This is a genomic window from Serratia sp. H402Y (genome assembly GCF_051172415.1).
GTDB lineage: Bacteria > Pseudomonadota > Gammaproteobacteria > Enterobacterales > Enterobacteriaceae > Serratia > Serratia ureilytica.
On sequence record NZ_JBPIYZ010000001.1, the window covers coordinates 1733307 to 1790977 of the forward strand.

Sequence of the window (57671 nt, forward strand, 5' to 3'; positions counted from 1 at the left end):
GGCAGTCCATGGCGGCTGCGGCTGCAGGGAGAAGCGCTGGACGCCGATCGCCTGCTGGCGCTGCCGCACTGGGCGGTGCGCCCGGCGCCGGATGCGCCGGTGCTGTTCAGCCTGGAACATCTGCGCGTGAAAAGCGGCGATCGCATCGCCATCGTCGGGCGCAACGGCTGCGGAAAATCGTCGCTGTTGCGCCTGCTGTGGCGCGAGTATCAGCAACAAACGCAGCGCCCGGCGCTGTTCCATCCGCGCGTGCGTATCGGCTATTACGATCAGAGCCTGCAACAGCTGCGCGATGAAGACACGTTGAGCGAAGCGCTGGCGCAGTTTGCGCCGCTGACCGAGGAACAGCGGAAAATGGCGCTGATCGGCGCCGGGTTCCCTTACCTGCGCCACCATCAGCAGATCCGTTCGTTGAGCGGCGGCGAGCGTTCACGGCTGCTGTTTGTCGGCCTGACGCTGGCCAACCATTCGTTGCTGCTGCTGGACGAGCCCACCAACCACCTGGATATGGCGGGCAAAGAGGAGCTGGCGGAAACGCTGCGTCAGTTCCCCGGCGCCGTCATGCTGGTCACCCACGATCGGATGCTGATCGAACAGAGCTGCAACCGCTTTTGGCTGATAGACCAACAAGAACTGGAGGAGTGGCACGATCTGGCGCCGGTGTACCAGCGTCTGGCGGGCGAAACGCCGGCGCTGCCGACGGCGCACGAGGCCAACGCAGACGCCCCGACGCCAAACCCGCAGTTGGAAGGCGAAGAGGCGTTGCTGACCGCCCTGTTTGCCCTCGAAAGCAAACTGGAGGCCGACCTGGCGCGTAAACCGAAGCATCAAAAACCAGAGCTTCAGGCGCGTTGGCGCCGCGAGATTGCCGACATCACCGCCCGGTTGCATCTGGGCTAATCCCACAGGCCGCCCGGCGGCCTGTCAGGCTATTGACAAAGAGGGGAAAAAGCGTGGTTTTTCCCCTCTTTGTGGTGATCAGTCGAAAATCAATAAATTGATTTTCCTTGTTTTTTATTCGGTGCTCTCTGCCAACCCGGCAAGGGTATAAGGTTTGTCATCAATCTCACAGGCCGCCCGGCGGCCTGTTTTTTCCTCTTTGCAAAAACCGCGTGCCGCCGGCGGCTTGAGGCGCGACACGCAGCGCTTTTGTTATCCGCAGCGCTGAGCGACACATTACTTTCATCATTCTCTGGCAGGCTACGGCCATTCCTTTTTTTCGTTATCAGGCACTGCATGACGTCACTCTCTCCACGGGACATCGAGGCGCGCTACCGCTTCGCGCGTGAGATCGCCCGCGCCGCCGCCGATCTCGCCTTCAGCTTTTACCAACGCCGGCAAAGTCTGGCCGTCGAGTTTAAACAGGGCCTGCAGGACGTGGTCAGCGAGGCCGACCGCCGCGTCGAGGCGCTGATCCGCCGCATGATTAACCGGCGCTTTCCCCTGGATGGGTTTCTCGGCGAAGAGAGCGGCGGCACCAACGATAGCGCGGCCTGCCTTTGGGTCGTCGATCCGATCGACGGCACCGCCTGCTTCCTGAACGGGCTGCATACCTGGTGTATCGCAATAAGCGTGGTGATCGACGGTGAGCCGACGATCGGCGTGGTTTACGATCCCAATCACCGCGAGATGTTCCGCGCCTGCCGCGGCCAAGGCGCTTTCCTCAACGGGGAACCGATCGGCGTGCATGCCGGGCGCAGCGTCGCGGATGGCGTGATGGGCGTCGGGGTATCACCGCGCGCCTCGGCGGCGGAATTCAGCGGTTTTCTCTGTCGCCTGCTGCAGGCGGGCGGCATGTTTGTGCGCAGCGGTTCCGGCGCGTTGATGACCGCCCAGGTGGCCGCCGGTCGGCTGCTGGGCTATTACGAACCGCACATGAATGCCTGGGACAGCCTGCCTGGGCTGGTGCTGACGCGCGAAGCCGGCGGCGTGGCGAATAACTTTATGCACAATGACGGGCTGCGATGCGGCAACCCGCTGCTGCTGGCCAACGCGGCGCTCTATCCGCAATTGGCCGAGCTGATTCAAACGCCGGGCTTGATCGGCTCGACGTGCCCTATCGCGCGTGAGATGGCCGGATAAAGCGCGCGCAGCCGCCGCTCGACCCGATCGACCGCATCGTGCGCGGCGGCGATGGTTACCGCCGGCGACACCCGGCAGTGGAAGTTGACGATGATGCCACCGTCGGTTCTGCGCGCCCGGATGTTGTGCACGTCTTGCACCTTATCCCCCTGCTCCAGCGCCGACTGCAAAATCAGCCGGATATCGGCCAGCTCGGCGGCGGAAACATTCTCGCTGGCCAGCCAGTGCGGCGTCTGCGGCTCCAGATGGGTCTCTATCTCGGTGTCCTCGCCGATCGCCTGACGCAGGATCCCTTCTATCTCCGTGGCGATATCATGCGCCTGCGCCACGCTGGCGTTGGCCGGCACCGCCAGATCCATGCCGATCGCCATGTGCGTCGGCAACTGCTGCAAGGTGACGTTCTGCACCTGCGCGCCGTGATTGGCGGCGATCGCCCGAATGCGCGTCGCCATGTCTTCGTCGCTGCGGGTCTGCGGCACCGCGATGACGGTAAACTCCGCCTTGGCATACTGCTGCCGCAGCCGTTCGACGATTTCTCGCTTCAACGCATCGATGCGCTCCAGCGGCAAGGTGCGGCACACCGCCACCGTGATCTCGACAAACAGTACGGCGCCGGCGTTGCGAATACGCACGCTGTCGCAGGCCAGCACCGCCGGGAAGCTGTCCAGCGTGGCGCGAATCGCCTCGGTGGCCCCGGCGGGCGCAGCATCCATCAGCGAGTCGAAGGAACGTTTACCCAGTTTGATTGCCGCGACAAAGATAAAACCGGCGACGATCAGCGCGGCGATGGCGTCCGCACGGCCAAAGCCCAGCAGCACAAACACCATGCCCAGCAGCACCACGCCGGACGAAAGCATGTCGGAGAAGAAATGCAGCGCATCCGCCTCCAGCGCCGCGCTGTCGGTCGCCTTGGCGACGCGGTTGAGCGCCCGCACGCGGAAAAAATCGACGCAGATGGAAATCAGCAGCACCGCGATCACCACCGGCGCCGCGACTATCTCATGCGGTTGTCCGAGCAGGCTGCCGCCCGCCTCGTAGACGATCCAACCGGCGGCGCCGAGCAACAGCAACACCTCGAACAGCGCCGCCAGGTTTTCCACCTTGCCGTGGCCGAAGTGGTGATCGTCATCGGCGGGTTTATCGCTGATGCGCACCGCCAGCCAGGTGATGCTGGTGGCGATAAAATCGGTGAAAGAGTGGATCCCTTCGGATATCAGGCCAATACTGCCGGTAAAAATGCCGGCGACGAATTTGCCCGTGGCCAGCAACCCGCTGGCGATCATCGAGTTTCTGGCCACGGCCTGTTTTTCATTTTGCATTATGCTGCTCACATTCGGACGGTGATTTATTTTTTTACTTTAGAGGATAATTGCCAGACAAAGGCGATCAGCAGCATACTGCCAGAGAAAGTCAGCATGAGGCTAGTAAGAAAATTGGATTTTCCGGTGGAATAAAAATAAATCTCATTCACCCCCACCGAAATCATTAAAATGGCGTAGAGCAATCCCAGAATAAGAATCGTCATTATTATCAACTCCCGTATCAGGCCGCGCGTTCAGCGCGCCGCTAAATCCTCCCCATAATAAATAGCGGTTACGGGGAGGATGCATCTAGGCGGATCTTTAGCGTTCATCAATCATCCCATTTGGTGCTCATATAGGCCGCCAACAGGCCCAGTGAGCTGATCATTGCCAGGAATCCCATAAAAATAGTCATGTTTCCCATTGTTTTGTCCTCAGGTTAAATGTTATCGATAAAATCCCCTTGCGTTAAATATCGGGGTTGGTCGGTGTCCATGGTTTTTTAACGTCCTCCTCTTTTTTTCAACATTCCCGCGCTTTCAAGCGCGGGACCCGTTTAAATTCCCAGGACGTGCTGGGCAATTTTGAAATAGATAATCAGGCCGGTGCCGTCGATAAAGGTGGCGATAAACGGCGCCGACACCACCGCCGGATCGATACCGAGCCGTTTCAGTAGCATCGGAATGATCGACGAAACAATGGCGCTCCAAACGGTGATCGCCACCAGCGACAGGCTGACCACCAGCGTCACCTCCATGCCGACGCCCATGATCCAGGCGCGCACCCAGGCCGCCAGACCAATGGTGACGGCGATCAGCAGCGAGGTCGTGACCTCTTTGCGGATCACCGCGCCCAGATTGCGCAGGCTGACCTCGCCCAGCGCCATGGCGCGCACCAGCGTCGAGGTGATCTGGGTGCCGCTGTTGCCGCCGGTGCCGATCAGCAGCGGGATGAAGAACGCCAGCGCAATCGCCGCTTCGAGCTGATCTTCAAACGCTTTCAGCACGTTGCCGGTGTAAGCTTCGGCCACGAACAGCATCAGCAGCCACACCGAGCGTTTGCGCCACAGCGCCCACGGGCTGGTCTCCAGATAAGGCTTGTCCAGCGGCAGGCTCGCGCCCTGACGCTGCGCGTCTTCGGTGTTTTCATCTTCGACCAGCCGAGCGATCTCGCGCTCGCCCAGCACGCCGACCAGCGTGTTGTTCGCCACGACCGGCACCACGTCCAAACCGCCTTTGCCCAGCAGATGCGCCACGTCGTTGCGATCGTCGTCGGGTGAAACCTGGAAATAGCTGTAATCCATCATTACCCCGACCGCTTTATCCTGTTCTTCGCACTGCAGCAGTTTTTTCACCGACAGCGTGCCGCGCAAATGATAATCGTCTGCGGTAATAAAGACCCGGGTAGGAATTTCGTCCGTTTTTAGCTGTGAAAGTAAATATTCCCGGGCATGCGTGACCGTCATCGTCGCGGGAACGGTAATAAAATCGGCGTTCATATAACCGGCGACCGAAGTTTCATCGAGAGTTTCAGTCGCGCGCAGCGCCGGAGAAGAAGAGTATTGATGTGACTTGATCATTTTGTCAGTCCCTATTTCTGTTGTGAACTTCAACAGCGAATCGCATAGGGGCGTAACCACAGAGGGAGTGCAGACTGCCTATCTCCGCGTCCAGGTTTTAGCACTATACAACGTATCCGAATTGTTGCTCGGAAGTTACTTTGGGCTGAACCTTAATCCGATAAAGCCTGTCTTAACCTTGGGCATCTCTCGATGTCGTCAGATCAGTAACCTGTGTTTGTATAGGAGCCTCGCCAAACGAGATACTGCATATAAACTACCGGCGCAGTATAGGCGTTGTTTTATCCGGCGGGAAGAAAAGATTGCCCGTCGTTTATGGAGTATTTAGGATATTTTTATTAAACGCGAATCTATAAAAACGGCTGATATAAATCAGCCGTTTTTTTTATTTATCAGTGCGCGAGAATGTAGACGTTTTTATCGTATAGGGCGCCCTGTCGGGTGAAGTCGATCCCCTTGACGTAGGGTTTGATGAGCGTGGCGTTGGCTTCGTAGTACACCGGCGCGACCGGCGTATCGACGGCCAGCACCGCCTCGGCCTGCTGGAAATACTGCTGCACCTGCTGCGGTGTCGGCGCCGCCGTCGCCTGATGCAGAATGCGATCGTATTCCGGGTTGCGGTATTTGGGGCTGTTCTCGCTGCTGTCGGCGCGGAACACATTCAGGAAGGTAGAAGGATCGTCGTAATCCGCCAGCCAGCGGGTAAAGGCTACGCTGTACTGGCCGCGGTTGATATTATCCAGCGTCACTTTACGCTCCTGGCTTTGCATGCCGGCCTCCACTCCGAGGTTCTTTTTCCACATGGCGGCGGCGGCGATGACGATCTTCTTGATAGTGGCGTCATTGCTGTACAACACGGTAAAGCGCAGCGGATGCTCGGCGTTGAAACCGGCCTCCGCCAACAACTTTTTCGCCTGGGCGTGACGTTGTTCCGGCGTCAAACCGGCCGCTGCGCCGGCCTGCAGGCGATAGCCGCCCGCCCCCGTTGGGGTAAAGGTCCAGGCCGGCTGCTGGCCGTATCCCAGCACCTTGCCGGCGATGATCTCTTTGTCCAGCGCCAGGTTCAGCGCCTGGCGCACCCGCACGTCGTTAAACGGCGTCTGCCGGTTATTGAAGGCGAAATAGCTGGTGGAGAGCAGCGGATAGGTCACCAGCTGTTGATCCCCGAGCGTTTTTTTCAGCTGCTGATACAGTTCCGGCGGCGTGGTATAGCCCAACTCCACCTCGCCGGCGCGGAAACGCGCCACCTCCGGGAACCCCTGAATCGGCAGGAAGGTCACCTTGTTGAGCACGGTGTTGGCGTTATCCCAATACTGCGGATTGCGTTCCACCACCACTTTTTCGTTCACCACCCACTCGCTGAGACGAAACGCGCCGTTGCCGACAAAATGCGCCGGTTGAGTCCAGTTTTTGCCGTATTGCTCAACCACCTTGCGGTTGACCGGCAGAACCGGAAAATGCACCAGTTGTTTGAGCAGGTAGGCGTTGGGCTCAGACAGCGTCACCTGCAAGGTGTGCGCGTCCAGCGCTTTAACGCCCAGCTCGCTCGGCGGTTTGCTGCCGGCGTTGATCGCCGCCGCATTCAGCACATAGGCCGAGGCCAGATAGCTGCCGTACGGCGACGCGGTTTTCGGATCGGTGAGGCGCCTCCAGCTGTAAACGAAATCGTCGGCGGTCACCGGATCGCCGTTCGACCATTTGGCCTGCGGCCGCAGATGGAAAGTCCAGACGTTGCCCTGGTGCTCCCATTTCTGCGCCAGCGCCGGGATCACTTCGCCCTCTTTTCCGACTCGCAGCAGACCTTCGAACAGGTCGTTGAAGATGTAGAACTCCACATTGCTCTCGGCCAGGTTCGGATCCAGCGTCGCCGGTTCATACCCGTTGGCGCGCACCAATTCCTGTACCGGCGCCAGTTTAGCGCCTGCCGGCACCTCCGCCGCCTGAGCGATCGTAGCGTTTAAAGCCAGGAGGATTAAACCAGCCAGTTTCTTGCCATTGAATGAATATTTCACGTCGATATCCCTGATGAGTGTTTTATCGCGTTCAATATGCAATGTGGCAGTGGAATAAATTAAATCATTAATCGCTATGAGTCATAACCAAAAGCGGTGTTGAATTTCTTTCATTATCAAAGAAGTACTGGATAGAGGATGGCGATAAACAACAGAGCGGGTGCAAGGGCCGGCATGGCCGAACCAACATCTTGAAAGCAGGGAGAGAAATAATGCGGGCAATCAATACAGATTATTCCAGCCAAAGCTTAACGTATCCTTAGGGCAATTCATTTTGTGAGCGATCGTCAAAAATAATTTAATACGAATCGTTTTCACTATCATTATGGATGTTCTTGGCTAAAATCGGGCTGCTTGCGCTTGCCAGGCGATATTCGTTTTCCTCATTCGAACGCTAAAAAGGATAACTGCATGAAGCTGCGTATTTCATCCCTCGGCCCCGTGGCCCTGCTCGCCTCCTCGATGATGCTGGCCTTCGGCGCTCAGGCGGCCACCGCCGACCAAGGCATCGTTATTTACAACGCCCAGCACGAAAATCTGGTGAAATCCTGGGTCGACGGTTTTACCAAAGACACCGGCATCAAAGTCACGCTGCGCAACGGCGGCGACAGCGAACTGGGCAATCAGCTGGTGCAGGAAGGCAGCGCCTCGCCTGCCGACGTGTTCCTGACGGAAAACTCCCCGGCGATGGTGTTGGTGGATAACGCCAAGCTGTTCGCCCCGCTCGACGCCGCCACGCTGGCCCAGGTAGAGCCGCAATATCGCCCAAGCCACGGTCGCTGGATCGGCATCGCCGCCCGCTCTACCGTATTCGTCTATAACCCGGCCAAGCTGACCGACGCGCAGTTGCCGAAGTCGCTGCTGGATTTGGCCAAGCCGGAATGGAAAGGCCGCTGGGCCGCTTCGCCATCGGGCGCCGATTTCCAGGCGATCGTCAGCGCGCTGCTGGCGCTGAAAGGCGAGAAAGCAACGCTGGACTGGCTGAAAGCGATGAAAACCAACTTTACCGCCTATAAAGGCAACAGCACGGTGATGAAAGCGGTCAATGCCGGCCAGATCGACAGCGGCGTGATCTATCATTACTACCCGTTCGTCGACGGCGCTAAAACCGGCGAGAACAGCAAAAACATCAAGCTGTACTACTTCAAACATCAGGATCCGGGCGCATTCGTCAGCATCTCCGGCGGCGGCGTGCTGGCTTCCAGCAAGCATCAGCAGCAGGCGCAGGCGTTCATCAAGTGGATCACCGGCAAACAGGGCCAGGAGATCCTGCGCACCAACAATGCCTTCGAATACGCCGTCGGCGTCGGTGCGGCCTCCAACCCGAAACTGGTGCCGCTGAAAGATCTGGACGCGCCGAAGGTAGACGCCGCGCAGTTGAACAGTAAGAAAGTTGTCGAACTGATGACCGAGGCCGGCCTGCTGTAAGGCCCGCCGGCAAACCGAGAGTTTTTGATCGTTATGTCAAACCTGAGTACCCACGCCGCGCAGACCGCGCGGCGTTATTCCACTATCCCTCGTCACTCGCGGCCGGGGCCGATCGTGGTGGCCTGCGCCGTGTTGCTGTCGTTGCTGGCGCTGCTGCCGCTGGGATTCGTTATCGGCGTGGCGTTTGAAACCGGCTGGCAAACGGTCAAAGCTCTGGTTTTCCGCCCGCGCGTGGCGGAACTGCTGTTGAATACCCTGCTGTTGGTGGTGCTGACGCTGCCGATCTGCGCCGTGCTGGGGGTGGCCCTGGCCTGGTTGACCGAACGCACCACGCTGCCGGGCCGCCGTCTCTGGGCGGTATTGGCGACCGCGCCGCTGGCGGTGCCGGCCTTTGTGCAAAGCTATGCCTGGATCAGTCTGGTGCCGTCGATGCACGGCCTGGGCGCCGGCGTTTTCATCTCGGTGCTCGCCTATTTTCCGTTTATCTACCTGCCGGCCGCCGCGGTCTTGCGCCGTCTGGATCCCGGTATCGAAGACGTCGCCACCTCGCTCGGCTCCCGGCCGCCGGCGGTGTTTTTCCGCGTGGTGTTGCCGCAGCTGAAGCTGGCGGTCTGGGGCGGTTCGCTGCTGATCGCGCTGCACCTGCTGGCGGAGTACGGCCTGTACGCCATGATCCGTTTCGATACCTTCACCACCGCCATCTTCGATCAGTTCCAGTCGACCTTCAACGGCCCGGCGGCCAACATGCTGGCCGGCGTATTGGTGCTGTGCTGCCTGGGGCTGCTGTTGCTTGAGGCGATAAGCCGCGGCCGCGCGCGCTATGCCCGCGTCGGTTCCGGCAGCGCCCGCAGCCAAACGCCGCGTCGCCTCTCAGCGCCGCTCGCCGCGCTGGCGCTGCTGCTGCCTATCGCGCTGACCGCGCTGGCGCTGGGCGTGCCTTTCATCACCCTGGTCCGCTGGCTATGGCTGGGCGGCCTCGACGTATGGCGCAACGCCGATCTGTGGCCCGCGCTGTGGCAAACGCTGTCGCTGTCCGCCTCTGGCGCGCTGCTGATTACGCTGTGCGCCATTCCGATGGCCTGGCTGTCGGTGCGCTATCCGGCCCGCCTGTACCGGGTGCTGGAAGGCTGCAACTACGTGACCAGTTCGCTGCCCGGCATCGTGGTGGCGCTGGCGCTGGTGACCATCACCATTCACAGCTTCCGGCCGATTTACCAAACCGAGATCACCCTGCTGCTGGCGTATCTGCTGATGTTTATGCCGCGAGCATTGATCAACCTGCGCGCCGGCATCGCGCAGGCGCCGGTGGAATTGGAAAACGTGGCGCGCAGCCTGGGCAAGTCGCCGGCGCAGGCGCTGTGGAGCACCACGTTGCGGCTGGCGGCACCGGGCGCCGCCGCAGGCGCCGCGCTGGTGTTCCTGGCGATCGCCAATGAATTGACCGCCACGCTGCTGCTGGCGCCGAACGGCACCCGCACGCTGGCCACCGGTTTCTGGGCGCTGACCAGCGAGATAGACTATGTCGCCGCCGCGCCTTATGCGCTGATTATGGTGGCGCTGTCGCTGCCGCTCACTTGGCTTCTTTACTCTCAATCTAAACGTACGGCGGGACTATGAGCACGCTCGAACTGCACGGTATCGGAAAATCTTACAATGCCATCAGGGTGCTGGAACACATCGACCTGCAGGTTGCCGCCGGCAGCCGCACGGCGATCGTCGGCCCTTCCGGCTCCGGCAAAACCACCCTGCTGCGCATCATCGCCGGTTTTGAAATCCCCGACGGCGGACAAATTCTGCTGCAGGGGCAAGCGATGGGCAACGGCGGCGGCTGGGTGCCGGCGCACCTGCGCGGCATCGGCTTCGTCCCGCAGGATGGCGCGCTGTTCCCGCATTTTACCGTCGCCGGCAACATCGGTTTTGGCCTCAAAGGCAGCAAGCGCGAGAAACAGCGTCGCATCGATGCGCTGATGGAGATGGTGGCGCTGGATCGTCGCCTGGCCGCCCTGTGGCCGCACGAGCTGTCCGGCGGACAGCAACAGCGGGTCGCATTGGCGCGCGCCTTGTCGCAGCAACCGCGGCTGATGTTGCTGGATGAGCCGTTCTCGGCGCTGGATACCGGCCTGCGCGCCGCCACCCGCAAAGCGGTGGCCGAACTGCTGACGGAGGCCAAAGTCGCGTCGATCCTGGTCACCCACGATCAGAGCGAGGCGCTGTCGTTCGCCGATCAGGTGGCGGTCATGCGCAACGGTCGGCTGGCGCAGGTGGGCGCGCCGCAGGATCTTTATCTGCGCCCGGTCGATGAACCGACCGCCAGTTTCCTTGGCGAAACGCTGGTGCTGACCGCCGAGCTGGCGCACGGCTGGGCCGACTGCGCATTGGGGCGCATCGCCGTCGACGATCGCCAACGCAGCGGCTCGGCGCGCATCATGCTGCGTCCGGAGCAGATTCAAATCGGTTTGTCCGATCCGGCGCAGCGTGGCCAGGCGGTGATCACCGGCATCGATTTCGCCGGCTTCGTCTCCACCCTCAATCTGCAAATGGCCGCCGACGGCGCGCAGCTCGAGATCAAAACCGTCAGCCGCGAAGGCCTGCGGCCCGGGGCGCAGGTCAGTCTCAACGTGATGGGGCAAGCGCATATTTTCACCGGCTGAGAGTGTGGGGAGCGACCCTTGACGTTCCCCTCGCCACCGCGCATTATCAATGGCATGAATCGCATCGCGCACGCCCTCACCACCACCACCGCAACCGCCACGCAATGGCGGGCTGCACGGGTGCGCAACAGCTAACGACGTATCCCCAAGCCCCGCCAGCCATGGCCGGGGTTTTTTATTTCTCCGTGCCCGCCGGCAATTTCATTACGGAGAAGACCTATGCCAACTATCCCCGCACCGCGCAGCGCCCTGCTGGTTATCGACATGCAAGTCGGCCTGTTCGCCTCGCCGGACGATCCGCCGTTCGCCGCCGAAACCCTTCTGGCGAAGACCCATGCGTTGATACGCGCCGCACGCGTGGCGAATGCGCTCGTGGTGTTTATTCGCCACACCGGCCCGGCAGGTTCACCTATCGCCGTAAACAGTCCGCTGTGGCAAGTTCACCCCGATCTCGACACCGATGCGCAAGCCGACTGGTTCATCGATAAAACCCATCCCAGCTGTTTTTACCGGACTGGCCTGGCGGAGCGGCTTAAGCAAGCCGGCATCGGTCGGTTGGTGATTTCGGGAATGAAAACGCAATACTGCGTAGACACCGCGTGTCGGCGCGGCGCGGAGTTGGGATTTGACCTGGTGTTGGCCGCCGATGCCCATAGCTGTTCGGACACGGCGGCGCTCGGCGCCGACGCCATTATCCGTCACCATAACCAGACCCTGTCGGGGCCGTTCGTGACGCTGGCGCTGGCGGAAGAGGTGAAATTCTAAAACACGCGCGATTTGCCTGTCAGGCCGGGCCAACGCCCGGCCTCCTCAGCGGCAAACCTTGTCGCGGCGCGGCTTTTTCGGCGCCAGCAGATACTCCACCACGCTTTCGTCGACGCAGCTGTCGATGCCGTTCAGCGCCAACGTATGTCCGTCGCGTTCGCGGGTGATCAGCGGGCTTTTAAAGGCCGAGGCCATCACCTGGGCATTGCGGTACGGCGTGGTTGGATCGTAGCGCTGGGCGACGAACAGCAGCGGCGGCAGCGCGGCGGACGCCACCGGCATGTGCGGCCGATCTTTGCCGCGGTACGGCCACAGATCGCACATTTCCAGCGGATACTCGTGCAGCGGCAGATAGTGGGCATATAAAGCGGCGGTATTGATCTCCTGCCGCTGCCTGCGCAACAGCTGCGGATCGGCCGTTGGGTTGGCGACGTCGGCGCAGGTGATGACGTTCAGGGCATCATCGGCATCCGGAGAATAGCTTTCGTCGATCAGATCGGAAACCTGTTGCCCGGCGATGCCGGCATCGAGCTGACGCAGTACGGTGGCCAGTTCATGCCAGCGCTCCGGCCACAACAGCAGCGAACGCGTCACCGTCAGCACATCGTCGGCGGAGATCTCATAGCCCGCCGCAGTGACGAACGGCTGCTCATGCAGCTTGCGCAGCAAAGCGTGATAACGCTGAAGCGCCTGATTGGCGCCGCCGCCAAGCTGGCAGCTGTCGGTTTTTCCGCAATAGGCGGCGAAACGCAGGAAACTTTGCTGGAAGCCTCGCTCCTGATTCATGCGCTGGGTGAAATCGTCCTCGGCCAGATCCACCACCCCGTCCAGCACCAGCGCGCGCGTTTTCTTCGGAAAACGTTCGGCATACAGCGCCGCCACCTTGGTGCCGTAAGAGTACGCCACCGCCGTCAGCCCCGGTTCGCCCAGCGCATGGCGGATCGCGTTCAGATCGTTGACCGCCTCGTCGGTGCCGATGTGTTGCAGCACGTCCGCGCCGGTCTGTTTGATGCAGGCGGCGATCAGGGTGCGCGTCTGGTTCTCCGCGCCGGCCACGTCGTTGTCGTCCGGTTCAGGGAGTTCGTCACCTTCGGCCACCTGGCAGGAAATTTTTGGCGTCGATTGACCGACGCCGCGCGGATCGTAACCGATGATGTCGTAGGATTTACGCAGTTTGGCGACGTGGGCGTCGTTGCCGAGATAAGGATTGATCCCCGGCAGGCCCGGCCCGCCGCTGATCACCACGACGCTGCCCTTTTTCGGCCCGGTGGCGGGCAGCAGGGTCAGCGCCAGACGCACGGTCGGTTCCCCCGCCTGCGCCGAATGGGCGGGAGGGGTAGCGTAAACCAACGGCACGTCGAGGTAGCCGCAGCGCAGCCCCGCCGGCGGCGCTTCATCGAACCAACGCTGAAAGCCGCTGTTGAGACAAGATTGCCAACGAACGCCGTTCTCGGGCGCCGCGCCGTGAGCCGCAGGTTTGGCCTGGGCGGGCAACGCGGCGGCGGTCGCGGCGAGCAGCGCCAGAATACGCAGTACTGACATGGGGAGTCCTTTCAACTCAACGAATCGGTCAAAGGGTAACGATACTCGGTTAAACCGCTAGCCAATAGAACATAAAAAAACGCGCGGGTGAAGCCGACGCCGTGCGTATGGAAAGACTTTTCTTTGCTCGGATTGATCTTATAACGCACAGAATGCTGCAAAAAACGCCGTTCACCTGCTAGGCTTAGAGTTCGTTAACCCACAAGGAACAGGAGAGCAGCATGTTTGGTAAAGCGGAAGACAAAGCCAATGAAGCCGCAGGCGCGGTAGAAGAAGCGTTCGGTAAAGCCGTCGATTCGCCGGAGCATCAGGTACGCGGCGCGGCGCGCAAGTACGCCTCCCAGGCCAGCTATGCCGCCCGTGACGCAGCGGACAGCGTAAGAACGCAGGTGGAAGCCAACCCGCTGGCCGGCGTGGCCGTTGCGGCGGCAGTCGGCATCGTTTTCGGCTTCCTGCTGGGACGCAAATAAGCGGCGAATGCGCGTTCGACAATAGGCCCGTTACGGGCCTTTTTTTCGCCCTTTTCTGCGCCGGCGCCGTTGTGCGTGCAAACTTTCATCTATCACAACCATCGCTTAAAAAAACCAACGCCTTCAACTACGATTAGTTTGTGACCAGAGCAAGGCTCTGCGATCCGGCGGATAACCCTATGAGGATTATCATCATTATCCATGCTGTTTAAGCCGCTCTCCTTCACGCGGCTAAGAAAGGTTGATTATGGCTCGCACCACCCCTATCGAACGTTACCGCAATATCGGCATCTCCGCGCATATCGATGCCGGCAAGACCACCACCACCGAGCGGATTCTGTTTTACACCGGGGTCAGCCACAAGCTGGGCGAAGTGCATGACGGCGCGGCGACCATGGACTGGATGGCGCAGGAACAAGAGCGCGGCATCACCATCACCTCGGCGGCCACTACCTGCTTCTGGAACGGCATGCAGCATAATTATCCGCAGCACCGCATCAATATCATCGACACCCCCGGGCACGTCGATTTCACCATTGAAGTGGAGCGCTCGATGCGCGTGCTGGACGGCGCCGTCATGGTCTATGACTCGGTGGGCGGCGTCCAGCCGCAGTCGGAAACCGTCTGGCGCCAGGCCAACAAATACAAAGTGCCGCGGCTGGCGTTCGTCAACAAGATGGACCGCATCGGCGCGGACTTTTTCCGCGTGCGCAAAATGATGATCGAGCGCCTCAAAGCCAACCCGGTGCCGATCGTTATTCCTATCGGCGCCGAAGACCGCTTCAGCGGCGTGGTGGATCTGGTGCGGATGAAAGCCATTCTGTGGGACGAAGCCTCGCAGGGCATGAACTTCAGCTTCGAAGAGATCCCGGCCGACCTGCGCGAATCGGCGCAGGAGTGGCGTGAAAACATGATTGAAGCGGCCGCCGAAGCGTCGGAAGAACTGATGGAGAAATACCTCAATCAGGTGCCGCTGAGCGAAGAGGAGATCGTTCACGGGCTGCGGGTGCGCACCGTCGCCGGCGAAATCCAGCCGATGCTGTGCGGATCGGCGTTCCGCAACAAAGGCGTGCAGCGCATGCTGGACGCGGTGATCGAGCTGATGCCCTCGCCGCTCGACGTGCCGCCGATGGAGGGCCACGGCGAACACGATGAAATCATCACTCGCAAAGCCGACGACAACGAAAAATTCTCGGCGCTGGCGTTTAAGCTGATGACCGACCCGTTCGTCGGCCAACTCACCTTCGTGCGCGTCTATTCCGGGGTGCTGGCCAAAGGCAGCAGCGTTTATAACCCAATCAAGGGCAAAAAGGAGCGCATCGGCCGCATCGTGCAGATGCACGCCAACGATCGTAAGGACATCGACGAACTGCACGCCGGCGACATTGCCGCCTGCGTCGGCCTGAAGGACGTCACCACCGGCGATACGCTGTGCGATCCCGGCGCCATCATTACGCTGGAGCGCATGACCTTCCCCGAGCCGGTGATCGCCCAGGCGATCGAGCCGAAGACCAAGGGCGACCAGGAGAAAATGGGCATCGCGCTGCAGCGGCTCTCTTCGGAAGATCCGTCGTTCCGCGTGCGCACCGATGAAGAATCCGGCCAAACCATTATCTACGGCATGGGCGAGCTGCACCTGGAGATTATCGTCGATCGCATGCGCCGCGAGTTCGGGGTGGAGACCACCACCGGCAAACCGCAGGTGTCTTACCGCGAAACCATCCGCAAACGGGTGGCCGACGTGGAAGGCAAGTTCGTGCGCCAATCCGGCGGTAAAGGGCAATACGGCCACGTGGTGCTGACCGTCGAGCCGAACGAACCCGGCAAAGGCTTCGAGTTCTTCGATGAGATCAAGGGCGGCGTCATTCCCGGCGAGTTTATCCCGGCGGTGAAAAAAGGCGTGCTCGAGGCGCTGAATAACGGCGTGCTGGCCGGTTATCAGGTGGTGGACGTCAAGGTGCACCTGACCTTCGGTTCTTACCATGACGTCGACTCGTCGGAACAGGCGTTCCGCATGGCGGCGATCTTCGGCTTCAAGGACGCCTGCCGCCTGGCGGATCCGGTGATCCTCGAGCCGATCATGTCGGTGGAAGTGGAAACGCCGGAGGATTACGCCGGCAACGTGATGGGCGATCTCTCCTCACGCCGCGGTCTGGTGCAGGGCATGGAAGAGATCCCGGGCGGCGGCGGCAAGGAAATTCGCGCCAAGGTGCCGCTGTCCGAGATGTTCGGCTACTCGACCACCCTGCGTTCGATGTCGCAGGGCCGCGCCACCTACACCATGGAATTCAGCCACTACGCCGAAGCGCCGCGCAACGTGGCCGAAGAGATCATTCACCACAGCAAGCGTTAACCCTTACGCCCGCCGCCACGGCGGGCGTCACCTCGGCTTGTCCTCCAGCGCCACCACCACTGGCTGCGGTTTGATGCGCATGGCGTACACCACGCCGGCGATCAGACAGACGATGCCCGCCAGCGTCAGCAGCGGCGGCCAGGCCTGGCGCAACAGAAAGGTATACGCCAGCCCCGCCAGAATTTCGAACACGATGAGCGGCCCCACCAACACCGTCGGCAGCCGCTGGCTGGCTTCGTTCCAGCACAGCGCCCCCAGCCAGGAGCAGAACACGCCGATGATCAGCATCAGAGGGATAAACACCTCAGGGCGCGGGCCGAACGGCAAGGCGAACGCCGGCTCGCTCAACGCCAACTGACCGCAGACCGCCAGATAGCCCAGCAGCGCCAGCGGCAGCGTCACCAGCCCTTGGGCCGTGGCCCAGGTGGCCGGACGCTGCGTCGGATTCTCCCGCAGCCAGCGTGAATTGCGCAGCGGGAACCAGGTCCAGCACGCCACCGCCAACACGGCCAGCCCAAGACCGCTGAGATAGCGCCAGCCGTCGATCGGCACCGCATTGCCGCGCAGCTCGGCGACGTTCACGCACACCAATCCACAGACGATCAACAGCAGTGCGGGCGCCAGTTTGCTCCAGGCCAGGCGCCCGTCGTGCCGGCCGTAAAACAGATTGGCGCAAATGGCGATCACTACCGGCAAGGTGCCGATGATCATGGTCGACACCGGCGCACCGGTGCGCTGAATGGCGCTGGCCAGGCATAGGTAGTACAGCAGATTGCCGATAGCCGTCAGCTTGAGCGCTTCCCACCAATCCTGGCGCCGCAGCTTACGCAGGCGGCGGCGATCGAACCACGCCAGCGGCAAGGCGATCAGCCCGAAGGCCAGATAGCGCCCGGTGGACTGCAGCGCGGCGGGATAGTCCGGTACCAGCAACGGACCGACGAAAATCAATCCCCACATCAGCCCGGCGGCCAGGGCAAACACAACGCCAATGAACATAACGACTCCGACAAACGGCCGGTGCGGCCAACCCGCCCGACAAGACAGCGGCAGAGTAACGAAAACGCGGGGAGGAATTATTGTAGCAGGTTGCTGTTTTAGCCCAATTTCACCTGTTTCTGGAAACGCACTGGCGTGACGCCGTAACGGTTGGCGAAGGCGCGCGTCAGGTGCGCCTGATCGGTCAGCCCCGCCGCCGCCGCCACCTGTGCGGCGGGCATGCCGCGCTCCAGCATGCGTTTGGCCTGCGACAGCCGGATCGCCATCAGCATCTGCTGCGGCGAGACGTGATATTCGGCCTTGAACTTGCGCAGGAAATGGTACGGGCTGAGCGACACCAGCTCGGCCAGTTGGTTGAGCGTTATAGCCTCGGCGAAGTTATCGTGCAGGTAGCTTTTCACCACCTCGAAACGGTGCGCCGCCTCGGCTTTCTCCCGCCGCCCGGTGCGGATGTGCGGTTGCAGCAACGCCACCGCTTCCAACAGCAGGCCGTCGAGCGTAAGCGGATCGTCGGTTTGCCACAGCGCGGCGAGAATGGCGGACAGGCGCTGCGCCGCCCGCGGATCGTGGCGCACCGCATCGGTAAACCACTGGCTCCGATCGCCGGACAGCCGCTCCAGCGTCTCGGGCGCCAGATAGAGCATGCGGTAACACCAGCCGCCCGGCGTTTCGGCTTCGCCGGTATGCAGCTCGTCAGGATTCATCAGCACCAGCGCGCCCGGCGCCGCCAGGTGCTGCGCCCCGCGATAGCGGAAACGCTCGGCCCCGGTGTCCACGGTGCCGATGGCGAAGGCGTCGTGGGTATGCGGCTCGAAGGCATAGCGTTCGATATGCGCCTGATAGAGTTCGACGCCGGGCAGATGCGACAAATGCCGGAACTGCGCGCAGTCCTTCTCGAACGGAAACTGTTGTGGAACCCCTTGCACCCGACCTCCTCATCCGTGCTGACAATCTGCTCAGCATAGCCAAAACATCGCCGGTTGAGTAGCCGCCCTGGTCCTTTCGTGCCCCTCGCCTGGACGATCGGCGCCATTCGGCGTAGGGTTAAGGTCCCTGTCCCTTTCAGACGGGCCGCATCGCGAAGCTCATCGGCCCCTGACACTCCGCAAACAAGAGGCAACAATGTATCCGGATACTCAACTGTATATCGATGGACAATGGCGCAGCGCGCTGGCCGGAAAAACCCTGCCGGTCTCCAACCCCGCTACCGACGAGATCATCGGTCAAGTGGCGCACGCCGCCGCAGAGGATCTCGATCTGGCGCTGGCCGCCACCGAACGCGGGTTTAACGTTTGGCGAAACACCGCCGCACACCAGCGCGCCAACCTGATGCGCAAAGCCGCTGCGCTGCTGCGCGAACGCGCCGACGCCATCGCCGCCATCATGACGCAGGAACAGGGTAAGCCGGTGGCGCAGGCCAAAATCGAAATTCTCAACGCCGCCGACGTGATCGAGTGGTTCGCCGGCGAAGCCACCCGCACCTACGGGCAGATTATTCCGTCCCGCGCTCGCGACGTGCAGCAGCAAACCCTGAAATTGCCGGTCGGCCCGGTGGCCGCCTTCACGCCGTGGAACTTCCCGATCAACCAGATCGTGCGCAAGCTGTCCGCCGCGCTGGCGGCGGGTTGTTCAATCATCGTCAAAGGCCCGGAAGAAACGCCGGCCTCACCGGCTGAGCTGATCAAAGCCTTCGCCGACGCCGGTATCCCGGCCGGGGTGATCGCGCTGGTGTACGGCACCCCGGCGGAAATCTCGGAATACCTGATCCCGCATCCGACCATTCGCAAGATCTCCTTCACCGGCTCCACCCGCGTGGGCAAGCACCTGGCTGCGCTGGCCGGCCAGCATATGAAAAAGGCCACCATGGAGCTGGGTGGCCACGCGCCGGTGCTGATCTTCGACGACGCCGATCTCGACGCGGCGGCCAAAGAGCTGGCGCAATCCAAGTTCCGCAACGCCGGCCAGGTCTGTATCGCCCCGACCCGCTTCCTGATCCAGCAAGGCGTTTATGAGGCCTTCGTGGAGAAATTCACCGCCGCGGTGCGTGAACTCAAGCTCGGCAACGGGCTGGAAGACGGCGTGACGATGGGGCCGATGGTGCTGGGCCGCAGCGTCGACAATATCGAGGCGCTGGTGCAGGACGCTATCGCCCACGGGGCGAAGGCCAGCACCGGCGGCAAACGCGTGGCGGGCAAAGGCAACTTCTTCGAGCCGACGGTGCTGCGTGACGTGCCGCTGAGCGCGCGCGCCATGTCGGAAGAGCCGTTTGGCCCGGTCGCCCTGCTGCGCCCGTTCACCACCTACGATGAGGCGATCGCCGAAGCCAATCGCCTGCCGTACGGGCTGGCCGCCTACGCTTACAGCCGCAACATCGCCACCGTCAATGCGCTGGGGCGCGACGTGGAGAGCGGCATGCTGAGCATCAACCACATCGGTTTCGGCCTGCCGGAAACGCCGTTTGGCGGCGTGAAGGACTCCGGCCACGGCACCGAAGGCGGCAGCGAAGCGATCGAATCCTACCTGGAAACGCGCTTTGTCACCGTCGCCGGCCGTTAATCGCACGTCGGATGAATAGCCAGAAGCCCCGCAATGCGGGGCTTTTTTTTTACTCACCGGCCAGCTCGAACAGGCGCCGCGCCGCCGGGGTCAGCCCCAACATGTGAATGCAGGCATGCACCATGCCCGACAACCGTTCACAGCGTACCGCCACACCCGCTTCACGCAGCCGCTGCGCATACAGTTCGGCCTCATCGCGCAGCGGATCATATTCGCAGCTCAGGATAGTGGCCGGCGACAATCCGCGCAGCGTGGCGGCGTGCAGCGGCTCGGCGCCGGGATCGCGTCGCTGGGCCAGGTACTGCTGCCAACAAAACACCATCGCGTCGCGCGTCAAAAAATGCCCCTCGGCGAATTCGCGATAGCTCTTCGTCGCCATTTCGCGGCTGAGCGCCGGGTACAGCAGCAGTTGACGTTCAATGTGCGGGCCCCCGCGATCCCGCGCCAACAGCGCGACCGCCGCCGCCAGATTGCCTCCGGCGCTGTCACCACCCACCGCCAGATGGTCAGCGTCAATCCCTAACTGCGGCGCCTGTTGCGCCGCCCAACAGAGCGCCTGATAGACATCTTCCAGCGGCTGTGGAAAAGGAAACTCCGGCGCCAGTCGATAATCGACCGACAGGATTATCCGATCGGTGGCGTTAGCCAGCGCCTGACAGGGCTGGTCATACAGCGACAGCGAACCGAGGCACCAGCCGCCGCCGTGGGCGAACAGCATCGCCGGTTGTGCGGCAGCGCGCCTTTCCCCCGCCGGTAGATAGGCGCGCAGCTCAATCCGGTGCCCATCGGTGGCGACCAGCGTAAAATCCCTGACGCCGCCGCTCGGTTGCGGTGCGCCCTGCAGCAGACGCAAACCGCTTTCCGTGGCCGCCCGCATGTCCGCCAACGAAGCGGGTAGCGGCGCGTCGGCCGAGGCCGCCAAAAAGGCGGCGATGCGTTCATCAAGCGGCATGTTGCTCTCCCGCCAGGAACGGCGCAATCAGCGCGATAAACGCCTCATGACACTCCTCGGTGATGAAATGGCCGCAGCCGGCGACCGTTTCGCCCCGCAGATCGCGCGCATTGCCCCGTAGCGTCGTCAGCGGCGCGTCGCCGGTGGCGTGCTCCGCTCCCACCGTCAACACCGGCATCGTCAACGGCGTGGCGGCGCGCAGCCGGTTCTGGCGAACGGTCTCCGGGATCGCCCGGTAATAGTCGAATCCGGCGCGCAGGCCACCCGGCGCCGAATAGGCGGCGATATAGACCTCAGCCGCCACCCGATCGCGCCGATAAGACCAGCGGTTGAAGATATAGCCAAGATACTCCCGCTCGCGCCCCTGGGTCAGGGTCTCAGGCAAATCCGCCAGCTGGTTGAACATGAAATGCCACAGGAAGATATTCTCCTCCGGCGCGACGAAAATCGGCGGCGGCGGCGCCAGACCGGGGATCACCGCCTCCGTCAGCACCAGACGCTCCACCGCCTGCGGGAAATCGCTCGCCATGGCATAACCGATCCACATGCCGATGTCGTGGCCGACCAGTTGGTAACGTTGATGGCCCAGCTGCGCCATCATCGCGTGCAACGCCACACCGATGCTGCCGGTGTCGTAGCCGCCGGCGGGCTTGTCAGAGTCGCCGATGCCCGGCGGATCGACGGCGATCGCCTGAAAACCGGCCGCCGCCAAGGCGCGCATCACATAACGCCAGGTGTACCAGGTTTGCGGCCAGCCGGGGATCAGCAGCACCGGCCGCCCTTCGCCGGCCACCACGCAGTGAAGGCGCCGGCCGTTGACCTGGGTATAGACGTGTTCCGCCGCGAGATCCTGCAACAGGATCTCGTTTTGACTGTGTTTCATGGGGTTAACTCCCTGTGGGGTCAGGCTCAGCGAATGCCGAGCAATGCATTGATCTGCTGAGGATTGACCGGCGCACCGGCGAAGTCATCAAACACTTTGTCGGTGACACGGATAATGCGCTCGCGAATGAAGGCCGCGCCTTCGCGAGCGCCGTCCTGTGGATTTTTCAGGCAGCACTCCCACTCCAGCGTCGCCCAGCCCGGATAGCCATACTGCGTCAAACGGGAGAAAATGCCGTTGAAATCGACCTGGCCGTCGCCCAGCGAGCGGAAACGGCCGGCGCGATCGATCCAGGACTGATAACCGCCGTATAAGCCCTGACGACCGGTCGGATTGAACTCGGCGTCCTTAACGTGGAACATGCCGATAACGTCCTTATAGATATCGATAAACTCCAGATAATTAAGCTGCTGCAGCACCATGTGGCTCGGATCGAACAACACCCGGCAACGCGGATGGTTGCCAACGCGCTGCAGAAACATCTCAAACGTCACGCCGTCGTGCAGGTCCTCACTCGGGTGAATTTCATAACACAGATTGATGCCCTGCTCCTCGCAGGCGTCGAGCACCGGCAGCCAGCGTTTGGCGAGCTCGTTGAACGCGGTGTCGATCAATCCTTCAGGGCGCTGCGGGAACGGGAACAGATAGGGCCAGGCCAGCGAACCGGAAAAGGTGCCCAGTTCGCTGAGCCCCAGCCGCGCCGACGCCTTCACCGCCAACAGCATTTGCTGCCGCGCCCACTCGCCGCGGGCCTTGGGATCGCCCTGCAGCGCCGGCGGCGCAAAGCTGTCGCACAGCGCATCGTAAGCCGGGTGCACCGCCATCAGCTGGCCGAAGATATGGCTGGTCAGTTCGCTGACCACCAACCCCTGCTCCGCCAACATGCCGGTCAAATCGTCGCAGTAGGTTTGGCTTTCCGCAGCGGTGGCCACGTCGAATAAACGCCGATCCCAGGCCGGGATCTGCAAGGCGGTAAAACCGGTCCGCGCCGCCCACTCGGCAATGGCGGGCAAGCTGTTGAACGGCGCCGCGTCATCGCTGAATTGCGCGAGATGCAGGCTTGGACCTTTGAGGGTTTTCATCGTAAACTCCTATTTGTTGTCGATTGACAAACAATAGAAGCAAAGCGCGGCGACCGCAAGCGAAATTTATAAAGGCATTGGTATTCCCGTCGATTTAAGCGATCCTATGTCGCTGAATGGCAGGTAAATTGGAGCAGCGAATGGCAGGCAGACCGCGCGAGTTCGATCGCGAACAGGCGCTATTGAAGGCGCGAAACTTATTCTGGCGGCAAGGTTACGAAGGCACTTCGATGTCGGATCTGGTGGCGGAGTTGGGCATCGCTTCCGCGCGCATCTACAAAGCGTTCGGCTCCAAAGAGCAGCTGTTTCGCGAGGCGATTGCCTGTTATGAAACCGCCGAAGGGGGCTTCGCCGATCGCGCCTTCGCGACGGAAAGCGGCATTCGCCCGGCGCTCAAACGCCTGCTGGAAGACGCCGTGCGGCTCTATAGTCGGCCCGATCTGCCGCAAGGCTGCATGGTGGTCTCCGCCGCCGCCAGCGTCAGCGCGGAAAACGACGGGCTCAAAGCCTGGCTGGCAGAGCATCGGCTGCAGCGCACGCAGCAGATCGTCGAACGGCTGCGGCAGGCGGTGCAAACCGGCGAATTGCCGGCCGACACCGACGCCGACAGCCTGGGTGACTATTTCGCCGTCTTCCTGCACGGCCTGTCGATTCAGGCGCGTGACGGCGTCACCGAGGCGCGGTTATTGGCGGCGGTAAACGTGGCGCTGACGGCGTTAGGCGACGCTTAATCCTCCGGCAAATCGACAATCACCAGCGTACCTTCGCTGCCCGGCAACACGCGGTGCGGCACGCCGGCCGCGGCCTGATACAGCTGACCGGCCCGCACCACCACTTCTTCCCCCGCCACCTGCAGCCGCAGGTGGCCGCTGATCACCAGCAACCCTTCGCTGTAATCATGCACTTCATCCGCAATGCTGCGCGCGTCCATGCGCAGCACTTTGATATTGGCCGCACCGACGCGGCCCAGCACGGCAGAGCGCCAGGCCTCAGGCAGTTCGGCCGCCTGCTGGTTTAAATCGAACAGCATCGGAATCCCCCAGGTGCATGAAAAAACGCACTCTAGCCTGATTCTGCGCCGCAGGGAAAGACGCTTTGGTTGCAGGTTATGACCGTTGGTTCTGAGGCGAGACGCGCCGGATGAACGCTTAAGGCAGCAGCGCCGCGGCCTCCCGATCGGCGATAATCAACAGGTCCGGATGCAGCATCAAAATGCTGGCGGGCACCCTGCTCTCCACCGGCCCGCTGACAATGCGCCGCAAAATGTCCGCTTTGTGCGAACCGTTGACGAGCAGCACCAGCTTTTTGGCGGCCATCACGCTTGCAGGCCCCAGGGTGATGTAATGATCGGGCAACCATTCAGTGCGGCCGCCCACCTCTTTGAGCAAAATGTCCGCCATATCCGGCCTGGCGGAAACCGGCACCCGACAGGTGTGGTCTTCGAAGGCGGTGGTGCCCGGCAGATTGCCGCAGAAATGCCCGTCCGCTCCGACGCCCATCACGATCGCATCCAGCCCGCCATCTTCGGCGATACGCCGATCGTGCTGGAGGTAGTTGTCCGAATTCAAGACGTGCAGTTGCCGCTCGGGGATCGCCGCCGGGCCAAAGAACATACGGTGCAGATTCTCCATGGTGACGCCATAGCCCGATCGGCCAGCGTAAGGAATTTCATCGAAATTATAGTAATGCGCGTTGGCGAATTCCGCGTGGCCCTTGACGCGCGGAGCCAACAACTCATACATCCGTTTAGGCGTCGAGCCGGCGGTGATAGCCAGATTGACGCGCTGCGGGTGCAGCATGTAACTCAACAACAGGCTGGCGGCCAGCTCACTCATTTCCTGGTAATCATTAGCGACGACAAGTTTCATTCCCTTCTCCTTTTTGCAAAAAAAAACCTAACCGCCCATCCGGCCATGTTCGATGCCGGGAGAGAAGTTAGGTTTTGCCTGATCGCGTCAGTAACAATCCGTTTTTTGTCAGGTTATGGCGGCCAGGAATGAAATGCAAACCGCGTTGTGTGATGCAAGCCGCAATTGCGGCGATGCCTTTTTCGCGCCCTATACCGGCACGCGGCGGCTAATCTCCACCACCTGATCGCTGGGCAGGTAGTAATAATCCGTGACGTGCATGCCGTTGCGCACCATCAGCGCGAACAAGTTGCGCTGCCAGGATGGCAACCGGTCGTTCGCTTCGCGGCGCACCACGGTCTCGTGCCCGAGATAGTAGGTCGCCTCGTCGAAGTTCAGACCGGATTTCTGCGCCTCGACATGCTGCAACAGCTGCGGGATGTCAGGCCGCTCCATAAAGCCATAGCTGGCCACGCCGCACCAAAAGCCCGGCGACAGCTCGCGCATCACCAAACGTTCAGCATTCGAGACCCGCGGCTCATTGACGATGGCAATGGTGAGCGCCAGCACGTTGGCGTGCAGCGAACCGTTACGCTTGACCTGCCATTTCATCACCGGCGGCGTCCCTTGCAGGCTGCGAGTCAGGAATACCGCGGTGCCCGGCACGCGCGGCACGGATTCGCGGCGGATTTTCTCCAGGAAATCCTCTACCGGCACTGTCGTTTCACCGAGGGTGCGCGCGGCCGCCAGCACCCCGCGATGCCAGATCAGCATCACGGTATAGACCGCGGCGGCCAACAGCAGCGGGATATAACCGCCCTGCAGCACTTTAGTCATGTTGGCCGTCAGGAAGCTCAAATCGACCACGAAGAAACCGCCCGCCACCAACAGGCTGGCGATCGGCCCCCAGCGCCACACCTCGCGCATGGCGACGAACAGCAGGCCGGTGGTCATGATCATGGTCAACGAGACGGCGATGCCGTAGGCGGCGGCCAGATTGTCCGACGATTTAAAGAACACGGTAAGGAACAGCGTCACCACCATCAGCAGCCAGTTGATGGCGCCAATGTAGATCTGCCCGTAACTTTCCTCGGTGGTTTGCCTGACCCGCAGCCGCGGCAGCCACCCCAGTTGGATCGCCTGCCGGGTCATGGAAAACGCACCGCTGATGATCGCCTGGCTGGCGATGATCGTCGCCAGCGTGGCCAGGATCACCAGCGGGATCAGCAGCGCCGGCGGGCATAAACGGAAGAAGATGTTCTGCGTGACATCGGCGCCGCTCAGGATCAGCGCGGCCTGACCGGCGTAGTTAAGCAACAGGCTGGGAAAAACGATGCCGAACCAGGCCAGCCAAATCGGCCGTTTGCCGAAATGCCCCATATCGGCATACAGCGCTTCGGCGCCGGTGACGCACAAAAACACGCCGCCCAGCACCAGGAAGCTGGTCAGTCCGTTGGAGAACAGAAAGTGAATGCCGTAGAGCGGGTTCAGCGCCAGCAATACCGCCGGATGCTGGATGATGCCCCACACGCCCAACGCAGCGATCGACAGGAACCACAGCGCCATGATCGGCCCGAACACGCGGCCGATGCGCGCGGTACCCAGCGGCTGAATGGCGAACAGACTGAGCAAAATCACCACCGCCGCCGGCAGAATAAAGGGCTGCGACGCCGGCAGCACGATGTTCAGCCCTTCGAGGGCCGAGAGCACCGAGATGGCCGGCGTGATGGCGCCGTCGCCGTAAATGAGCGCGGCGCCGAACAGGCCGGCGAACAGCACCAGCGGCCGGGATTTTCGCTTGCTGACCAACAGCGACATCAGCGCCATGATGCCGCCCTCGCCGCGGTTGCCGATGCGCATGGCGAACATGGCGTATTTGAGAGAAGTGACGATCACCAGCGTCCAGAATATCAGCGACAGCAGGCCAAGGATCACCGGCGCCGAAGGCGCGTCGCCGGAGAGAAACAGCACGGTTTTCAGGGTGTACAGCGGGCTGGTGCCGATATCGCCGAACACCACGCCCAATGCGCCCAACGCCAGCGGCGCCAGCCCCGTCTTATTCACGGTTTCCGTATCATTGCCGACAGACATCTGCTCGCTCCTTGACGTTGCGCTGAGAGTGGGAATTATTGTCACTTTGTGGCCGTCGCGCCACGTGATCGGCAAGTTAAGCATAGCCGTCATCTTCGCCAGTGACAGCATCGCGCGTTGAAGCTTCAGCAATCATCGCCGGTGAGCAACGGTTTAAAAACGCCCACCCCGGAGGGCCTATTACTTTCCTGTTGGCGTGGCGTGCGTCGTGGGAAAGTGAAATGAACGTCCGGCTCCCCCCTGTTTCCGCCCGGCGTTACGCGAGCCGGCTCTCATCGGCTTCGCGGCGCAGCCACTGCCGCAGATTTTCGCCTTCCTGCGACAGCTCGCTATCCAGTCGAGCGCACAGGTAATAATCGCGGCCGTCGTCGATCGGCAGATCGAACATTTTAATCAACTCACCGCTTTCAAGGTACTGGGCGATTAACGGTTCACGCATCAACGCGCACCCTAACCCCGCCTGCACCGCCGCCAACGTCAACAATCCGTCCTCAAACATCGGGCCGATACTGCGCAGCGGGCGCTTGACGCCGGCCTGCTGAAACCATTGCATCCAGGTATTGCGCTCCTCGTCGTGCAGCAGCGGCAGCGTCGCCAGCTGCTCCGGCGTATCGAGCAAACCATGCAGTTTACTGAATGCCCGGCTGCACACCGGCACCATTTTGCCGGACATCAGCTTCTCGCTGCGATAGCCGGTCCACTGCCCGACCCCGAAGCGGATCGACAGGTCGGCGGCGTCGCTCAGGTAATTGCGGTGGTTGGCGTAGACCACATTGATGTCGATATCCGGATTTTCGCGCAGGAAACCGCGCAGCCGCGGAATGAACCAACCCATGCCGAACAGCGGGATCAGGCTGATGGTCACCTGCCGCGACGCGGATTGCTCGCGCACGTGTTCGGTCGCCTGGCGCAGCACGTTGAACGCCGAGCGAATCGAACGGTAATACTCCCGCCCCTCGCTGCGCAGCACCAGGTTACGCCCCTGCCGTTCGGTCAACGGCATCTGCAAAAATGCCTCCAGCGTTTTGAGTTGATGACTGACCGCCGAAGGCGAAATCATCAGCTCGTTAGCCGCCGCGCTGATGCCACCCAGGCGCGCGATGGCTTCGAACGCCCGCACGGCGCGCAGCGGCGGATCGTTCGGCAGCATCGGCAATGGCTCATCGTACTGTTCTGTTTTTTTCATATATTGACTGTTTTGGGGAAATCGACACTGAAGGAATGGATTCAATATACATAAAAATCAACGCATTAAAATCACTCGTTTTTTGTATAAGAAAGTATTTTTCCGTATTTTACAATTTTTTTAAATTCTCTACTGTGACCCTCCTGACTCATTATCTCCGGACTCTCTCTATGGATACGCTGGTACAGCAAACCGTCAACGGTTTGATGCTCGGCAGCATCTATGCGCTGATCGCGCTCGGTTACACCATGGTGTACGGCATCCTGCGCATCATCAATTTCGCGCACGGCGACGTGCTGATGGTCGGTGCGCTGAGCGCGTTGTCGGCGATAAGCGTGTTGCAACACCACTTTCCCGCGTTACCGCCGTATGCCACGCTGCTGCTGGCGGCCCTGTTCGCCATGGCGGTCTGCGCCATCACCTCGATGGCGATCGAGCGTCTCGCCTACCGCCGGTTGCGCAATGCACCGCGCCTGGCCCCGCTGATCAGCGGTATCGGCGTCTCGCTGCTGCTGCAAACCCTGGCGATGCTGATCTGGTCACGCAATCCCCTGATGTTTCCGCAGCTGCTGCCAATGACCCCCATCACCCTGACCGCAGGCAGCGGCGGGCATGCGCCGGCGGTGATCACCGGCACGGCGATCGTCACGCTGGCGGTGGCCGTCGCGGTCATGGCCGGCTTATGGCTGCTGGTCGAACACAGCCGTTTCGGCCGCGCCATGCGCGCCACGGCGGAAAACCCGCAGGTCGCCGGCCTGATGGGCATCAGTCCTGACCGCATCATCGTTCTGACCTTCGCGCTCGGCGGCGCGCTGGCGGCGGTGGCCGGCATCATGATGGCCAGCAACTACGGCAACGCCGGTTTCTCGATGGGCTTTCTGCCGGGCATCAAGGCGTTTACCGCCGCCGTGCTCGGCGGCATCGGCAACCTGCGCGGCGCGATGCTCGGCGGATTGCTGCTGGGCCTGTTCGAATCGCTGGGCACCGGCTATCTCGGCGAGCTGACCGGCGGCGTGTTCGGCAGCAACTACCAGGACGTGTTCGCGTTTCTGGTGCTGATCGCCGTGCTGGTCTTCCGCCCCTCCGGGCTCTTGGGCGAACGCATCGCCACGCGCGCATAAGGACATCACCATGACCGTTTTGACTCCTCCCGTTCCTCTGGCCACGCCGCGCCGCGCCAGGCTGGGGCTGACGCTGTTCATTCTCGCGCTGCTGCTGGCGCCCTGGGTGGCGGGCGCCGCCGGGGGCAACTACTGGGTGCGGGTCGTCGACTTCGCCCTGCTGTACCTGATGCTGGCGCTCGGGCTGAACATCGTGGTGGGCATGACCGGGTTGCTGGACATGGGCTTTATCGCCTTTTACGCCGTCGGCGCCTATTTGGCCGCGCTGCTGTCGTCACCGCATCTGACACAGCAATTCCCGCTGCTGCTGCAGTGGTTCCCCGACGGGCTGCACCTGTCAATGCTGGGGCTGATCCCGCTGGCGGCGCTGCTGGCGGCGGCGTGCGGCATCCTGCTCGGCGCGCCGACGCTGCGGCTGCGCGGCGATTATCTGGCGATCGTCACGCTCGGTTTCGGCGAGATCGTGCGCATTCTGATGCGCAATCTGGATCGCCCGGTCAACCTCACCAACGGCCCCAAAGGCATTTCCGGCATCGATCCGGTCAGCCTGTTCGGCCTGAAGTTTTCCGGCATGCATGAGTGGTTCGGCGTGCGTTTTTCCGGCCTGTACCTGTATTACTACCTGTTCGCCGCCCTGCTGCTGGCGATCCTGTTTATCAGCCTGCGGCTGCAGAACTCGCGCATCGGCCGCGCGTGGACGGCGATCCGCGAAGACGAGGACGCCGCGCGGGCGATGGGCATCAACACCCGCAACTTCAAGCTGCTGGCCTTTGCCATCGGCGCCGCCTTCGGCGGCGTGGCCGGCGCGCTGTTCGCCGCGTTTCAGGGCTTCGTGTCGCCGGAATCGTTCACCCTGCAGGAATCGATCGCCGTACTGGCGATGGTGGTGCTCGGCGGCATGGGGCACATCCCCGGCGTGATCCTGGGCGCGCTGCTGCTGGCCGCCCTGCCGGAGCTGCTGCGCAGCAGCATGGGGCCGCTGCAGCAGGCGCTGTTCGGCCAGGTGCTGATCGACCCGGAAATCATTCGCCAACTGTTTTACGGCCTGGCGCTGATCCTGGTGATGCTGTATCGCCCGGCGGGCCTGTGGCCGGCCCGCCACGCACGGGGGAACGCCGCATGACGCCGCTGCTCGCTTTACACCATATCAGCAAACGCTTCGGCGGCCTGACGGCGGTGGATGACGTCAGCATGAGCATCCGCCAGGGGGAAATCTACGGCCTGATCGGGCCGAACGGCGCCGGTAAGACCACTTGCTTCAACCTGATCACCGGCCTGTATCGCGCCGACGCGGGCGAGTTCCGCCTGGCGGGCCAGCGCTATAAACCCCAGGCGATCGACAAAGTGGCGCAGGCCGGCATTGCCCGCACCTTCCAAAACCTGCGGTTGTTCAATGAAATGAGCGTGCTGGAAAACGTGATGGTCGGCTGCCACGTGCGCACCCGCAACGGCCTGTGGGCGGCGATCGCCCGGCACCGTCGCGCCAGGGAGGAGGAACAGGCGGTGCGCGATAAATCTCATGCGCTGCTGGAGTACGTCGGCATCAGCCAATTCGCCCATTACCGCGCCGGCGATCTCGCCTACGGCCATCAGCGGCGGCTGGAGATCGCCCGCGCGCTGGCGACCGAGCCCCGGTTGCTGGCGCTGGACGAACCGGCGGCCGGCATGAACGCCGGAGAAAAAGTGGCGCTGCGCGAACTGCTGCTGCGCATCCGCGACAGCGGCAAAACGCTGCTGCTGATCGAACACGACGTCAAGCTGGTGATGGGTCTGTGCGATCGGCTGACGGTGCTGGATTACGGCAAAGCGATCGCCGAAGGCGAACCGGCTCAGGTGCGGCGCGAACCGGCGGTCATTCAAGCCTATCTGGGAGGCGGCGCGCATGTCTGAAGCCCTGCTGAGCGTTAAACGACTCAAAGTGTCTTATGGCGGCATTCATGCGGTCAAAGGCATCGATTTCACGGTGAGCGCCGGCGAACAGGTGACGCTGATCGGCGCCAATGGCGCGGGAAAAACCTCGAGCCTGCGGGCGCTGACCGGCCTGCAGCCGTTTGAGGGCGACATCCTGTTCGACGGCCGTCCGATTCGCGGCATGCCGCCGCACCGCTTGCTGCAACAAGGGCTGGTGATGGTGCCGGAGGGACGCGGCATTTTCACCCGCCTGACGGTGCGAGAAAACCTGCAGCTGGGCGCCTATGCGCGGCGTGACGCATCGGCGGTGCGGCAAGATTTCGAACGCGTGTGCGCCACCTTCCCACGGCTGAGCGAGCGCCTGCATCAACCGGCCGGGCTGCTTTCCGGCGGTGAACAACAGATGGTGGCGATGGGCCGCGCGCTGCTCAGCCGCCCGCGGCTGCTGATATTGGACGAACCGTCGATGGGGCTGGCGCCGATTGTGGTGGAGGCCATTTTCTCGGTCATCAAGCAGTTAGCCCGTGACGGCGTCACGCTGCTGTTGGTCGAGCAGAACGCCCGCCTGGCGCTGGCGTCCACCGATCGCGCCTACGTATTGGACAGCGGCAGCCTGAGCCACAGCGGCCGCTCCGCCGACATGCTGGACGATGAAAAAATCAAACGGATCTATTTGGGTGAATAACCGTTGTTACCTTTAACCGCACCAGGAGTATGACATGCAGCAGAACATTCGCATCAAGCCATTGGCGCTGGCCGCCATGACAATGATCCTGAGCCTCCCGGCGCTGGCGGACGACACCGTGTTGATCGGTCTTGCCGGGCCGCTGACCGGCCCTTCCGCGCGCATCGGCAAAGATCTCGAAAACGGCGCACGGCTGGCGATCGCCGATGCTAACGCACAGAAACCGACGCTGAACGGCAAACCGGTCACCTTCAAGCTGGTGTCCGAGGACGATCAGTCCGACCCGCGCACCGCCGTGGCCGTGGCGCAGCGTTTGGTCGACGAAGGCGTCGCCGGCGTGGTCGGCCACTGGAACACCGGCACCAGCATCCCGGCGGCGCGCATCTATCACGACGCCGGCATCGCTCAGGTGGCGCCGGTGGCGACCGGTCACGGCTACACGCAGCAAGGTTTTGACACCAGCTTTCGCGTGATGGGCCACGACGACGACGGCGGCAACTACGCCGGGCAATATGCGGTGAAGACGCTGAAAGCCAAGCGCATCGCAGTGATAGACGATCGCACCGCTTTCGGCCAGGGGCTGGCGGACGAGTTTATCAAATCGCTGCAGGCCCAGGGCGTGCAGCCGGTCACCCGTGAGTATGTGGATGACAAGACCGTTGATTTCAGCGCCGTACTGACCACCGTCCGCAGTAAAAACGCCGATCTGATCTTCTTCGGCGGCGTGGATTCGCAGGCGGCGCCGCTGGCGCGCAAACTGAAACAGCTGGGCATGAACGCGCAGCTGATGGGCGCCGGCGGCTTCGTCAGCCAAACCTTCCTGACGCTGGCGCAGCGGGAAGGCGAAGGCGTCGTCGCGCTGGAGCCGGGGCTGCCGCTGGAACAGATGCCGGGCGGCAAGGCGTTTGAACAAGCCTACCGCGATCGTTATCACACCCACATCGAGCTGCATGCGCCCTTCGCCTACGACGCCACCCGGGTGCTGATCGCCGCCATTGAGCAAGCCGATTCGGCCAATCCGGCCGATTATCTGCCGAAACTGCGCGCCATACATTACCAGGGCGTCACCGGCGACATCGCCTTCGATGCGCAAGGCAACCTGCAACAGCCGAGCTTCACCCTGTACCGGGTGGTTGACGGCAAATGGCAGCCGCAAACCGTGTTGGGCGGCGCCAAACCACAATAAATCAAGAGGAGCAAGGCGATGAGCTGTGCAAAAAACGAATTGGGCATTTTGGCCCGCAGAAAGATCGAGGCGGAGATCATCAAGCCGATCTACCAGATTCTGGTGCGTGAAATCGGCAAGGCGCGCGCTCAGGCGGTAATCGGCGAAGCCATCGAGAATGCCGCCATCGAGGCGGGCAAACAGTTCGCCGCCCAGGAACCGAACGGCGCGGATCTGCGCAGCTTCGCCGCCTTGCAGTACCTGTGGGAAAAAGACGATGCGCTGCGCGTCGAGGTGATCAATCAGGACGCGCAGCACTTCGACTATAACGTCACCCGCTGCCGCTACGCCGAGATGTATCACGAGATGGGGCTGGGGGAGATCGGCCACCTGCTCTCCTGCGCTCGCGACAGTCAGTTTATCGTTGGCTATGCCCCTGACGTCGACCTGCAGCGCAGCCAGACCATCATGTCCGGCGCCCCCTGCTGCGATTTCCGCTACACCGCTAAAACGCCGGGAGAAGATCAATGACGTATCGAGTCAACGGCGAGCGCCTGTGGCAAAGCCTGCAGACGATGGCGCAGTTCGGCGCCATCGCCAATAACGGCGTCACCCGGCTGGCGCTGAGTGAAGAAGATCGGCAAGCGCGCGATCAGCTGCGCGCCTGGGCGCTGGAGGCGGGTTGCACCGTACGCGTCGACAAAATGGGCAACATGTTCCTGCGGCGTGAAGGCGCTCGCCCCGAGCTGGCGCCGGTCGTCACCGGCTCGCACGGTGATTCGCAGCCCCGCGGCGGCCGTTTCGACGGCATCTACGGCGTGCTGGCCGGATTAGAGGTTATTCGTACCCTTAACGATCGGCAGATCGTCACCGAACGCCCGATTGAAGTGATCAACTGGACCAACGAAGAAGGCGCGCGCTTCGCGCCGGCGATGATCGCCTCGGGCGTGTTCGCCGGGGTATTCGACCTGGAATACGGCCTGACGCGCCGCGACGAGCACGGCGTCAGCCTCGGCGACGCGCTGGAGCGCATCGGCTACGCCGGCGAGTATCCGGTGGGCGGTACGCCGATCCATGCCGCCTTCGAGTTGCACATCGAACAGGGGCCGATTCTGGAAGCGGAGCATCTCGACATCGGCGTAGTCACCGCCGCACAAGGGCAGCGCTGGTATGAACTGGAGGTCGTCGGCTTCAGCGCCCATGCCGGCACCACGCCGATGGATCGGCGCCGCGACGCCCTGCTCGGCTTTGCGGCGCTGGTCACGGCGGTCAACCGCATCGGTTGGGATTTCGCGCCCGACGCGCGCGCCACGGTGGGCATGGCGCAAATCACCCCCAATTCGCGTAACGTGGTGCCGGGGCGCGTCTTTTTCAGCGTCGAATTCCGCCATCCGCAGGAGGCTATTCTGGCGCAGATGGAGCAGCGCCTACTGGCGGCGGTAAACAAGGTCAACGGCGGCGGCCTGGCCGCCCGGGCCGAGCGCATCTTCCAGTATCCCCCGATCGCCTTCGATCCGGGGTGTATTGGCAGCGTGCGTCACGCCGCGCAGGCATTGGGCTATCGCCATCGCGACATGATTTCCGGCGCCGGCCACGACGCCTGTTACCTTAACCGCGTCGCCCCGACCGCCATGATTTTCATTCCCTGCGTGGACGGCATCAGCCACAACGAACGGGAAGATATCACCCCCGCCTGGGCCGCCGCCGGCGCCGACGTGTTGCTCAACGCCCTGCTGGCGCACGCCGACGCCTGATCCTCGCCCCGGTTTGGCGCCGGGGCAAAAAATATTCAACAAAACGGTTGAATATTAGCCTGCCTGATCTATATTCAACCATATGGTTGAATTATCTTCCTCACAGCTGGACGCCATTTTTCATGCGCTGGCCGACCCGACCCGCCGCTCGATGTTACGCGCGCTGGCCGGCGGTGAACGCAGCATCGGCGAACTGGCCGCGCCGTTGCAGATGTCGTTCGCCGGCGCCTCCAAGCACGTGAAAGCACTGGAACATGCGGGCCTGGTGCAACGCACCGTGCAAGGAAGAAACCATATCTGCCGGCTCGAACCCGAGCCTATGGCGCAGGCCATGCACTGGCTGCAAACCTATGAACATTTCTGGACTGAACGGCTGGATGCGCTCGAACAGGCGTTGCTGCAGCCCGAACAGCTTCCTCCCAAGGAGTGAACCATGAATGATTACGGCATGATTATCGAACCCGGCACGCTGCGCATCCAGCGGCTGCTGCCCGGCCCCATCGAGCGGGTGTGGGCTTACCTGACCGAATCCGACAAGCGCGCCACCTGGCTGGCGGCCGGCGCCATGAAGTTGGAAAACGGCGCGCCGCTGGAGCTGGAGTTTCGCAACTCCGATCTGGCGGGCGAGCACGAGCAACCGCCGGCCAAGTACAAACAGCACGGCGGCTGCGTCAGCAACCGCGGCCACATCACCTGCCTGTTCCCGCCGCGCCTGCTGAGCTTTACCTGGGCCGAACAGGATCAGGGGCGCCCTTCCGAAGTGACCTTCGAGTTGACGGAACAGGGAAACGCGGTGCTGCTGACGGTCACCCACCGGCGCCTGGCTAACCGCGACGAGATGCTCAGCGTCGCCGGCGGCTGGCATACCCATCTGGATATTCTGCTGGATCGCCTGCACGATCGGGCGCCGCAGCCGTTCTGGAGCACCCATGCCCGGCTGGAAGAAGAGTACCGCGCCCGCCTGTAATTACGACTCGTCCCTGCGCCTGAACGCCAGATAACCGGCGATCAGCGTGAAACTGCCGACCAGCAACACCAGCAGGATAAAACCGTGGTGATTGCTGGCCAGCGGTATCCCTCCGACGTTCATGCCGAAAAAACCGGCGACGATGTTGATCGGCAACGCCAGCACGGTGATCACCGTCAGGGTGTAAAGCGTGCGGTTATTCTGCTCCATCAGTTTGGCGCCCAGCTCTTCCTGCAGCAGCCGAATGCGTTCGGTCAGGCTGGCGAGATCGTTCAACACTACGGTGAACTCTTCGGTAAACTGCCGCAGATCCTGCACCACCTCACGGCTCAGCCAGCTCGGCGGCCGGTTCAATAGGCGAAACAGCGCGGCCGGCTCCGGCGCCAACAGGCGCTGAAAGCGCAATAGCATGCGGCGCATGCGCCCCAGCTCGGCGCGGTTGCGTTTAACGCGGCTCGTCAGCAGACGATCCTCGATGGTATCGACATACTGGTTGGCCTGCCGCACCACCTGCTCCAGCACATCCTCCTGCTCTTCCAGCAGGTGCGCCAGCAGTTCGGTGGACGACGCCAGCTGCAGCGCCGTCAGGCGGCCCAGCAACCGCTCGATCAATCGCACCGGTTTATGACGCACGGTCACCACCAGCCCACGGCGGCAATACAGCCACAGCGTCGCCGTTTCCGGGTTGTTGTCTTCAGGGTGGAAGATCACGTCGTTGAGGACGGCGAACAGATCGTCGCCCTGCCGCTCGATGCGCGTAGTGTGGGAACCGTGACGAATTTCGTGAAAGAAAAAATCGGAAATGGCGAAATGGTTTTTCAGCCACTTCTCCGCCGCCGCGTGGTTGAGATTGAGGTGCAGCCAGATAAAACCGTCGCCGGGCGACAACGTTTGGTAAGCCAGGCAAACCTGCTGCGAGTTCAGGCGCGCCGGCGGCTCGCCGGAGCGAAACGCATGGCCGTAGATCAGCCCGGTCACTTCATCATCAAAATCCAGCTTGTGCATCTTTTCCGCTGCCCTTTGCACCATAACGCCTTATCCTGCCTATTGCCGTTAGCCCAGATCGTCCACGCTGTTATAACAAGCTTTATCGCTCGGCGTTAATGATTTTCAGCGCTCCAGATCATTAATATTTTCGTCATAAAAACGTCATTTCATTTTAAAAAGTTTTCATCCCTTGCCCGTTCAGCAACCGCACAATGGCTAAATGAATATAGCGGCTGATACCCTCCATCATGCAAGACACATTCATTTAAGGAACACGCTCAATAAGGAGATAACGACAATGAACAAGTTTATTACGGGCGGATGGAGCCAGTCTCTGGCTGGCCAACCGCATAAAGCGTTCGATGTCATGATGTACGGCATGGTAACCAACCTTGATGGCTTAACCACAGGCACCTCAGCCCAGCCAGGATGGAGCCCGGAAAAACAAAACAAACCCGATACGCTTCCCGGCTTTAACGGAAAGACGCTATGGGTTTACGGCGGCGGCGGATGCTCCCCGCAGCAAAAGCCGGCCAATGAGGATGAAGTGTTGAGGATCGTCGCGGCCACGGTCGGTCGGGGCTGGGATGGCGTCGATTTTGATGACGAATGCAATATGAACACCGAACGGGTCATCGAAGCCATGAAACGGCTAAAAGAGGCCGGGAAAGAGACCAGCTTTGGTTTTATTGCCGGTTATTCTTACAACCACCCCAATACGGAAAATGGCAACAAGCTCAACGAGAAAGTCAGAAAAATCATTCAATCAGACCAATGCGACCGCTTTATCCATTACTGTTATGCGGCAGCGATGTGGAGCAATGACGATATTCTCGCTAATGTGATCCCGGCATTAAAACAATCGTTGGCGAACGGGGCCGAAAATAAAAAATGCATTCTGGCCCTGACGACCAAAGGATTGACCGACTGGAGTTTAAATTACTTTATCGATCAGGTTTTGGACTTTAACCTTGGCGGATTATTTATTTGGAATTACGCTAACCTGACGGATGAGCACGATAAAATTATCCAGCGCCGGCTAGGCACTTAGCGCAGTTCGATTTGTCACCGCACAACAAGCGGCCGCATTCGCGGTCGCTTTATCAGCTAAAGAATGGGCTATTCAATAAATCCCAGTGCGAACTGCGCCTTGCCCGCCAGCGACATCAGGCTGGCATCTTCAGGATAGGTCGCCAGCAACGGGAAAAAGACTGCGCCGCCGATAATGCTGCGGCGCTTTGAATCTGCCGGGCGCAGCCCCCAGATATTCTGGTACGTCATCGGCACAATCTGGCCGTCAACGAGCGCATTGCCGATATACAGCATGATATGGCCCGGAATGTAAACCAGCGTGGTAAAGGGTTTGCCGTGATCTTTGAGATAGCGCAGCCGTTCACTGGTGTTCGCTTGAGCAAGATCAACCACCCGGGTGGCCGCCTGTATCTGCGCGGCGGAATTTCTGGGAAGAAAGAGGCCAAAAGGCATCAACAGACTGCGCAGTTCGGCGGAGCAGTCATTATTGAAGTTATAGTTCCCCCAACCATAAGGCCTGCCGCTCATTGACCGCATCAGTACGGCAAGATGTTCGGGCGTCATTTTCCACGGCATGGCGGCAAATTCCCCCTTCTTGACAACGACCCGGCGCATCTGTGCGCGGCCATCCTCTCGGCGTACCGGCACGGCGACCACAAAAAGGCCCTGTCGGTGACGGTAAAATGGCAGAATCGTGCCATGGCGCGCCGTAAAATAAAACTGGCCGCCCGTTTGCACCGAAACCGGCTGTTTAATGAATGCCCCCAGATTTTTCCCCGCCAGCGCCAGCCATTCGGAGACAAACCGCTGATCCGCCGCCGCGATGTCTTCGCTATGCACCCAACCGATCACCGTAGGCGACATGACGTATTTCCAGCGTTTATCGCGGCTTTGCGTAATAACGTATACCGGAGTGCCGGGGCGGATAGACGAATCCTGCAAATTATCAAAGGGATAACCTTGCCCAGCCAGGCGAGGATCGTCATAAGCCGGATCGTCCGTCGGCAGGATCCTGACCAGCGTCTCCCTGACCGCAATGCCTCGGGCCGAAGAATGATAAACCTGGCTAATGTCCGTAGACGCGTTATCTCTGACTTGCTGTTTCCAGCGGTCGGTGTGAGTCCTGAAGTTTTCCCCCCAAGAGACACTTCCACGGCCAAGGTATTTATCCATTGCGGCATCACGGTGGCTTTCCGCTTCGCGGTTCAGGACGGCAGCGATGTAATGCGGATTCCAGGGGGATTCATCGTTCGGCCCCATGCCAAAATAGTGAGATTTGAGGGCGGAAAAATGACGTTGCTGCGTGGCGGCATCCATCACGGACACCCGCCGCTGCGGACCGGGCGGCAACCATTTATCGACAGACTGCGAATAGTTCCCCAGCGGGAACAGCGATTTGGTGGCATCGATAGGGGCTGTCGCCGTGGCGTCTTGAGGGGGCTGGCTGACCGGCGCGCTGTGGCAGGCCGACAGCAGCAGCAGAGTCATCAGGCACAGCGGTTTTATTCCATTAGGCATACGTTATCAACTCCATGATAGGTTAAAATCCCTGCTTTATCCTGACGCGAAATTATTCGAATTGATACTTAATAACACCTGCGATTGATTTCCCGTTGAAGAAAACAAAGCCGGAGGCAACCCCATGACAAATGCCGACCGGATTTCCCGCCGCCGCACAGAATGCGATCGACCTTCCCGCCCTGCGCCGCCAAATCTGCTATCCTGCGGCTTTGCTTTCTGACAGGAGTCCTCCATGCGCCAACGCATCATTGTCTGCCCGCTGATTGAAAACGATAACGCCTTCCTGCTGTGCAAAATGGCCGCGCACAAGGGCGTATTTCCCGGCCAGTGGGCGCTGTCCGGCGGTGGCGTCGAGCCGGGTGAGCGGATAGAGCAAGCGCTGCGGCGCGAAGTGCGCGAAGAGCTGGGCCCCGCACTGATCCTCGAGCGCATCACGCCCTGGACCTTCCGCGACGACGTGCGCATCAAAACCTACGCCGACGGCAGCCGGGAACAAATCTACATGATTTACCTGATTTTCGACTGCCACGCCGCCAACCGCGACGTGACGATCAACGATGAATTCGACGACTACGCCTGGGTGCCGCGCGAACGCCTGGCGGACTACGATCTGAACGAAGCCACCCGCTTCACGCTGCGGCAAAAGGGATTGCTGTAACAGTTTGAGCGATTATCACCCTATTTCCTTCACATTTGCCGGGCAGACTCTTTTGATATTTTTTAATCACTTAGGGTCACTATTGCCGTCGCTATGCTTTTATTTCTCCCTGTTCTCCGTCTGTCCGTCCGGCGCTTCGGCGCCGCCGCCCTGTTCAGCCTGCTGTTCGTTTTGGCGCCCGCCCATGCCGCCGCGCCGCCATTGGTGTTGAATGCCAAATCGGTGCTGGTCGTCAATCAGCGTACCGGAAAAACGCTCTATCAGAAGCAACCGAACCGCGTGCTGCCGATCGCGTCTCTGTCCAAGCTGATGACCGCCATGGTCGCCCTGGACAGCAAACGCCCCATGGGCAGTCAACTCAAAGTCACCGCCGCCGATCGCGATCTGCTGAAAAAAACCCATTCGCGGCTGACCATCGGCTCGGTGCTCAGCCGCCGCGACATGCTGCACATCGCCCTGATGTCTTCGGAGAACCGCGCCGCCGCGGCGCTGAGCCGCAGTTATCCCGGCGGGCGCAAGGCCTTCGTGGCGAAAATGAATCAGAAAGCGCGCGCCATCGGCATGAAACGCGCCCGTTTCTACGATCCGACCGGGCTAACGCCGCGCAACGTAGCCACCGCCAGCGATCTGCTGAAAATGGTCAATCACGCCTATCGCTATCCATTGATTCGCCGCTTCAGCACCGACAAGCAGCTGATCGTGCGTCCTGGCCGCGGCCAGCTGGTCTATCGCAGTTCCAACGGTCTGATCAACAACCCGGCCTGGAAGATCCAGCTGCAGAAAACCGGCTTTACCGACGAGGCCGGTCACTGCCTGGTGATGCGCACCACCATCAAAGGGCAGCCGGTGGTGATGATCTTGCTTGGCGCGCAGCCGCGCTACGGCCACTACCGTGACGCCATTCGTCTGAAGGCCTGGCTGGAGCGGTAAAATCGCGGCGCTTTACCGTTCTGCGCATATCCAAATCCGTTTTGGATCAATGGAATATCCTATCGCCAATCAGTATTAAGCCGCGCGCCGCCCGCATGGTATTTGTCAGGCATATCTGATGATGAAAGGAGCGGGAAAAATGGCTTATGCCTTGAGCATATTGGAAAAAAGTCCGATCGCCGACGGGGAAAGCGCCGCGCAGGCGCTGGCGCGCACGCTGCAGCTGGCGCAACGGGCGGAACGCTGGGGGTATCGGCGTTTCTGGCTGGCCGAGCACCACAACACGCCGCAGCTCGCCTGCCCGTCGCCGGAAGTGCTGATCGGCTACCTGCTCGGCCAGACGACGCGCATTCGCATCGGCTCCGGCGGCGTGATGCTGCAGCACTACAGCGCCTACAAGGTGGCCGAAAACTTCAACCTGCTGGCGGCGCTGGCGCCGGGACGCGTCGATCTCGGGGTGGGCAAAGCGCCCGGCGGGCTGCCGCTCGCAACCCAGGCGCTGCAGGCGGCCCACGATCGGCAACGCAAGCCGGACTTTCCTCAGCAGCTGTCGCAGTTGACCGCCTATCTGAACGACGACGCCGAGCCCGGCCTGAGCGCCACACCGCTGCCGCCGCAGGGCGCGCAGCGTTTTCTGCTCGGTGCCAGTAAAGAAAGCGCAACGCTGGCGGCCGAGTCCGGCTGGGCCTTCGTGTTCGCCGCGCATTTGAACGGCAATCCGCAGGATATCCGCGACGCGCTGGAGCACTACGCCGCACACAGCGGCGGCCGCAAGGCGCTGCTGGCGGTGGCGGCGATCGTGGCCCCCAGCGAGGAACAGGCCGCGGCATTGGCGGCCGACATTCGGCAATACCGCGTGCACGTTGCCGGTGAGCAGAGTGTGACCGTCGGCAGCCTGGCGCAGGCGGAGAGTTTCGTGCAGCAGGCCGGCGCCACCGACTACCGCATCGAGCCGCGGGAAAGCCATATTCTGCTCGGCACCGCGCAGCAGGTGCATCAGCAACTGGCGCAGCTGCAGCAACAGTACGGCGTGGAAGAGTTCATCATCGACACGCCGATCGCCGAACCGGCCGCCCGGTTAGCCTCGCTGCAGTTACTGGCGGAGGAGAGTTTGACGCCGGCTTAGTTGATCGCCGCCGCCGCCCGCATGGCTTCGGACAGATCCTGCGCCAGCGGCGCCAACTGCGACGGCGTGACGTTCGCCAGGCTGACGCGGAGCGCCGGACCGCACTTCAGGCGAAAAGGCTCACCGCCCTGCACCAGCCATCCCCGCTGCGCCATCAGCTGCGCGGCGGCGGTTTCCGAACGCACCGGCACCCACAGATGCAGCCCTTCACCTACCGCCAGCGCCGTGTGATTCAACGCATTGAGCCGCTGGACCAGCTCGTCCCGTCTGGCCTGATACGCCTGTTGCGCCCGCTGCAATTGCCCTTCCTGCAAGGCTTGTTCCCACAGTCTGGCGGCGATCTGCTGCAAGATATGGCTGACCCAGCGTTCGCTGATGTACTGATCGGCGCGCATCGCCTGCAGCAAGGTCGGGCTGCCGCAGGCCAACGCGATGCGCAGATCCGGGCTGAGAAACTTGCTGAGCGACAGCACGTACAGGCCGCGATCGCCGTCGAACGGCAGATGCAGCGGCTGTTGCGACAACGGCCCCCAGAAATCGTCGACGATCGCCAGACACTGCGGATGGCCGCGCAGAAAACCTCGCCACTGCTGCGCACGTTGCGCTGAAAGCGAAGCGCCGGTCGGATTATGGGCGCGCGGCGTCAGGATCACCGCGTCAGCCGTGCCACTCTCCGGCAGCCGACAGCCCTGTTCATCCACCGCCAGCGGCAGCGGCCGCAGGCGCAGGTGACGCAGCAGCGTCAATAGCGGCGGCCAGCAGGGATCTTCCACCCACACCGCCGCCCCAGGCTGGGCATGGCAGCGCAGCGCCTTTTCCATCGCGTCCAACGCGCCGGAAAACACCGCCGGTTCCCCCAGGGCCACGCCCTGGCGCCCGAGCCACTCACGCCCGAGACCGGTCAATACCGGCAGGTCGCCGCTGATGTCATAGCCGTTTTGCTGCGGGAACACCTCCGCCGCGCCAAGCCTCAGCGCCGGCAGCAAAGCGGCATCCAGGTTGCCGCTGGCCAGATCGCACATCCCCGCCGGCACCTGGCGCGGCGCATAGGCCGCACTCACCGCCGCCAGCGGCGGCTCCAGCACCACCGTACCCGCCCGCCCGCGCGTCGCCACCAGGCCGGCATCGCGCAATCTGGCGTATGCGCTGGCCACGGTATTCGGATTGACCTCCAGCTCCGCCGCCAGCTGGCGTACCGGCGGCAACAGTTCGCCCGGCCGCAGCGCGCCGTTTTTGATGCGTGCTGCGATCTGCTCGGCAATCTGGACAGCGCCGCCGCCTTTTGCATACAATGAAGTCATACATAAATCCTTTTGTACTAGTTCAAATAAGATTAGCAGCTTCTGCGGCCAAAAGTAAGGGGTTCCATGGATAAACATTACGTGCTCGACATTCAGTATGCAGGAAAAGCCTTTGCCCGCCTGCAGCTGTTCACCCCGTGGGCAGCCGATCAGCTGGAGCAGGCCTGCGCGCTGTTCCCGGCCGCACAGGGTTATCAGGTGCAGCTCAGCCAGGTCAGCGAACGCCGCATCGTCTACCAGAGCGGCGCGCAAGGCATCACGGTGCTGGGCGAGTCGCTGGCGCTGATCCCCTTCACTCACGCTAGCGAGGTTAAACAATGAAAAAAGCCGTCGCCATTCGGCACGTCAACTTTGAAAACCTGGGCATCCTCGGTTCCCTGCTGTCACTGCGCGGCTATCAGATCGATTATTACGATGCCGGCCGCGATGATATTCGTGCTATCAATAATGAAGAGACCGATCTGTTGGTGGTGCTCGGCGGGCCGATCAGCGCCGCTCAGCACTTTTCCGGCGAGCAGCGGTATGATTTTCTCGACCATGAATTCGCGCTGGTCAAACAGCGCCTGGCGCAGCGGCGGCCGACCCTCGGGGTTTGCCTCGGCGCGCAAGTGATCGCCCAGGCGCTGGGCGCTGAGGTTATTTCGCTCGGCGTGAAAGAGATAGGCTTCGCCCCGCTGACCACGCCGCCGGCGGAAGAGGAGTCGGTGCTGGCGCCGCTGGCCGACACGCCGGTACTGCACTGGCACGGGGATATGTTCATGATCCCGGACGGCGCCCGCTGCCTGGCCGGCACGGCGGTATGCCCGCATCAGGCCTTCGACTATCAGGGGTTCGCGCTCGGCCTGCAGTTCCATTTAGAGGCGGATTATCGCGATATCGAACGCTGGCTGATTGGCCATGCCTGCGAGCTGGAACTGGCCGGCATCGCGCCCCAGACCCTGCGCGACCAGGCCGCGCGCCACGGCGCGCAGCTGGAACAGCGCGCGCGGCAGGTGTTCGCGCGCTGGCTGGATAACAACGAACCAAGGAAGTAACTCATGCAACAGGCTTCACCTTTGCGGTCACCGTCTATCGACGTGATCAGCATTCAATCTCAGGTGGTCTACGGCAGCGTCGGCAACGGCATCGCCTACCGCGCTCTGCTGAAAAAGGGACTGGAGGCGCTGCAGGTGCCCAGCGTGCTGTTCGGCTGCCCGCCCTATTACGGCAAACCGCACGGCGGCGTCATCTCCGGCGATTGGTTCGGCGGTTTTCTCGACGACCTGATCGCCCGCGGCGTCATGAAGCGCGCACGGGCGGTGATCGTCGGCTACCTGGGCGACGTGATGCAGTGCCATATTCTGGCCAACTGGCTGCAGCGGGTGCGCTCGCTCAATCCGCAGATAAACATCTATATCGATCCGGTGATGGGCGATTACGGTGAGGGGATCTACGTGGATGAGCGCATCGTCAACTGCTATCGCTCGCCGTTCCTGCGGCTGGCCAACGGCCTGACGCCGAACGGTTTCGAACTGGAGCAGCTGTGCGGCCGGCAACTGAGCAGCCGCGAGCAGACGCAACACGCCGCGCAGGCGCTGTTGAACGACACCACCGAATGGGTGTTGGTCACCAGCGCACCGGGCGTAGCGCAACACGAAGACGAAGTGGGATTGATGCTGGTCACCCGGCAGGAAACGCAGTGCTTTACTCATCCGAAGGTCAAATCGGCGGTCAAAGGCACCGGCGATCTGTTCACCGCGTTGCTGGTCAGCCATCTGCTGCAGGGCGCTGCGCTCGACGCGGCAGTGGTTGCCGCCGGCGATGAAGTGTGCGGCGTACTGGCCGAAGCGGCGCATTTCGGTTGGGAAGAGATCGGCAGCCTGCGGGCGTTAACCTAAACCCTGACCTGGGGCAGCCTGCTGCCCCACCTCTCCCGTCTTGATTGTTTACCGTGGCAATCATTCCGCTGTGAATTTGATTTATTACTCCGTCAATGATGCGCACAGTAATGATAAATTAATTCACTATATATAAAAGATTAAACAACTAATGATTAGTGCTATTTAAAACCATAACCACACTCAACACATTGATTTATTAAAATTAAAGCCAATAAGGAAATAGAAACCGCAAAAAACATTCTGTTTTTTTGATTTCTTAAACTATTCCTCTTCTTTTACAACGCCGTGATTTTATTGATTATCTGTTATGCAAGAATAAACACTTAATTTATTTTTATGTATGTGTTGCTTTTTTAAGCGCCATTGCTATTGTTGAATGTGAGTAAAACGCGGCGACAAAGCGATTCACCACCTCCTTTTTATACCATCCTGCGTATAAGGATCTGACTATGCCTATTAAAAAGTATGTCATTCTTGATAGCGCGCCCAAAGCTGTCGGCAATTCCGATTTTATTCTATTAGGGTTAAAGAGCGAAGGTTTTGCCAGAGGTTGTCCGATGTTATTTGGCGGCACCGCCGATGCTAAAGATGGCCCGGTCGATGGAAAAAATTTTGCGTTGAATGTAATAAAAAGAGAAACCTGGGAAGAAACCAATCAGAATATTGGCGTGGAACAGGTGGTAAGATATCAGGTTTACCCCAATGACATCAGTGTTTATACCAGTAAAGACTTCACTTTCACCGGAAAAGTGGCCATTGGCGGTGAGTTTGCCTGGATTCGAAAAGTGAGCAAAGGAAAAATCAAAACCTATTTTAAAAACAAACCCACTGCCACCAAAGACATGTTTGCTCAAGAGCTTTACGCAATGACGCTGGATGTCGATATTGAACCCACCGATGCGGAGTTCGAACAGTATTTATCTTCAGATTGCCTGAGCGCCATTTACGCTTACTGTAAAGAAACCTGCAAATAACGTCTATTAAAATGATGGGCACGCCATGATGATGGCGTGCATCTCTGGCAATGCCATTAATTTATTGGTGCCGATATTATGCTCGCAAAATATTATACGTCAGATGAGAAACGCATCGTAAAAAACGTTATCGACCGATACGAGAACAGCGGCGTATTTCTTATCGAGCCAGGCGATCCGGTTTTAACCGAATTTTATGATATTCAATTAAAACTGGCCGGCGTCACCGCAGCCGCCGCACCGCAATTCAGCCAACTTTGGCAGCAGACGAAACGCGTCAAACGGGTAGCGGGCCGGATGAGCGAGGCCAACACCGGCGGCGCTCAGCCGGTGTACAGCATCGTCAGGCTGGATTCCACCGACGGTAAACGTTATCAAACCGACGCCATCGGTTCTCTGCCGGTTCAGGCGACCAATGTGACGCAAACCCTCGGCCTGTTCGACGGCGGCGCCGATAACGTCGGCAAGGTGGAATACAAAAGCGACTACGTTTACACGGCGGACTGCACCATCGGTGCCAGCGGTGACTATCCGCAAAGCCAGACCGGCGGCAGCTTTCCGGTTACGGTGATCTATACCTTCGCACAAACGGTCGGCCAGCAAACCGTTTACGGCGCCGAAATCGTCACGACGCAAAGCTACCCGAAAGAAATGATCAATGATTCCCCCAGGAATCTGTATAACCAGCGCATGATTAAGATTTGCCTGACGCGTGACGATGGCGACTGTGATTATCGCACCGGCTACGATCAGGACGGCACGGTTAAAGTGCCGATAAAAGGCAATATCACCTATTTTGGCAATATTGATCTCAGCAATGGCAAGCCGGTCAACGCCAGCAATACCATTTATCTTATCCGCACCCGCGCCGGTGGCGATCCGATCACCCCTTACGGCGGCTATAATATTTTTAATTCTGCCGCAACCCGAATCAGCGGGAATAACATCACCTGGGATCTTGACTGGCTGAAATTCAACCGCGTCGATTTTGAATCCGGCGAGATGGTTTATTACGTTTTTAAAATTACGCTTGATGTTGAAGGCCGCAGTATCGCCGCCTTTATTACTAACGCACCCAAAGAAAGCGATCCGGATCGCCGTCTGCTCAATACCGTACAAATCAAACCGATGCAGATTATTTATGGCTGCCTGGCAGAGGATACGTTGATTTTAATGCAGGATGGTACAGAAAAGCCGATCAATGCTCTCACGACGGATGAGTTCGTTATTTGCGGAAATAACCAACCCAAGCGAATTGAGAATATCACCACGGGGCAGGAGCAGCATTACATTGACATTACCGCCCGCGACCAGGCGGCACGTGAATATCGTATAAAAGCCAGCCTGGGGCACCCTTTCGTCACCGCAAACGGTATTTTTCTCGCCCGTGAATTGACCTCAGGCATGTGTCTTAAAACCCGGCACGGTGAGTGCGAGATTACCGCCATCTCTCTCCAGCCCGGTGAGTTAACCGTTTATAACCTGCAACTCGGCGCTGACTCTCCGCTGCAAAAAAACCAATGTGCCCTCAGTACTTTTTATGCTAACGGCGTGTTGGTCGGTGACGCGCTGGTTCAACACCTCTATGAAGACGAATATCACCAACGCCCAAAAAACGTGCTGAAAACGCTACCCGCCGAGTGGCACCAGGATTACCACAATATGATCAATGCAGCGGACGAATAATATCATGTATGAAGGCTATCCCGACTTCCAGCGCATTATTATCTGCGATGATCAACGTTTCGTCGCCGCGTATCGACAAAACGACGCCTATTATTTATATCCGCAGGCGCTCAGCATTCTGGCGGCCGACCCTTTGGCTTTCTCGCTGGATATCGTGCGTAGTTACAGTACCGATAGCCTCTACGGCTGGCTGAATTTCACCACGCAATTGCAGTTCGCCGGTGAACAAAGCCTGCAGGTATTTAAGCAACAGTATCCGGATTGCGCGGTGAAGGCGCTGCCGGTCTTGCCGGGCAGCCTGGGATTCGACGTGCCCATCGATTACCACAGCGATCTGTACGGCCGGCACTACAACACCACCTGGTATTCAGCACAGTGCAGTCAATTCATCATTCTGCTCAATGCGACAAGCACTCAGTTGATCGAGCGCACCCTGCTCGATGAGACGATAGGCTTCAACGCGCGTCTTGACGGTTTCGTCGAAGGCGTATCACCGCGTCTGGCCTACCGGGTGGAATTTGATGCCCGTGCGCTGATCCTGGCCCTGGCCGCCGGCGTGGAGGGCGCCCATGCCGTGGGCGATACCGGGATTGTCTTTCCCTACGACGGGCTGACCCTCTACCTCAGCCGCAACCTCACCCGCTTGCCGCTCGACATCGACCCACCGCCGCCGGCGAACGATCCGGCCGGCGATCTGCTGCTCAGCCAGGCTTTACTCGATCGGCTATACAACCTGTACGGTGCGCCGTCTGTCGGCCCCGCCTCCGGCAATATGGCACAGATCCTTCTGACGCCGCCCCCGCATGCCGGCCGGACCCGGTGCGATCTGGCCAATGTCGCGCTGACTCAGCGGCCGCTTTGCTTCACGCTGGATCCGTTCGCCGCCGCGCAGCAGATCGCCAAAGTTTCGCCCGATACCATTATCCATCGCACCACCGCACCGCCGCTGCTGGCGGGAGAGCGAGAGATCAACGTCTTTTACGCCTATCCGCTGGGGTTGCAATCCGGCGTTTCGATCGATATTCAGCTGACCGTACCGCCCGGCAATATCTACCCGATCGAGCAAACGCAAACGCTGGCGCTGCGGCCCGACCGCTCCTGGTTAACCTTCAAGTTTCACAACAGCGCGCTGGATGCACAGCCGTTTTTCTACCAGATCCGCGTGAATTACCCGCAAGACGGCGTTTACCGCACGCTGCCCGGCGAACAACGTCGCTGCGACGAGGATAACCTGGTACTGGATTACGCCGCGCTGCCTTGCCGCTTCCTGACCCTGTATCTCGACCCAACGTTCGCCCAACAAAGCCGACTTGGCGGCCTCTATCACTCCGCCGACTGGCGCCAAACGTGGACGCTCAGCGCATCGGCGCCCTATTTCAGCGCACCGATCCTGGGCGATCCTACTTTTGCCGAAGCGACCGCCTATTCGCTTTCCGGCGGCGGCGCCGTCCCGTTACCCGCCCCGATCGTGCAAAACGCCACCATCGGCGCCTACAGTTTTCCGCAGTTCGGCGCACAACAGGCGACGATCACCGTTCGGCTGCCGCCGCAGTTGCTCAGCGCCGTATTGAGTTTTCAGCCGCAGGACAGCGAGCGCACCAGCGAGCGCACTTTTACGCATTCGCAGCCGAGCTTCGTCTACAAATGGAACGTCACCTCCATTTTCGCCGCCGGCTTCCGCTACAAGACTCCCACTGGCCCCTGGTCGCCTTATGTCACCGGCGACCAAACGATCGATATCAAGGGTGATACACCATGACCGACGAATTGGATCCACAACGTACGTTGCAAAACTTCTTTCTTCTTGATCGCGCGCTGGCGTTTCACGACCAAACGCGCCCCAGCGGCTGTTACACCTACGGCAGCTATACGCCGCAGGTGGTGCAGGAAACGCCGGCCGGCAAGATCAGCTCGTTGCATTTGCTGACCAGCCCCGGCGGCGGCCTGGCGACCTTCATTGCACCGAAGCTGCCGGTCGACAGGACTGCGATCGAGGACTATATCCGCCGCCATTTCGTTCCCGCTCCGGAAACCATCACCCTGGAGCAGGAGGAGATCCAGCAATCGCTGTGGCTGCACTTCGCGCAACGGCCGGCTACTGCCGCCTACAGCGTCGAATTTGAACAGTCAAAAATGGCGTTGACCCATGAGGAGTCTGGCCGGCTGGCGGGCGCGATCCAGGGAACAAAAGACCAGGTCTATTTTCTCACCCGCAGCCGATTCAGCGTCGACAGCCGCGTCAATGCCCGTTTGCAGGCCGATTGGGTCGTGTTTGTCACCCTGGCCTTCAACGAGCAGGCGCGGCAACCGGAAGCGATCGCCAGGCTGCTGAACCAACAAATCGACGCCGGCGTCGTCATTGTGCAAGCGCAGTTCGACAATGCGCCTTCAGAGCAGACGCAAGCTCGCGTTCGCCAGGCGTTGGTAAACACCGCCTCACTGCTGATTGCCAACACGCTACGCAACATCTCGTCGCCAGAACAAATCCCCAACAAGCTGAATTACCAAATCGAATACGACGACACCGTCCCCCAGCGCTATCTGCTGGAGCAGCAACGTGACATTGCTGAATTGCTCAATCGGCTGCCGGCCGACGGCATCATCTCCTTTACCGCTACGCCCCTGCCGGAACCCAGCAGGCCGGATAAGCCGATCGAGCCTCAACGCTGCACCGTCAGCCTGGGATTTGATCCGAAAGGCTTCAATATCATGGCGATAGAGCTGCACTGGGCAGATCAACAGATGCCGATGGCGTGGCCCAGCTTCCCGCCAGTGACGCTGGAAACGACAGCGGCGGTGAGCGATATCGCACTCAAGGTGACCTTCGCCGATTACACCAGCTTCGAGAGCCGGCTGGCGTGGCAGAACGCCATCGCGCTGACGCCGCAGGATGTGGGTTTCTATAGCCTGCTGTTCGACGCCGAGTCTCTGAAGTCCGAATTCAAAACGATCTCCGGCAGCGCCAGCTATCTCCCGGCGGGCCAGGGCAAGAAACAAAGCTTCACCTTCGCCTTTTCCGCCGCGCAGTGGCAGGCCACCTGGTGGATCAACGCCCATGCCGCCGGCCTCAACGGCCGGGTGGACTATCGCTGGCAAGGGAAAACGGCGGCGCTATTCCCCAAAAACTACGACTCCGGCCCCCTGCAGGCCACCACCGGCCCCATCAAACTGCAATACCACAAGTGACATAAACAAGAGGACCGCCCTATGTTAACCACCGCTTTGCAGCAATCGATAAAAATCGACGTCACCGAGTATTTGGGCGTCAAGGAATACGCGTATACCTGCTACGGCGACAGCGACAGCAAGGATATCTTCTATGTGGTGCCGGAGATCCCGGTGTTTGCCAAACGGGATACCAATACGCCGAGCTTCATGTTTTACAAATACCGCAGCGAAGATACCCAAGGCGGCTACGCGCAATTCACCGTGCAGCTGCCGCAGCCGAATGCGGAAATGAAAGACCGCATCCGCCTGCAGCTGTATAACGGCCTTGGCAGAAAAGACGGCCCGCTGGATAAAAAATCCAAGCTCATTGTCGACTACATCAAGGCGAAACAGGCCTATGAAGCGGACCCGGAAAACAACACCAAGAAGACCGCGATGGACCAGGCGCAGAAGAATACCGGCCTGAGCGATGAACAGCTCAACCGGTTTGTCGCGCTCTACGACGGCAACAAGGGCGACGATCAATTCCTCAGCGAACTGATGCCGGCGGACGCTGCAAAAATCGAACTGATGCAACCGCGCTACACCTCGGCGCAGGCCATGCTGATCCTCGACGGCAACGATAAGTTCTATCGCCAGATCCCAACGCCGCTGTCCCCCTCCGGCCTCGGCGACAACAATACCGTATTCAGCCTGTCGCTGACCGGGGAAGGCGCCACGCTGTTTGAACAGGTACTGAAAGGCACCGATAAAAACGCCAGCGTCGGCGTGCGCTTCGATCTCTCCCTGGATGCCTCCATGTCGGCGGCCAAAGTGATCGTCACCTACAACAGCGAGCAGGCCAAGTCCGTAGCGCAAACCATCAACTACCACACCTGGTCCGCCGACGAGAAAAAGATCGAGCAGGAGTTTTACGCCAAGGAAGCGATCAAGGTGGACGTGCAGATCGGGTTGACGGCGCAAGAGATGGGCATGGAACCCGGCGCCTATGAAAAATGGAAGGAGAGTCTGCGAAACTGGGGACAACAGCAGGTCGAGCAGATCCTGAGCAGCCAAACCGGCATCGACATGAGTCTCAATTTGCTGAACGACGCCGGCAGCTTTGAAAAATTCGAGTCCAAAATCTCGCAAACTCAGAGTTTCACCCGCGAATATGAAGAGAACGCCGTGGTGTCCTCCACCATTTACCCGCAAACTCAGCTGCCGTCGATACGCTCAATCGTCGGCGAAGCCGATTTGGATCAGTACTTCAAAGAGTACGATCTCCACGACCCGTTCTATCAGTACATCCAGCCGGAGTTCTTCGTCACCGAAGACATGGCCAAGTATGATATCGCCAATATCGTGGTCACCGCGGTATACGACGACGATCTCAAGAGCACGCTGACCTTTACGCCGAAGGATCCGGGGCCGAAGAAAACCGACAAGTGGTTTATCAAACCCGAGCTCGGCCGCGCCTACCGTTATCATTACACCGTCAACTTCACCGGCATGCAGGCCAGGCCTTACCTGTCTGGGGACATCCAGGTCAAAGACGATCTGGTGGTCACCATCAATGCGGCGCAAAGCGGCATCGTCTACGCAGATATCTCCACCCTGCTCAACCCGCTGGGCTGGGAGGTCTTCAGCCAGGTCGTAGTCAAGACCCAGTACGAAGACAAAGAGCACAGCGTGCCACTCAAGCAATACACCCAGGTGATCAGCGACAAGAACCCGCCGGTGCCGTTTATTTATCCGATCGGCACCAACGTGGAAAAGCCGCTTTATTATTCGGCCGACTACTATGCGCTGGACGGCGACAGCCTGACCTACCTCCCGCCGGGCGTGGAAAGCAACCCTCAACTGCCCGGCTATGGCGAAACGCGCGGCAATCAGATCCTGATCGCCAACGCCCTGCCGAAGCAGCAGAAATACACCATCATCTTCAAACCGTCGCAAAAAGACGTTTCGCTGATCACCTTCGAGATGACGGTGAACTACCCGAAATGGGACTTCTCGCAAACGCAGCCCATTGCGTTAACCGAGTTCGACACCAAGTCGCTCACGCAGTACCTGACATTCAACCTGATGCAGCAAGAGAAAGGCAACGAGCCGCAGATCAACTACGTCGCCACGGTCTATTACGGCGATAACCAGGAGAAAACCGTCACCAAGCCGATCACGGGCACCAGTACCATCGTGGTCGTGACCTTCTGACGGCCGGTCTCCGCCGGAGCAAGCCTGCCTTGCTCCGGCTCCCTCTTCGATGACGTGGGGTTGCCGCTATGTGCGATCAGGTAATCATGCAAGACATCTGTTTTATTCGAGCGGACCCGGATCGGCCCGTGTATTACTACTGTGCCGCCGCGCCGAGCGTACAGATCGCCGCAGGCAATCAACCCGATGTCCAACTGCAAATTTTCAGAAACCTCAACCAACCGGACGATCTTTACTACGCCACGCTGTCGTTACAGACCCAGTTGGCCAGTTCGCCCGAAGCGGCGCAACGCGCCGCCGACGCCAGCCCGGACATACCGCGCAGTGCGATCTTATTGCCGCTGCAGGCGATCGCCTGCAGCGCGACGCTGAATATCCCCGATCTTATCCCCGGGCAGACCAGCAAAACCTCGCTGAGCGACCAGCAATATTGCTACCTGTCCGCCAAACTGGACGACGACGACGATATCCTGCTGCTGGCGAGCCTGATGCGCACGCCGGCCTCGACGCCGATCGCCGTCAGTTACAAAATCGACTACCTGCAGCAGCTGCCGCCGGCCACCTTCGAGCTGGAAGCCAACTGGGACCAGGTTTACCGTTACCTGCAGCGCTCGATAGGCTTTAACCTGCTGATCTTTAGCGTCGGTATCGAGCAGACATCCGCCCAGTTGATCAGCGAGAAAATCGTCACCGTCAAAGTCAGGGACACCGACCCCGACGGCCATATGGCGCAGGCGGCCGCCGAACTGACGCAGATCCTCACCAGCCAGTTCTTCACGCCGGTTATCGCCAACGAACCGCAGCAGACAAGCCCCAAAGCCGGCTTTTATCTGCAACAGGTCTCGGTTGAAAACATCGACCAACGTCGCCTGAGCGGCAAGATCAGCGAAACCACCGTCGTGCAGCGTTCGCTCTATCCGCAGGCCCTGTTCGCCCAGCTGGTCAACGGCACGGACTATCAGGCCGATCGCGCGATCGTCAAACGCGATCTGCAGGATGACTTTTTCGCCTATCGCGAGGTGCGAGTCAGCCTGCTGTCGGATGCCCTTGACGCCAATATCCTGCTGGTGACGGCCCGGTTGCGCTATGGCTCAAACAGCCGACAGCTGAAATTCACCCGCGACGACTTCGGGCCCAAACCGTTTAAGGAACCCAGCCTGATCGACCCTAAAACGGGAAAAATGCTGTGGCCGGTCGAGTATGACTTTACCGTGTACTTCAACCAGTCGATAGGCGGCGTAACTTCGGTCAGCTCCGGTAGCCTGCAAACGGAGATGAGCGAGGTCTTTCTGGACGTCGAGTCGCTCTACGGCCGCTATGATTTCGCGATCGAAGCGGCGCAACAGTTTGACTGGCAGCGCTATCAATCCGTGCTGGTCACGCTACGCTATCGCCACCGGCAACAGCCAAACAGCAGCGTGTCGCGCAGCTTCCAAATTGACCAGGCCAACCCGCGGGCCCACTACCCGGTCATGCTGCCGGAGCCGGACGAATACCAATTCGACGTCAACAAAACCTACAGCGCCGCCGTCAACTCACCGCATATTTCCGCCGAGCTGCAAGAACCGACCGGCCAGGACGTCTATCTATTCTCGACCCTGTATCGCCAGCGCGTACTGACGCTGTCGGCCGACATGGACTGGCGCCGGGTGGAAATGGTCATCGTTTCCGCCAGCTACGCCTGCACGCCGGCGGAAACGCTGCAGCAGGTGTTTCAATTCACCGAATCCGACGCCGCCCCGCGCTGTTTCAGCGCCGATCAACTCGATCCCAAGCAGCTGACCGTCGATCTGGATATCTGGTTTACCTATCAACCCGGCGAAGGCGGCGATCGGCCCGAAAACGTGCAGTGTTCGACCGACGCCAACGCTCTCGATCTCGCTACCCTCAGTTAACTAAGGAAACGCCATGTTATTACTCAGAGCCAAAACCGCCACCATCAACAACATCACCTTCTTCGCCGACGATTCAGACGATAACCAGTTCTGGTATCTGCCCGGCGATATCCACATTGCGCAAAAGTCGGGCGAACCGGTGTTTTCGTTGATCAAATACACCGGCGACGCCAGCGACCCGCAAGGGGGATACATCAACTTCGAGGTCAATACCGCGATCGACGAAGCGGTGTTGAACCGTGCCTTTAACGACTATCTGCGCAAACTGAACGTTGATCCCAAGAACGCCCGCAAGGCCCAGGTACCGTATGATAAAGGCACGGTGAACTTCTTCGTGCTCGACGCGGGCGCCGCCAACGGTGAGCTGATCAGCGCCCCTTGCCCAAGCCTGTTCGGCAACAACAGCGCCATTTTCAGCGCCAAGCTGACGCCGTCCCAGGCGGTGATCCTCGAGGCCGCGTTCACCCAGGCCAAGGCGCCGGCCGCCGTCGCCTATAACCTCAGCTTCACCGGCATCACGCCGGCGCTGAAGGTCGAAGTGACCGCACAGTTCGAAAGCATCTACAAAGAGTTCGATCTGAAATTCGGCGCCAACATTCCCATCCCGGTTGAGACGCCGGCCAGCTTCTGGCTGGGCTTCGACAGCGTCATCAAAAAACTGCAGCAGGATCAGAAACTGGTGATCAAGGTCACCGAAAGCATGCCGGGCGATGAAGAGGCCAAAGAGAAAGAGTGGGCGCTGCAGTTCGTCAAGGAAGAGATCCTGAAAAGCTTTTTCAGCGCCACGCTCAAACCTAACGACGACAGCAACCCGCAGGCGAAATCCGCCAGCGACGCCATTCTGGATTCGCTTATCGCCAGCGACAAGAAAGAAGGCGAAGAAGCCGGCAAAGGCGGCCTGTTCCCTAGCGCGTCGCTGGAGATCAAGCTGGTACGGATCGAGGAAACCAAAAGCCTGAACTTCAACTACACCTCGTCGAAGGCCCTCAGCCAATCCGCCGTGCCGCAAAACTTCATCGGCAGCGATATCCTGCATGCTCAGAAAACTGCGCCCTACTTTATTCAGGTCAACGTCAACGATCCGTTCTTCCAGCAGCTGGATTTGACCGTGCTCGGGCCGGACAGCTTCGAGGAATATGGGATCAAGGCCGCCAGCTTCAACATCCGTTACAACAACCAAGTTTATACCGGCGCGCCTTTCACCAACGATGACGGGACATGGACCAAACGCATCGCCCGCAGCAGCGATAAGAACGAGCTGTTCCATACCACCAGCGAATTCGCTTTCAAATCCGCAGCCTCCTCGGGCTGGGAAGGCAGCAGCAACTATCAGTCGCTGTCCGAATCGGCCTCGACGCTGCTGAACATGGATCCCGGCTCAGTGCTGTCGTTCAACGAGATCAGTATCTTCCTCGATCGCAAATTCTCTTGGGAAAACTGCAACCAGGTCATGGTGGAGCTGAGCTATCAGGATGACAAAGGAAGCCGCAAGATCAAGAAATATACCTTTAACCAAGACGCGCACGAGAGCCAAACGTTCAAATACCGCTGTCTGACGGAGAAGCCCTGGGCGGTCAATTACACCCTGATCTACTTCCTGGTAGGCGGGGAAACCGTCGAACGCAGCGGCAGCGAAAACCCGCCGGCGATCGTCATCCCCAATCTGGTTTAGGTGTGCGCCATGACCGATCGCAACGCAGTGTTACCCGCGGCATGGAACGCCCTGGTCAGCGCCCTGTGCAAGGAAGCGCCCCACTTGCAAAACACGCTGGCCCCGGACGTCGCCCGCTTCAGCCGTATGAAAGCGACGCCCGGCGGTTTGTCCGCCGCGTTTACCACCAGCCTGCTCGGTTATAACGGCAGCCCGTTGGAGTTCACCGTCTCGTCGGCCAAACCGCAGGGGCTCGCCTGCACGCTGGATCCCTTTTTACCGCGCTACGCGCAGCGGCGCGGCGTCGAGGCGTTTGTCCGACACTCTCAGGCGATCACCGCAGCCCCGCTCGCCGATCCCGCCAACAGCCTGGAGGCGGTGCGACGCATGCAATGTGCAAGCGTCCAGCCGTTGCGCTTCGGCGCCTGGCTCGGGCGAAAATACGCCCCGGATGCGATCAAAACCAAAGTCTACGTTGAAACCCCCGCTGACATGGCGGCCGCGCCCGATGGGTTGCAGGAGCCGCTCGCCGCCGAGGCCCGCCGCGCGGCGGGATTGACGCTGCTGATGGCCGGGTATTATCCGGAGTCTGCCGACTCTCCGCGCGAATATTACTACCAGTGGCACAGTGCGCGGATCACGCGTGACGATATCCTCGCCGTCATGCGGCTGTTCGAGAGAGAAAGCCGTTTTTCCGCCCTGATGCCGCTGCTGGACCGCGCGCTGCAGCAGCAGGACAGACGGGACTTCCCCCCGACCACCTACGGGTTCAGTCTGGGATACGCGCCGGACGGCAATTTGGAGAGTTTTACGCTGTTCGCCATGGCGGCAAGTTTTTTCGGCGACAACCGCCGCGTTTTTGACGGCATCACCGCGTTGCTGGCGCCTGATGGCCAAACCCTGCCACTGCTTAACCGCGCGGTGAGCGAGCAGGTTCCGTTGCAGTACAACGTCGTCGGTTTTTCCTGCGATCGCCAGGGCAATCACAGCGTCAGCTGCACGTTCAGCCCGCAGAATGCGCATTTCGAAATCCTGCCATGCAAAGCGCGCGAAACGGCACCGCTTGTGCCATTGCCGTTGGCGGAGCTGCTGGCGCAGCAGTGTGCCAGCGGCGCCTTTCCCTCTCATGTCAGAACGCCGGATGGCCGCTGGCACAAGGATGAAAATGCTTTTGTCACCGCCCAGGTGCTGCGCACGCTGGATTATAGCGCCCAGACCGCGCCCCATATCGAGCTGGCGCTCGACTTCTTGCTCGGTTGCGAGAGCCGCCCGCATCACTTCCATTTT

52 protein-coding genes and 1 riboswitch (2 of these 53 cut by a window edge) are annotated in these 57671 nt (G+C 60.5%); of the genes, 34 read left to right on the forward strand and 18 right to left on the reverse strand.

All coding sequences use genetic code 11. The features are described 5' to 3' along the window. Together ACSBQS_RS08605 and ACSBQS_RS08610 are read left to right on the forward strand one after the other, a co-directional pair. Positions 1-900, forward strand: the 3' portion of a protein-coding gene (locus tag ACSBQS_RS08605) for an ABC-F family ATP-binding cassette domain-containing protein (protein WP_434990880.1). 777 nt of this gene lie to the left of the window's left edge; 900 of the gene's 1677 nt are visible here — the last part of the coding sequence; the start codon falls outside the window, past its left edge; its stop codon occupies positions 898-900. A gap of 336 nt (positions 901-1236) precedes the next feature. After that, positions 1237-2082, forward strand: coding sequence for an inositol monophosphatase family protein (locus ACSBQS_RS08610; protein ID WP_197666464.1), 846 nt, complete (start codon positions 1237-1239; stop codon positions 2080-2082). Here the strand turns inward: ACSBQS_RS08610 and ACSBQS_RS08615 are convergent. From ACSBQS_RS08615 to ACSBQS_RS08635, 5 genes are all read right to left on the reverse strand, one after another. After that, the gene (locus ACSBQS_RS08615; RefSeq protein ID WP_197666463.1) at positions 2025-3401 is read right to left on the reverse strand and encodes a cation diffusion facilitator family transporter; all 1377 of its coding nucleotides are present in this window, start codon (positions 3399-3401) and stop codon (positions 2025-2027) included. The genes ACSBQS_RS08610 and ACSBQS_RS08615 overlap by 58 nt on opposite strands. Positions 3402-3427: 26 nt before the next feature. Continuing rightward, complete coding sequence (locus tag ACSBQS_RS08620; RefSeq protein ID WP_004938106.1) at positions 3428-3607, reverse strand: hypothetical protein; 180 nt, start codon at positions 3605-3607, stop codon at positions 3428-3430. 107 nt (positions 3608-3714) lie between these two features. After that, entirely contained in the window at positions 3715-3807 is a 93-nt protein-coding gene (gene mgtS / locus ACSBQS_RS08625; protein ID WP_004938109.1) for a protein MgtS, read from the reverse strand. 132 nt (positions 3808-3939) lie between these two features. Continuing rightward, on the reverse strand, positions 3940-4962 hold the full coding sequence (locus ACSBQS_RS08630) for a magnesium transporter (RefSeq protein ID WP_033643160.1): 1023 nt from the start codon (positions 4960-4962) through the stop codon (positions 3940-3942). A gap of 75 nt (positions 4963-5037) precedes the next feature. Further along, positions 5038-5211, reverse strand: a riboswitch (M-box (ykoK) riboswitch). Between the two features lie 143 nt (positions 5212-5354). Then, positions 5355-6974, reverse strand: a complete 1620-nt coding sequence (locus tag ACSBQS_RS08635; protein ID WP_197749855.1) for an ABC transporter substrate-binding protein — start codon at positions 6972-6974, stop codon at positions 5355-5357. 411 nt (positions 6975-7385) lie between these two features. On the opposite strand from ACSBQS_RS08635, the gene ACSBQS_RS08640 reads away from it, so the two are divergent. The 4 genes from ACSBQS_RS08640 (at position 7386) to ACSBQS_RS08655 (ending at position 11818) form a co-directional block, all read left to right on the forward strand. Beyond that, positions 7386-8402 carry an iron ABC transporter substrate-binding protein gene (locus tag ACSBQS_RS08640; protein ID WP_195879977.1) on the forward strand — a complete coding sequence of 339 codons (1017 nt, stop codon included), beginning with the start codon at positions 7386-7388 and terminating at the stop codon, positions 8400-8402. A gap of 33 nt (positions 8403-8435) precedes the next feature. Then, positions 8436-10019 carry an ABC transporter permease gene (locus tag ACSBQS_RS08645; protein WP_434990272.1) on the forward strand — a complete coding sequence of 528 codons (1584 nt, stop codon included), beginning with the start codon at positions 8436-8438 and terminating at the stop codon, positions 10017-10019. After that, the gene (locus tag ACSBQS_RS08650) at positions 10016-11053 is read left to right on the forward strand and encodes an ABC transporter ATP-binding protein (protein ID WP_197749857.1); all 1038 of its coding nucleotides are present in this window, start codon (positions 10016-10018) and stop codon (positions 11051-11053) included. Before ACSBQS_RS08645 ends, ACSBQS_RS08650 begins: the two co-directional genes overlap by 4 nt. 219 nt (positions 11054-11272) lie before the next feature. After that, complete coding sequence (locus ACSBQS_RS08655) at positions 11273-11818, forward strand: cysteine hydrolase family protein (RefSeq protein WP_033650334.1); 546 nt, start codon at positions 11273-11275, stop codon at positions 11816-11818. Between the two features lie 45 nt (positions 11819-11863). On the opposite strand, the gene ACSBQS_RS08660 is transcribed toward ACSBQS_RS08655, so the two are convergent. Next, positions 11864-13360 carry an alpha/beta hydrolase gene (locus ACSBQS_RS08660; RefSeq protein WP_089191801.1) on the reverse strand — a complete coding sequence of 499 codons (1497 nt, stop codon included), beginning with the start codon at positions 13358-13360 and terminating at the stop codon, positions 11864-11866. A 221-nt stretch (positions 13361-13581) separates the two neighbouring features. On the opposite strand from ACSBQS_RS08660, the gene ACSBQS_RS08665 reads away from it, so the two are divergent. Next, positions 13582-13830: a glycine zipper domain-containing protein gene (locus ACSBQS_RS08665; RefSeq protein ID WP_004938127.1), complete on the forward strand. Its 249-nt coding sequence runs from the start codon at positions 13582-13584 to the stop codon at positions 13828-13830. Between the two features lie 247 nt (positions 13831-14077). Continuing rightward, positions 14078-16183: an elongation factor G gene (fusA, locus tag ACSBQS_RS08670; RefSeq protein ID WP_033650331.1), complete on the forward strand. Its 2106-nt coding sequence runs from the start codon at positions 14078-14080 to the stop codon at positions 16181-16183. A gap of 27 nt (positions 16184-16210) precedes the next feature. On the opposite strand, the gene ACSBQS_RS08675 is transcribed toward fusA, so the two are convergent. Both ACSBQS_RS08675 and ACSBQS_RS08680 read right to left on the reverse strand, forming a co-directional pair. Beyond that, positions 16211-17179, reverse strand: coding sequence for a DMT family transporter (locus ACSBQS_RS08675; protein ID WP_197666458.1), 969 nt, complete (start codon positions 17177-17179; stop codon positions 16211-16213). Positions 17180-17277: 98 nt separating this feature from the next. Further along, positions 17278-18105 carry an AraC family transcriptional regulator gene (locus ACSBQS_RS08680; RefSeq protein ID WP_197666457.1) on the reverse strand — a complete coding sequence of 276 codons (828 nt, stop codon included), beginning with the start codon at positions 18103-18105 and terminating at the stop codon, positions 17278-17280. A 196-nt stretch (positions 18106-18301) separates the two neighbouring features. On the opposite strand from ACSBQS_RS08680, the gene ACSBQS_RS08685 reads away from it, so the two are divergent. Beyond that, on the forward strand, positions 18302-19735 hold the full coding sequence (locus ACSBQS_RS08685) for an NAD-dependent succinate-semialdehyde dehydrogenase (RefSeq protein WP_164106237.1): 1434 nt from the start codon (positions 18302-18304) through the stop codon (positions 19733-19735). A gap of 49 nt (positions 19736-19784) precedes the next feature. Here ACSBQS_RS08685 and ACSBQS_RS08690 read toward each other — a convergent pair whose 3' ends face one another. The 3 genes from ACSBQS_RS08690 to ACSBQS_RS08700 are packed head-to-tail and all read right to left on the reverse strand — an operon-like array spanning position 19785 to position 22652. Continuing rightward, the gene (locus ACSBQS_RS08690; RefSeq protein WP_434990278.1) at positions 19785-20687 is read right to left on the reverse strand and encodes an alpha/beta hydrolase; all 903 of its coding nucleotides are present in this window, start codon (positions 20685-20687) and stop codon (positions 19785-19787) included. Next, complete coding sequence (locus ACSBQS_RS08695; protein WP_147880471.1) at positions 20677-21570, reverse strand: alpha/beta fold hydrolase; 894 nt, start codon at positions 21568-21570, stop codon at positions 20677-20679. The genes ACSBQS_RS08690 and ACSBQS_RS08695 overlap by 11 nt, the downstream gene beginning before the upstream one ends. A gap of 26 nt (positions 21571-21596) precedes the next feature. Beyond that, positions 21597-22652: a sugar phosphate isomerase/epimerase family protein gene (locus tag ACSBQS_RS08700; RefSeq protein ID WP_342164598.1), complete on the reverse strand. Its 1056-nt coding sequence runs from the start codon at positions 22650-22652 to the stop codon at positions 21597-21599. Between the two features lie 140 nt (positions 22653-22792). Between ACSBQS_RS08700 and ACSBQS_RS08705 the strand changes: the two genes are divergently transcribed. After that, complete coding sequence (locus ACSBQS_RS08705; protein ID WP_033650324.1) at positions 22793-23383, forward strand: TetR/AcrR family transcriptional regulator; 591 nt, start codon at positions 22793-22795, stop codon at positions 23381-23383. Here ACSBQS_RS08705 and ACSBQS_RS08710 read toward each other — a convergent pair. The 4 genes from ACSBQS_RS08710 to ACSBQS_RS08725 all read right to left on the reverse strand — a co-directional run bounded on the left by ACSBQS_RS08710 (position 23380) and on the right by ACSBQS_RS08725 (position 27776). Beyond that, positions 23380-23682, reverse strand: coding sequence for a cupin domain-containing protein (locus tag ACSBQS_RS08710; RefSeq protein WP_047026060.1), 303 nt, complete (start codon positions 23680-23682; stop codon positions 23380-23382). The genes ACSBQS_RS08705 and ACSBQS_RS08710 overlap by 4 nt on opposite strands. A gap of 118 nt (positions 23683-23800) precedes the next feature. Then, on the reverse strand, positions 23801-24520 hold the full coding sequence (locus ACSBQS_RS08715; RefSeq protein ID WP_197666452.1) for a glucosamine-6-phosphate deaminase: 720 nt from the start codon (positions 24518-24520) through the stop codon (positions 23801-23803). 189 nt (positions 24521-24709) lie between these two features. Beyond that, positions 24710-26590, reverse strand: a complete 1881-nt coding sequence (locus ACSBQS_RS08720) for a potassium transporter Kup (protein WP_197666451.1) — start codon at positions 26588-26590, stop codon at positions 24710-24712. 256 nt (positions 26591-26846) lie between these two features. Further along, positions 26847-27776, reverse strand: coding sequence for a LysR substrate-binding domain-containing protein (locus ACSBQS_RS08725; protein ID WP_033643182.1), 930 nt, complete (start codon positions 27774-27776; stop codon positions 26847-26849). 170 nt (positions 27777-27946) lie between these two features. On the opposite strand from ACSBQS_RS08725, the gene ACSBQS_RS08730 reads away from it, so the two are divergent. From ACSBQS_RS08730 to ACSBQS_RS08770, 9 genes are all read left to right on the forward strand, one after another. Then, a complete protein-coding gene (locus ACSBQS_RS08730) occupies positions 27947-28897 on the forward strand; it encodes a branched-chain amino acid ABC transporter permease (protein WP_164119854.1) in 951 nt (316 codons plus the stop codon). A gap of 10 nt (positions 28898-28907) precedes the next feature. After that, positions 28908-30020, forward strand: a complete 1113-nt coding sequence (locus ACSBQS_RS08735) for an ABC transporter permease subunit (protein WP_047575093.1) — start codon at positions 28908-28910, stop codon at positions 30018-30020. Next, on the forward strand, positions 30017-30787 hold the full coding sequence (locus tag ACSBQS_RS08740) for an ABC transporter ATP-binding protein (protein WP_033643185.1): 771 nt from the start codon (positions 30017-30019) through the stop codon (positions 30785-30787). The genes ACSBQS_RS08735 and ACSBQS_RS08740 overlap by 4 nt, the downstream gene beginning before the upstream one ends. After that, positions 30780-31493, forward strand: a complete 714-nt coding sequence (locus ACSBQS_RS08745) for an ABC transporter ATP-binding protein (RefSeq protein ID WP_047575090.1) — start codon at positions 30780-30782, stop codon at positions 31491-31493. Before ACSBQS_RS08740 ends, ACSBQS_RS08745 begins: the two co-directional genes overlap by 8 nt. Before the next feature lie 76 nt (positions 31494-31569). Then, positions 31570-32679, forward strand: a complete 1110-nt coding sequence (locus tag ACSBQS_RS08750; protein WP_369825820.1) for a branched-chain amino acid ABC transporter substrate-binding protein — start codon at positions 31570-31572, stop codon at positions 32677-32679. A gap of 18 nt (positions 32680-32697) precedes the next feature. Further along, positions 32698-33189: an L-2-amino-thiazoline-4-carboxylic acid hydrolase gene (locus ACSBQS_RS08755; protein WP_033643188.1), complete on the forward strand. Its 492-nt coding sequence runs from the start codon at positions 32698-32700 to the stop codon at positions 33187-33189. Next, positions 33186-34412 (forward strand): Zn-dependent hydrolase, encoded by a 1227-nt coding sequence (locus ACSBQS_RS08760; protein ID WP_434990284.1) that lies wholly within the window; start codon positions 33186-33188, stop codon positions 34410-34412. Before ACSBQS_RS08755 ends, ACSBQS_RS08760 begins: the two co-directional genes overlap by 4 nt. A gap of 82 nt (positions 34413-34494) precedes the next feature. Beyond that, positions 34495-34842 (forward strand): ArsR/SmtB family transcription factor, encoded by a 348-nt coding sequence (locus tag ACSBQS_RS08765; RefSeq protein WP_004938187.1) that lies wholly within the window; start codon positions 34495-34497, stop codon positions 34840-34842. Positions 34843-34845: 3 nt separating this feature from the next. After that, positions 34846-35379: an SRPBCC family protein gene (locus tag ACSBQS_RS08770; protein WP_016927616.1), complete on the forward strand. Its 534-nt coding sequence runs from the start codon at positions 34846-34848 to the stop codon at positions 35377-35379. Here the strand turns inward: ACSBQS_RS08770 and ACSBQS_RS08775 are convergent, their stop codons facing one another. Beyond that, positions 35380-36408, reverse strand: a complete 1029-nt coding sequence (locus ACSBQS_RS08775) for a transporter (protein WP_033643191.1) — start codon at positions 36406-36408, stop codon at positions 35380-35382. A 256-nt stretch (positions 36409-36664) separates the two neighbouring features. Here ACSBQS_RS08775 and ACSBQS_RS08780 point away from each other — a divergent pair, with 256 nt between their 5' ends. Next, positions 36665-37417: a hypothetical protein gene (locus tag ACSBQS_RS08780; RefSeq protein WP_434990287.1), complete on the forward strand. Its 753-nt coding sequence runs from the start codon at positions 36665-36667 to the stop codon at positions 37415-37417. A 68-nt stretch (positions 37418-37485) separates the two neighbouring features. On the opposite strand, the gene ACSBQS_RS08785 is transcribed toward ACSBQS_RS08780, so the two are convergent. Continuing rightward, positions 37486-38916: an SH3 domain-containing protein gene (locus ACSBQS_RS08785; protein ID WP_434990289.1), complete on the reverse strand. Its 1431-nt coding sequence runs from the start codon at positions 38914-38916 to the stop codon at positions 37486-37488. A gap of 235 nt (positions 38917-39151) precedes the next feature. Between ACSBQS_RS08785 and nudI the strand changes: the two genes are divergently transcribed. The 3 genes from nudI (at position 39152) to ACSBQS_RS08800 (ending at position 41633) form a co-directional block, all read left to right on the forward strand. Then, complete coding sequence (gene nudI, locus ACSBQS_RS08790) at positions 39152-39577, forward strand: nucleoside triphosphatase NudI (protein ID WP_047575083.1); 426 nt, start codon at positions 39152-39154, stop codon at positions 39575-39577. Between the two features lie 93 nt (positions 39578-39670). Further along, positions 39671-40507: a D-alanyl-D-alanine endopeptidase gene (pbpG, locus tag ACSBQS_RS08795; protein WP_149542465.1), complete on the forward strand. Its 837-nt coding sequence runs from the start codon at positions 39671-39673 to the stop codon at positions 40505-40507. A gap of 139 nt (positions 40508-40646) precedes the next feature. Then, positions 40647-41633, forward strand: a complete 987-nt coding sequence (locus ACSBQS_RS08800) for an MsnO8 family LLM class oxidoreductase (RefSeq protein ID WP_033650312.1) — start codon at positions 40647-40649, stop codon at positions 41631-41633. Here ACSBQS_RS08800 and ACSBQS_RS08805 read toward each other — a convergent pair. Beyond that, positions 41630-42934, reverse strand: a complete 1305-nt coding sequence (locus ACSBQS_RS08805; RefSeq protein ID WP_197666446.1) for an aminotransferase class I/II-fold pyridoxal phosphate-dependent enzyme — start codon at positions 42932-42934, stop codon at positions 41630-41632. The two genes, ACSBQS_RS08800 and ACSBQS_RS08805, sit on opposite strands and share 4 nt — an antisense overlap. A 66-nt stretch (positions 42935-43000) precedes the next feature. Here ACSBQS_RS08805 and ACSBQS_RS08810 point away from each other — a divergent pair, with 66 nt between their 5' ends. The 11 genes from ACSBQS_RS08810 to ACSBQS_RS08860 form a co-directional block, all read left to right on the forward strand. After that, positions 43001-43255, forward strand: a complete 255-nt coding sequence (locus ACSBQS_RS08810; RefSeq protein WP_033643198.1) for a hypothetical protein — start codon at positions 43001-43003, stop codon at positions 43253-43255. Then, positions 43252-43968, forward strand: coding sequence for a glutamine amidotransferase (locus tag ACSBQS_RS08815; RefSeq protein WP_033643199.1), 717 nt, complete (start codon positions 43252-43254; stop codon positions 43966-43968). Before ACSBQS_RS08810 ends, ACSBQS_RS08815 begins: the two co-directional genes overlap by 4 nt. A 3-nt stretch (positions 43969-43971) precedes the next feature. After that, positions 43972-44811 (forward strand): PfkB family carbohydrate kinase, encoded by an 840-nt coding sequence (locus ACSBQS_RS08820; RefSeq protein WP_047026046.1) that lies wholly within the window; start codon positions 43972-43974, stop codon positions 44809-44811. A 452-nt stretch (positions 44812-45263) separates the two neighbouring features. Beyond that, positions 45264-45788, forward strand: a complete 525-nt coding sequence (locus tag ACSBQS_RS08825; RefSeq protein ID WP_046898261.1) for a hypothetical protein — start codon at positions 45264-45266, stop codon at positions 45786-45788. Between the two features lie 78 nt (positions 45789-45866). Then, on the forward strand, positions 45867-47474 hold the full coding sequence (locus tag ACSBQS_RS08830; protein ID WP_434990295.1) for a hypothetical protein: 1608 nt from the start codon (positions 45867-45869) through the stop codon (positions 47472-47474). A 4-nt stretch (positions 47475-47478) separates the two neighbouring features. Next, on the forward strand, positions 47479-49233 hold the full coding sequence (locus tag ACSBQS_RS08835; protein ID WP_434990298.1) for a hypothetical protein: 1755 nt from the start codon (positions 47479-47481) through the stop codon (positions 49231-49233). Then, positions 49230-50660 (forward strand): hypothetical protein, encoded by a 1431-nt coding sequence (locus tag ACSBQS_RS08840; RefSeq protein ID WP_434990300.1) that lies wholly within the window; start codon positions 49230-49232, stop codon positions 50658-50660. Before ACSBQS_RS08835 ends, ACSBQS_RS08840 begins: the two co-directional genes overlap by 4 nt. A gap of 21 nt (positions 50661-50681) precedes the next feature. Next, positions 50682-52838, forward strand: a complete 2157-nt coding sequence (locus tag ACSBQS_RS08845; protein WP_033650305.1) for a hypothetical protein — start codon at positions 50682-50684, stop codon at positions 52836-52838. 128 nt (positions 52839-52966) lie between these two features. Then, positions 52967-54733: a hypothetical protein gene (locus ACSBQS_RS08850; RefSeq protein ID WP_236689828.1), complete on the forward strand. Its 1767-nt coding sequence runs from the start codon at positions 52967-52969 to the stop codon at positions 54731-54733. Between the two features lie 13 nt (positions 54734-54746). Further along, positions 54747-56405 carry a hypothetical protein gene (locus ACSBQS_RS08855; protein ID WP_047026040.1) on the forward strand — a complete coding sequence of 553 codons (1659 nt, stop codon included), beginning with the start codon at positions 54747-54749 and terminating at the stop codon, positions 56403-56405. Positions 56406-56414: 9 nt separating this feature from the next. Beyond that, on the forward strand, positions 56415-57671 hold the 5' portion of the coding sequence (locus ACSBQS_RS08860) for a hypothetical protein (protein ID WP_434990301.1). The gene runs 654 nt beyond the window's last position; 1257 of the gene's 1911 nt are visible here — the first part of the coding sequence; its start codon is at positions 56415-56417; the stop codon falls past the right edge of the window.

Coding starts and splice junctions, on each gene's coding strand:
- ACSBQS_RS08610 (WP_197666464.1), top strand. CDS start 1,237: ATGACGTCACTCTCTCCACGGGACATCGAGGCGCGCTACCGCTTCGCG.
- ACSBQS_RS08615 (WP_197666463.1), bottom strand. CDS start 3,401: ATGCAAAATGAAAAACAGGCCGTGGCCAGAAACTCGATGATCGCCAGC.
- ACSBQS_RS08620 (WP_004938106.1), bottom strand. CDS start 3,607: ATGACGATTCTTATTCTGGGATTGCTCTACGCCATTTTAATGATTTCG.
- mgtS (WP_004938109.1), bottom strand. CDS start 3,807: ATGGGAAACATGACTATTTTTATGGGATTCCTGGCAATGATCAGCTCA.
- ACSBQS_RS08630 (WP_033643160.1), bottom strand. CDS start 4,962: ATGATCAAGTCACATCAATACTCTTCTTCTCCGGCGCTGCGCGCGACT.
- ACSBQS_RS08640 (WP_195879977.1), top strand. CDS start 7,386: ATGAAGCTGCGTATTTCATCCCTCGGCCCCGTGGCCCTGCTCGCCTCC.
- ACSBQS_RS08645 (WP_434990272.1), top strand. CDS start 8,436: ATGTCAAACCTGAGTACCCACGCCGCGCAGACCGCGCGGCGTTATTCC.
- ACSBQS_RS08650 (WP_197749857.1), top strand. CDS start 10,016: ATGAGCACGCTCGAACTGCACGGTATCGGAAAATCTTACAATGCCATC.
- ACSBQS_RS08655 (WP_033650334.1), top strand. CDS start 11,273: ATGCCAACTATCCCCGCACCGCGCAGCGCCCTGCTGGTTATCGACATG.
- ACSBQS_RS08660 (WP_089191801.1), bottom strand. CDS start 13,360: ATGTCAGTACTGCGTATTCTGGCGCTGCTCGCCGCGACCGCCGCCGCG.
- ACSBQS_RS08665 (WP_004938127.1), top strand. CDS start 13,582: ATGTTTGGTAAAGCGGAAGACAAAGCCAATGAAGCCGCAGGCGCGGTA.
- fusA (WP_033650331.1), top strand. CDS start 14,078: ATGGCTCGCACCACCCCTATCGAACGTTACCGCAATATCGGCATCTCC.
- ACSBQS_RS08675 (WP_197666458.1), bottom strand. CDS start 17,179: ATGTTCATTGGCGTTGTGTTTGCCCTGGCCGCCGGGCTGATGTGGGGA.
- ACSBQS_RS08685 (WP_164106237.1), top strand. CDS start 18,302: ATGTATCCGGATACTCAACTGTATATCGATGGACAATGGCGCAGCGCG.
- ACSBQS_RS08690 (WP_434990278.1), bottom strand. CDS start 20,687: ATGCCGCTTGATGAACGCATCGCCGCCTTTTTGGCGGCCTCGGCCGAC.
- ACSBQS_RS08695 (WP_147880471.1), bottom strand. CDS start 21,570: ATGAAACACAGTCAAAACGAGATCCTGTTGCAGGATCTCGCGGCGGAA.
- ACSBQS_RS08700 (WP_342164598.1), bottom strand. CDS start 22,652: ATGAAAACCCTCAAAGGTCCAAGCCTGCATCTCGCGCAATTCAGCGAT.
- ACSBQS_RS08705 (WP_033650324.1), top strand. CDS start 22,793: ATGGCAGGCAGACCGCGCGAGTTCGATCGCGAACAGGCGCTATTGAAG.
- ACSBQS_RS08710 (WP_047026060.1), bottom strand. CDS start 23,682: ATGCTGTTCGATTTAAACCAGCAGGCGGCCGAACTGCCTGAGGCCTGG.
- ACSBQS_RS08715 (WP_197666452.1), bottom strand. CDS start 24,520: ATGAAACTTGTCGTCGCTAATGATTACCAGGAAATGAGTGAGCTGGCC.
- ACSBQS_RS08720 (WP_197666451.1), bottom strand. CDS start 26,590: ATGTCTGTCGGCAATGATACGGAAACCGTGAATAAGACGGGGCTGGCG.
- ACSBQS_RS08725 (WP_033643182.1), bottom strand. CDS start 27,776: ATGAAAAAAACAGAACAGTACGATGAGCCATTGCCGATGCTGCCGAAC.
- ACSBQS_RS08730 (WP_164119854.1), top strand. CDS start 27,947: ATGGATACGCTGGTACAGCAAACCGTCAACGGTTTGATGCTCGGCAGC.
- ACSBQS_RS08735 (WP_047575093.1), top strand. CDS start 28,908: ATGACCGTTTTGACTCCTCCCGTTCCTCTGGCCACGCCGCGCCGCGCC.
- ACSBQS_RS08740 (WP_033643185.1), top strand. CDS start 30,017: ATGACGCCGCTGCTCGCTTTACACCATATCAGCAAACGCTTCGGCGGC.
- ACSBQS_RS08745 (WP_047575090.1), top strand. CDS start 30,780: ATGTCTGAAGCCCTGCTGAGCGTTAAACGACTCAAAGTGTCTTATGGC.
- ACSBQS_RS08750 (WP_369825820.1), top strand. CDS start 31,570: ATGACAATGATCCTGAGCCTCCCGGCGCTGGCGGACGACACCGTGTTG.
- ACSBQS_RS08755 (WP_033643188.1), top strand. CDS start 32,698: ATGAGCTGTGCAAAAAACGAATTGGGCATTTTGGCCCGCAGAAAGATC.
- ACSBQS_RS08760 (WP_434990284.1), top strand. CDS start 33,186: ATGACGTATCGAGTCAACGGCGAGCGCCTGTGGCAAAGCCTGCAGACG.
- ACSBQS_RS08765 (WP_004938187.1), top strand. CDS start 34,495: ATGGTTGAATTATCTTCCTCACAGCTGGACGCCATTTTTCATGCGCTG.
- ACSBQS_RS08770 (WP_016927616.1), top strand. CDS start 34,846: ATGAATGATTACGGCATGATTATCGAACCCGGCACGCTGCGCATCCAG.
- ACSBQS_RS08775 (WP_033643191.1), bottom strand. CDS start 36,408: ATGGTGCAAAGGGCAGCGGAAAAGATGCACAAGCTGGATTTTGATGAT.
- ACSBQS_RS08780 (WP_434990287.1), top strand. CDS start 36,665: ATGAACAAGTTTATTACGGGCGGATGGAGCCAGTCTCTGGCTGGCCAA.
- ACSBQS_RS08785 (WP_434990289.1), bottom strand. CDS start 38,916: ATGCCTAATGGAATAAAACCGCTGTGCCTGATGACTCTGCTGCTGCTG.
- nudI (WP_047575083.1), top strand. CDS start 39,152: ATGCGCCAACGCATCATTGTCTGCCCGCTGATTGAAAACGATAACGCC.
- pbpG (WP_149542465.1), top strand. CDS start 39,671: ATGCTTTTATTTCTCCCTGTTCTCCGTCTGTCCGTCCGGCGCTTCGGC.
- ACSBQS_RS08800 (WP_033650312.1), top strand. CDS start 40,647: ATGGCTTATGCCTTGAGCATATTGGAAAAAAGTCCGATCGCCGACGGG.
- ACSBQS_RS08805 (WP_197666446.1), bottom strand. CDS start 42,934: ATGACTTCATTGTATGCAAAAGGCGGCGGCGCTGTCCAGATTGCCGAG.
- ACSBQS_RS08810 (WP_033643198.1), top strand. CDS start 43,001: ATGGATAAACATTACGTGCTCGACATTCAGTATGCAGGAAAAGCCTTT.
- ACSBQS_RS08815 (WP_033643199.1), top strand. CDS start 43,252: ATGAAAAAAGCCGTCGCCATTCGGCACGTCAACTTTGAAAACCTGGGC.
- ACSBQS_RS08820 (WP_047026046.1), top strand. CDS start 43,972: ATGCAACAGGCTTCACCTTTGCGGTCACCGTCTATCGACGTGATCAGC.
- ACSBQS_RS08825 (WP_046898261.1), top strand. CDS start 45,264: ATGCCTATTAAAAAGTATGTCATTCTTGATAGCGCGCCCAAAGCTGTC.
- ACSBQS_RS08830 (WP_434990295.1), top strand. CDS start 45,867: ATGCTCGCAAAATATTATACGTCAGATGAGAAACGCATCGTAAAAAAC.
- ACSBQS_RS08835 (WP_434990298.1), top strand. CDS start 47,479: ATGTATGAAGGCTATCCCGACTTCCAGCGCATTATTATCTGCGATGAT.
- ACSBQS_RS08840 (WP_434990300.1), top strand. CDS start 49,230: ATGACCGACGAATTGGATCCACAACGTACGTTGCAAAACTTCTTTCTT.
- ACSBQS_RS08845 (WP_033650305.1), top strand. CDS start 50,682: ATGTTAACCACCGCTTTGCAGCAATCGATAAAAATCGACGTCACCGAG.
- ACSBQS_RS08855 (WP_047026040.1), top strand. CDS start 54,747: ATGTTATTACTCAGAGCCAAAACCGCCACCATCAACAACATCACCTTC.